Annotated in this window: 53 protein-coding genes and 1 riboswitch (1 of these 54 running past the window's edge); of the genes, 19 read left to right on the top strand and 34 right to left on the bottom strand. The window is 73.3% G+C overall.

Annotated elements, in window-relative coordinates:
* Positions 1-159: 159 nt before the first annotated feature.
* The 4 genes from fxsA to ACIA79_RS32295 all read right to left on the bottom strand — a co-directional run bounded on the left by fxsA (position 160) and on the right by ACIA79_RS32295 (position 4,182).
* Positions 160-738, bottom strand: a complete 579-nt coding sequence (fxsA, locus tag ACIA79_RS32280) for an FxsA family membrane protein (protein WP_399431972.1) — start codon at positions 736-738, stop codon at positions 160-162.
* A 65-nt stretch (positions 739-803) separates the two neighbouring features.
* Positions 804-1,598, bottom strand: a complete 795-nt coding sequence (locus tag ACIA79_RS32285; protein ID WP_399431973.1) for a polyprenol monophosphomannose synthase — start codon at positions 1,596-1,598, stop codon at positions 804-806.
* 495 nt (positions 1,599-2,093) lie between these two features.
* Complete coding sequence (locus tag ACIA79_RS32290; RefSeq protein WP_399431974.1) at positions 2,094-3,719, bottom strand: amidohydrolase; 1,626 nt, start codon at positions 3,717-3,719, stop codon at positions 2,094-2,096.
* Positions 3,720-3,741: 22 nt separating this feature from the next.
* Positions 3,742-4,182: an Lrp/AsnC family transcriptional regulator gene (locus ACIA79_RS32295; protein ID WP_064067083.1), complete on the bottom strand. Its 441-nt coding sequence runs from the start codon at positions 4,180-4,182 to the stop codon at positions 3,742-3,744.
* A 204-nt stretch (positions 4,183-4,386) separates the two neighbouring features.
* On the opposite strand from ACIA79_RS32295, the gene ACIA79_RS32300 reads away from it, so the two are divergent.
* Both ACIA79_RS32300 and ACIA79_RS32305 read left to right on the top strand, forming a co-directional pair.
* Positions 4,387-4,770, top strand: a complete 384-nt coding sequence (locus ACIA79_RS32300) for a hypothetical protein (protein ID WP_399431975.1) — start codon at positions 4,387-4,389, stop codon at positions 4,768-4,770.
* A 276-nt stretch (positions 4,771-5,046) separates the two neighbouring features.
* Entirely contained in the window at positions 5,047-5,298 is a 252-nt protein-coding gene (locus tag ACIA79_RS32305; protein WP_399431976.1) for a hypothetical protein, read from the top strand.
* A gap of 13 nt (positions 5,299-5,311) precedes the next feature.
* On the opposite strand, the gene ACIA79_RS32310 is transcribed toward ACIA79_RS32305, so the two are convergent.
* Positions 5,312-5,878, bottom strand: a complete 567-nt coding sequence (locus tag ACIA79_RS32310) for a PadR family transcriptional regulator (protein WP_399431977.1) — start codon at positions 5,876-5,878, stop codon at positions 5,312-5,314.
* A 119-nt stretch (positions 5,879-5,997) separates the two neighbouring features.
* On the opposite strand from ACIA79_RS32310, the gene ACIA79_RS32315 reads away from it, so the two are divergent.
* Positions 5,998-6,447, top strand: a complete 450-nt coding sequence (locus tag ACIA79_RS32315; protein WP_399431978.1) for a nuclear transport factor 2 family protein — start codon at positions 5,998-6,000, stop codon at positions 6,445-6,447.
* A gap of 105 nt (positions 6,448-6,552) precedes the next feature.
* Here the strand turns inward: ACIA79_RS32315 and ACIA79_RS32320 are convergent, their stop codons facing one another.
* The 3 genes from ACIA79_RS32320 to ACIA79_RS32330 form a co-directional block, all read right to left on the bottom strand.
* Complete coding sequence (locus tag ACIA79_RS32320; protein ID WP_399431979.1) at positions 6,553-7,725, bottom strand: acyl-CoA dehydrogenase family protein; 1,173 nt, start codon at positions 7,723-7,725, stop codon at positions 6,553-6,555.
* A 205-nt stretch (positions 7,726-7,930) separates the two neighbouring features.
* The gene (locus ACIA79_RS32325; protein WP_399431980.1) at positions 7,931-8,071 is read right to left on the bottom strand and encodes an SCO1431 family membrane protein; all 141 of its coding nucleotides are present in this window, start codon (positions 8,069-8,071) and stop codon (positions 7,931-7,933) included.
* A 130-nt stretch (positions 8,072-8,201) separates the two neighbouring features.
* Positions 8,202-9,668: a peptidase C39 family protein gene (locus tag ACIA79_RS32330; protein ID WP_399431981.1), complete on the bottom strand. Its 1,467-nt coding sequence runs from the start codon at positions 9,666-9,668 to the stop codon at positions 8,202-8,204.
* A gap of 154 nt (positions 9,669-9,822) precedes the next feature.
* On the opposite strand from ACIA79_RS32330, the gene ACIA79_RS32335 reads away from it, so the two are divergent.
* Both ACIA79_RS32335 and ACIA79_RS32340 read left to right on the top strand, forming a co-directional pair.
* The gene (locus ACIA79_RS32335) at positions 9,823-10,458 is read left to right on the top strand and encodes a uridine kinase (RefSeq protein WP_399431982.1); all 636 of its coding nucleotides are present in this window, start codon (positions 9,823-9,825) and stop codon (positions 10,456-10,458) included.
* 420 nt (positions 10,459-10,878) lie between these two features.
* Positions 10,879-12,798, top strand: coding sequence for an AAA family ATPase (locus tag ACIA79_RS32340; RefSeq protein ID WP_399431983.1), 1,920 nt, complete (start codon positions 10,879-10,881; stop codon positions 12,796-12,798).
* Here the strand turns inward: ACIA79_RS32340 and ACIA79_RS32345 are convergent.
* The 10 genes from ACIA79_RS32345 to ribD all read right to left on the bottom strand — a co-directional run bounded on the left by ACIA79_RS32345 (position 12,792) and on the right by ribD (position 21,439).
* Entirely contained in the window at positions 12,792-13,940 is a 1,149-nt protein-coding gene (locus ACIA79_RS32345) for a hemolysin family protein (protein WP_399431984.1), read from the bottom strand. The genes ACIA79_RS32340 and ACIA79_RS32345 overlap by 7 nt on opposite strands.
* Positions 13,937-15,295 (bottom strand): hemolysin family protein, encoded by a 1,359-nt coding sequence (locus tag ACIA79_RS32350; protein WP_399431985.1) that lies wholly within the window; start codon positions 15,293-15,295, stop codon positions 13,937-13,939. The genes ACIA79_RS32345 and ACIA79_RS32350 overlap by 4 nt, the downstream gene beginning before the upstream one ends.
* A 289-nt stretch (positions 15,296-15,584) precedes the next feature.
* Positions 15,585-16,037, bottom strand: coding sequence for a PH domain-containing protein (locus ACIA79_RS32355; protein WP_399431986.1), 453 nt, complete (start codon positions 16,035-16,037; stop codon positions 15,585-15,587).
* A 43-nt stretch (positions 16,038-16,080) separates the two neighbouring features.
* A complete protein-coding gene (hisG, locus tag ACIA79_RS32360) occupies positions 16,081-16,929 on the bottom strand; it encodes an ATP phosphoribosyltransferase (protein ID WP_031078174.1) in 849 nt (282 codons plus the stop codon).
* Positions 16,930-16,979: 50 nt separating this feature from the next.
* Positions 16,980-17,252 (bottom strand): phosphoribosyl-ATP diphosphatase, encoded by a 273-nt coding sequence (locus ACIA79_RS32365; protein WP_031078175.1) that lies wholly within the window; start codon positions 17,250-17,252, stop codon positions 16,980-16,982.
* Positions 17,253-17,287: 35 nt separating this feature from the next.
* Positions 17,288-17,773, bottom strand: coding sequence for a 6,7-dimethyl-8-ribityllumazine synthase (gene ribH, locus ACIA79_RS32370; protein ID WP_399431987.1), 486 nt, complete (start codon positions 17,771-17,773; stop codon positions 17,288-17,290).
* Positions 17,774-17,815: 42 nt separating this feature from the next.
* Positions 17,816-19,144, bottom strand: coding sequence for a bifunctional 3,4-dihydroxy-2-butanone-4-phosphate synthase/GTP cyclohydrolase II (locus tag ACIA79_RS32375; protein WP_399431988.1), 1,329 nt, complete (start codon positions 19,142-19,144; stop codon positions 17,816-17,818).
* Positions 19,141-19,779 (bottom strand): nicotinamide riboside transporter PnuC, encoded by a 639-nt coding sequence (locus tag ACIA79_RS32380; RefSeq protein ID WP_399431989.1) that lies wholly within the window; start codon positions 19,777-19,779, stop codon positions 19,141-19,143. Before ACIA79_RS32380 ends, ACIA79_RS32375 begins: the two co-directional genes overlap by 4 nt.
* Positions 19,776-20,384: a riboflavin synthase gene (locus ACIA79_RS32385; protein WP_399431990.1), complete on the bottom strand. Its 609-nt coding sequence runs from the start codon at positions 20,382-20,384 to the stop codon at positions 19,776-19,778. Before ACIA79_RS32385 ends, ACIA79_RS32380 begins: the two co-directional genes overlap by 4 nt.
* Before the next feature lie 2 nt (positions 20,385-20,386).
* The gene (gene ribD / locus ACIA79_RS32390) at positions 20,387-21,439 is read right to left on the bottom strand and encodes a bifunctional diaminohydroxyphosphoribosylaminopyrimidine deaminase/5-amino-6-(5-phosphoribosylamino)uracil reductase RibD (protein WP_399432015.1); all 1,053 of its coding nucleotides are present in this window, start codon (positions 21,437-21,439) and stop codon (positions 20,387-20,389) included.
* Positions 21,440-21,638: 199 nt separating this feature from the next.
* Positions 21,639-21,769, bottom strand: a riboswitch (FMN riboswitch).
* Between the two features lie 241 nt (positions 21,770-22,010).
* Between ribD and ACIA79_RS32395 the strand changes: the two genes are divergently transcribed.
* Complete coding sequence (locus tag ACIA79_RS32395; protein ID WP_399431991.1) at positions 22,011-24,365, top strand: chitinase C-terminal domain-containing protein; 2,355 nt, start codon at positions 22,011-22,013, stop codon at positions 24,363-24,365.
* 329 nt (positions 24,366-24,694) lie between these two features.
* Here the strand turns inward: ACIA79_RS32395 and ACIA79_RS32400 are convergent, their stop codons facing one another.
* Positions 24,695-25,903, bottom strand: a complete 1,209-nt coding sequence (locus ACIA79_RS32400; protein ID WP_399431992.1) for an ROK family transcriptional regulator — start codon at positions 25,901-25,903, stop codon at positions 24,695-24,697.
* A 101-nt stretch (positions 25,904-26,004) separates the two neighbouring features.
* On the opposite strand from ACIA79_RS32400, the gene ACIA79_RS32405 reads away from it, so the two are divergent.
* Complete coding sequence (locus ACIA79_RS32405) at positions 26,005-27,216, top strand: MFS transporter (protein WP_399431993.1); 1,212 nt, start codon at positions 26,005-26,007, stop codon at positions 27,214-27,216.
* Between the two features lie 163 nt (positions 27,217-27,379).
* Positions 27,380-28,795, top strand: a complete 1,416-nt coding sequence (locus ACIA79_RS32410; RefSeq protein ID WP_399431994.1) for a uracil-xanthine permease family protein — start codon at positions 27,380-27,382, stop codon at positions 28,793-28,795.
* On the opposite strand, the gene ACIA79_RS32415 is transcribed toward ACIA79_RS32410, so the two are convergent.
* A complete protein-coding gene (locus tag ACIA79_RS32415) occupies positions 28,774-29,982 on the bottom strand; it encodes a glycoside hydrolase family 6 protein (protein WP_399431995.1) in 1,209 nt (402 codons plus the stop codon). The genes ACIA79_RS32410 and ACIA79_RS32415 overlap by 22 nt on opposite strands.
* Positions 29,983-30,103: 121 nt before the next feature.
* On the opposite strand from ACIA79_RS32415, the gene ACIA79_RS32420 reads away from it, so the two are divergent.
* Entirely contained in the window at positions 30,104-30,835 is a 732-nt protein-coding gene (locus tag ACIA79_RS32420; RefSeq protein WP_399432016.1) for a DUF5995 family protein, read from the top strand.
* On the opposite strand, the gene ACIA79_RS32425 is transcribed toward ACIA79_RS32420, so the two are convergent.
* Together ACIA79_RS32425 and ACIA79_RS32430 are read right to left on the bottom strand one after the other, a co-directional pair.
* Positions 30,796-32,490 carry a flavin monoamine oxidase family protein gene (locus ACIA79_RS32425; RefSeq protein ID WP_399431996.1) on the bottom strand — a complete coding sequence of 565 codons (1,695 nt, stop codon included), beginning with the start codon at positions 32,488-32,490 and terminating at the stop codon, positions 30,796-30,798. The genes ACIA79_RS32420 and ACIA79_RS32425 overlap by 40 nt on opposite strands.
* A 45-nt stretch (positions 32,491-32,535) precedes the next feature.
* Complete coding sequence (locus ACIA79_RS32430) at positions 32,536-33,324, bottom strand: carbon-nitrogen hydrolase family protein (RefSeq protein WP_399432017.1); 789 nt, start codon at positions 33,322-33,324, stop codon at positions 32,536-32,538.
* A 312-nt stretch (positions 33,325-33,636) separates the two neighbouring features.
* On the opposite strand from ACIA79_RS32430, the gene ACIA79_RS32435 reads away from it, so the two are divergent.
* On the top strand, positions 33,637-34,194 hold the full coding sequence (locus ACIA79_RS32435; protein WP_399431997.1) for a Repetin: 558 nt from the start codon (positions 33,637-33,639) through the stop codon (positions 34,192-34,194).
* 48 nt (positions 34,195-34,242) lie between these two features.
* On the opposite strand, the gene ACIA79_RS32440 is transcribed toward ACIA79_RS32435, so the two are convergent.
* Entirely contained in the window at positions 34,243-34,698 is a 456-nt protein-coding gene (locus ACIA79_RS32440; RefSeq protein ID WP_073758005.1) for an Lrp/AsnC family transcriptional regulator, read from the bottom strand.
* Between the two features lie 10 nt (positions 34,699-34,708).
* Entirely contained in the window at positions 34,709-36,172 is a 1,464-nt protein-coding gene (locus ACIA79_RS32445) for an amino acid permease (RefSeq protein WP_399431998.1), read from the bottom strand.
* A 294-nt stretch (positions 36,173-36,466) separates the two neighbouring features.
* Between ACIA79_RS32445 and ACIA79_RS32450 the strand changes: the two genes are divergently transcribed.
* The 8 genes from ACIA79_RS32450 (at position 36,467) to ACIA79_RS32485 (ending at position 42,639) form a co-directional block, all read left to right on the top strand.
* On the top strand, positions 36,467-37,531 hold the full coding sequence (locus tag ACIA79_RS32450) for a GDSL-type esterase/lipase family protein (RefSeq protein ID WP_399431999.1): 1,065 nt from the start codon (positions 36,467-36,469) through the stop codon (positions 37,529-37,531).
* Between the two features lie 101 nt (positions 37,532-37,632).
* A complete protein-coding gene (locus ACIA79_RS32455) occupies positions 37,633-37,869 on the top strand; it encodes a DUF5133 domain-containing protein (RefSeq protein WP_399432000.1) in 237 nt (78 codons plus the stop codon).
* 209 nt (positions 37,870-38,078) lie between these two features.
* On the top strand, positions 38,079-38,978 hold the full coding sequence (locus tag ACIA79_RS32460; protein WP_399432001.1) for an STAS domain-containing protein: 900 nt from the start codon (positions 38,079-38,081) through the stop codon (positions 38,976-38,978).
* The gene (locus ACIA79_RS32465) at positions 38,975-39,385 is read left to right on the top strand and encodes an STAS domain-containing protein (protein WP_399432002.1); all 411 of its coding nucleotides are present in this window, start codon (positions 38,975-38,977) and stop codon (positions 39,383-39,385) included. The genes ACIA79_RS32460 and ACIA79_RS32465 overlap by 4 nt, the downstream gene beginning before the upstream one ends.
* Positions 39,369-39,938 (top strand): ATP-binding protein, encoded by a 570-nt coding sequence (locus ACIA79_RS32470; protein WP_399432003.1) that lies wholly within the window; start codon positions 39,369-39,371, stop codon positions 39,936-39,938. The genes ACIA79_RS32465 and ACIA79_RS32470 overlap by 17 nt, the downstream gene beginning before the upstream one ends.
* A complete protein-coding gene (locus ACIA79_RS32475) occupies positions 39,938-40,939 on the top strand; it encodes an ATP-binding protein (protein WP_399432004.1) in 1,002 nt (333 codons plus the stop codon). The genes ACIA79_RS32470 and ACIA79_RS32475 overlap by 1 nt, the downstream gene beginning before the upstream one ends.
* Positions 40,936-42,183 (top strand): PP2C family protein-serine/threonine phosphatase, encoded by a 1,248-nt coding sequence (locus ACIA79_RS32480; RefSeq protein WP_399432005.1) that lies wholly within the window; start codon positions 40,936-40,938, stop codon positions 42,181-42,183. Before ACIA79_RS32475 ends, ACIA79_RS32480 begins: the two co-directional genes overlap by 4 nt.
* Before the next feature lie 75 nt (positions 42,184-42,258).
* Positions 42,259-42,639, top strand: a complete 381-nt coding sequence (locus tag ACIA79_RS32485) for an ATP-binding protein (RefSeq protein WP_399432018.1) — start codon at positions 42,259-42,261, stop codon at positions 42,637-42,639.
* Between the two features lie 173 nt (positions 42,640-42,812).
* Here ACIA79_RS32485 and ACIA79_RS32490 read toward each other — a convergent pair whose 3' ends face one another.
* From ACIA79_RS32490 to fmt, 6 genes are all read right to left on the bottom strand, one after another.
* Complete coding sequence (locus ACIA79_RS32490; protein ID WP_399432006.1) at positions 42,813-43,661, bottom strand: RNA polymerase sigma factor SigF; 849 nt, start codon at positions 43,659-43,661, stop codon at positions 42,813-42,815.
* Between the two features lie 177 nt (positions 43,662-43,838).
* Positions 43,839-45,281, bottom strand: a complete 1,443-nt coding sequence (locus ACIA79_RS32495; RefSeq protein WP_399432007.1) for a GuaB1 family IMP dehydrogenase-related protein — start codon at positions 45,279-45,281, stop codon at positions 43,839-43,841.
* A 155-nt stretch (positions 45,282-45,436) separates the two neighbouring features.
* The gene (locus ACIA79_RS32500) at positions 45,437-46,450 is read right to left on the bottom strand and encodes a sugar-binding transcriptional regulator (RefSeq protein WP_399432019.1); all 1,014 of its coding nucleotides are present in this window, start codon (positions 46,448-46,450) and stop codon (positions 45,437-45,439) included.
* Positions 46,451-46,571: 121 nt separating this feature from the next.
* On the bottom strand, positions 46,572-47,255 hold the full coding sequence (gene rpe / locus ACIA79_RS32505; protein ID WP_399432008.1) for a ribulose-phosphate 3-epimerase: 684 nt from the start codon (positions 47,253-47,255) through the stop codon (positions 46,572-46,574).
* Between the two features lie 163 nt (positions 47,256-47,418).
* Positions 47,419-48,840 carry an RsmB/NOP family class I SAM-dependent RNA methyltransferase gene (locus ACIA79_RS32510; protein WP_399432009.1) on the bottom strand — a complete coding sequence of 474 codons (1,422 nt, stop codon included), beginning with the start codon at positions 48,838-48,840 and terminating at the stop codon, positions 47,419-47,421.
* A gap of 35 nt (positions 48,841-48,875) precedes the next feature.
* Positions 48,876-49,820: a methionyl-tRNA formyltransferase gene (gene fmt / locus ACIA79_RS32515; RefSeq protein ID WP_399432020.1), complete on the bottom strand. Its 945-nt coding sequence runs from the start codon at positions 49,818-49,820 to the stop codon at positions 48,876-48,878.
* 227 nt (positions 49,821-50,047) lie between these two features.
* Between fmt and ACIA79_RS32520 the strand changes: the two genes are divergently transcribed.
* On the top strand, positions 50,048-50,575 hold the full coding sequence (locus tag ACIA79_RS32520) for a hypothetical protein (RefSeq protein ID WP_399432010.1): 528 nt from the start codon (positions 50,048-50,050) through the stop codon (positions 50,573-50,575).
* A 276-nt stretch (positions 50,576-50,851) separates the two neighbouring features.
* Here ACIA79_RS32520 and ACIA79_RS32525 read toward each other — a convergent pair whose 3' ends face one another.
* From ACIA79_RS32525 to rpoZ, 4 genes are all read right to left on the bottom strand, one after another.
* On the bottom strand, positions 50,852-53,002 hold the full coding sequence (locus ACIA79_RS32525; protein WP_399432011.1) for a primosomal protein N': 2,151 nt from the start codon (positions 53,000-53,002) through the stop codon (positions 50,852-50,854).
* Positions 53,003-53,265: 263 nt separating this feature from the next.
* Positions 53,266-54,474 (bottom strand): methionine adenosyltransferase, encoded by a 1,209-nt coding sequence (gene metK, locus ACIA79_RS32530; protein WP_031078230.1) that lies wholly within the window; start codon positions 54,472-54,474, stop codon positions 53,266-53,268.
* A gap of 252 nt (positions 54,475-54,726) precedes the next feature.
* The gene (gene coaBC / locus ACIA79_RS32535; protein ID WP_399432013.1) at positions 54,727-55,938 is read right to left on the bottom strand and encodes a bifunctional phosphopantothenoylcysteine decarboxylase/phosphopantothenate--cysteine ligase CoaBC; all 1,212 of its coding nucleotides are present in this window, start codon (positions 55,936-55,938) and stop codon (positions 54,727-54,729) included.
* Between the two features lie 103 nt (positions 55,939-56,041).
* Positions 56,042-56,180, bottom strand: the 3' portion of a protein-coding gene (gene rpoZ / locus ACIA79_RS32540; protein ID WP_003982715.1) for a DNA-directed RNA polymerase subunit omega. The gene runs 134 nt beyond the window's last position; 139 of the gene's 273 nt are visible here — the last part of the coding sequence; its start codon lies beyond the right edge, outside the window; the stop codon is at positions 56,042-56,044.

Here is a 56,180-nt window from a genome sequence, read left to right on the forward strand (position 1 = left end):
CCCCTTGGGCGGGCCCCCCCCCCCCCCCCCCACACCCCCCCCCCCGGGGGGGGGGCGCCCCCCCCGGGCCCCCCCCCCCCCCGCGGCTCTTGGCCGTCTCCGGCCGGGACCCGGCCCACCCGGCTCCGGGCGGACGCCCGCGCGGAGCCGGGGCACCGTTCAGCGGGTCAGCGGCGGGCGGGAGTCACCGTCGCCGTACGGATGCGTCCGCCGGTCCGCCGTGTCGTCGCGGACAACCTCGCCCTGTACGACCTTTCCGTCCGGGCGGTGCATACGGGCCTGCTGGAAGGCGTCGCCGAAGGAGCCGGGCATGGCGGCCCGCACCCGCCGGTCCAGCGACCGCTCCGCGTACCGGCCCGCCCACGCGCGCACCGGCGGGAGGAGCAGCAGGAGACCGGCCGCGTCGGACAGCAGGCCGGGAACCATCAGCAGCACGCCGCCGAGCATGAGGAAGCCGTTTCCGGTGCTCCCCGCGTCCTGCGGGGGCACGGCACCGGCCTGCTGCTGGAGACTCTCCGTGAGGGTCCGGAAGGCCCGCCGCCCCGCCCGCTTGATCACGGCGGCGCCGAGGACGGCGCCGCCGGCCAGCAGGGCGAGCACGGTGAACCCGCCGGCGGCCCCGGCCACCAGGGTCAGCAGCCACACCTCCAGCGCCAGCCAGGCGGCGATGCCGAGAGGAGCCAGTGAGCGGGCGCGGGAGCGCTTGCGGGCAGGAGGAGGCGGTGCGCCGGTCGTCATGCCCCCAGTGTGCCCGGCGGTCTGCCGGGACCGCGTAAAGGGGTCCGGGGCCGGGCGGCGGCCCGTCAGCGGCGGTTGCGGCCCAGGATGCGGTCGGCCCGGGACCCGACCCCCCACGCGGTGACCCGCCACAGGGCCTCCACCACGATGTCCCGGCTCATCTTGGAGTCGCCGTGCTCGCGCTCGACGAAGGTGATGGGCACCTCGACCACGTGGTAGCCGGCGGCGACGGCGCGGCGGGCCAGGTCGACCTGGAAGCAGTACCCCTGGGAGGCCACGTCGTCCAGGCCGAGGCCCTCCAGGGTCTCCTTGCGGAAGGCCCGGAACCCGCCGGTGACGTCGCGGATGGGGACGTCCAGCAGGAGGCGCGAGTAGGTGCTGCCGCCGCGCGAGAGGAACTCGCGGGACTTGGGCCAGTTGACCACCCGGCCGCCCGGCACCCAGCGCGAGCCGAGGACCAGGTCGGCGCCCTTGAGGGCGGTCAGCAGGCGCGGCAGCTCCTCCGGCTGGTGGGAGCCGTCCGCGTCCATCTCCACCAGGACGCCGTAGTCCCGCTCGATGCCCCAGCGGAAGCCCGCCAGGTAGGCCGCGCCGAGCCCTTCCTTGCCCCTGCGGTGCAGGACGTGGACGTGGTCGTCCTCGGCGGCCAGCTCGTCGGCGAGCTTGCCGGTGCCGTCGGGGCTGTTGTCGTCGGCCACCAGCACATGGGCGTCGGGTACGGCCGCGCGCACCCGTCCGACGATCGGCTTGATGTTGTCGGCCTCGTTGTAGGTGGGGATGATCACCAGGGCCTTGCCGAGCGGACCGTACCGCCTCTGACCGCTCCGGCCACTCTGATGACTCTGACCACCGTCGTTCACTGCTGCCCCTTAGGTCCGTGCGCTGATCTCCACCATAGCGACCCCAGGGGCGTGGCAGGGGGTCGCGGATCGGGGCCCGGCGTCCTTCGGGCCGACCTGGGGCCCGCTGGCTGCGGGTCGACCGAGAGCCGTTGTCTACTGAACGTCCGGGCCCCACCCGGGTCGCACCCTCCCCCGAGCCCTACGGAGCAGGGGGGACCCCCATCCGGAAAAACCTTCCCTCGTCCCCGAGGCGCGGACGCTGAACCTGGTTCCCGGTGGTGGTGCGCCGGTGCGGCACACCACGCCATGACCCAGCGGCGTTCGACGATTACGGGGAGGCCGACCGGTCGGACGTCCTGTGGTGGACTCGGCCGAACCTACCGGCCGTCGACCGTTCGCTGTCAACACCCGTTCGACCTGCGGCCTTTGATCGAACGACCAGGTCAGGGAGGAAGATCCGCAGGTCGTGGACGAGCCCGGCCGCCGGTGACCGGTGTACCAAATGTCCCCATGTCACTCGTTCGGTCGCACATGGACGGTCCGCCCGGCGACGACCGTGCGCAGACAGACGGGCAGGTCACGGCCGGGGGTGAGGTCGGGCAGGCCGGGCGTCCCCGAGCGCGGGTCCGTGGACCAGCGGGCGACCCGGTCGTCGGGCGCCTGGACGACCAGCTCACCGGTGCGCCAGACGGCGTAGTCGGCGGGTGCACCGGGGACGAGGACGCCCGCGTCGTCGCGGCCCGTCGCCCGCCATCCGCCCCGCGTGTGGGCGGTGAAGGCGGCCCGCACCGAGATCCGGTGCTCGGGGGTGCGGTGGAAGGCGGCGGCGCGCACGGTGCCCCACGGGTCCAGCGGCGTCACCGGGCTGTCGGAGCCGAAGGCCAGGGGCACCCCGGCGCGCAGGAGGGCCGCGTACGGGTTGAGGGTGCGCGCCCGCTCGGCGCCGAGTCGCCGGGCGTACATCCCGTCCTCGCCGCCCCAGGCCGCGTCGAAGGCGGGCTGCACGGAGGCGGTGAGCCCCAGTTCGGCGAAGGCGGCGATGGTCTCGGGGGTGAGCATCTCGGCATGTTCGACGCGGTGGCGCGCGGCTCGCACCCGGGCCACGCCGACGGTCCCGGCGGCCCGGCGCACGCCGTCGACGACCGCGCTGACGGCCGCGTCCCCGATGGCGTGGAAGCCCGCCTGGAGACCGGCCTCGGTGCAGGCGGTGACGTGGGCCGCGACCGCGGCCGCGTCGAGGTGCGCGGTGCCGGTGTGGCCGGCGTCGGCGTACGGCTCGTGGAGGCAGGCGGTGTGGGAACCGAGGGAGCCGTCGGCGAAGAGGTCGCCGGCCGCGCCGACTGCGCCGAGTTCGCGAATGCGCCGGGCGTCCTGCTCGCCGCTCACGGCCTCGGCCCAGTAGCCGACGACGCGGGGACCGGGCTCCTCCGCGGCGAGGGCCAGCAGCGCGGTGAAGTCCGCCTCGTCGGAGATCTCCGGCCCACCGCACTCGTGCACGGTGCCGATGCCGAGGGAGGCGGCGTGGCGCAGCGCCGCGCGCTGCGCCTCGGCGCGCTGGCCGGGGGTGACGGCGGCGTGGGCGGCGGCGCGGACGGCGTGGTGGGCGGCGGCGGTGAGCGGCTGGTCCGGGTGGTAGCCGGTCAGGCCGGTGATCCCGGGCACGCGGTCGAGGAGGGCGCTGGTCACGACGGCGGAGTGGACGTCGATACGGGGCAGGTAGAGCGGGCGCCCGCCGGTGGCTTCGTCGAGTTCCGCCCGGGTCGGGGGGCGCTGTTCGGGCCAGCGCGTGGCGTCCCAGCCGTGGCCGAGGAGGACGTGGTCGCCGGGGCGCGCGGTGCTGTGCGCGCGGACGAGCTCCAGGGCCTCGGCGAGGGTCCGGGCGCCGGACAGGTCGAGGCCGGTGAGGGCGAGCCCGGTGGCGGTGGTGTGCACGTGCGCGTCGGTGAAGGCCGGGGTCACCAGGGCGCCTTCGAGGTCGATCACCTCGTCCACGCCGGAGGCGAAGGCGTCGGCCGCGCCTTCGGAGCCCACCCAGGCGACATGGCCCCGCTCGACGACCATCGCGGTGGCGAAGGGGTCGGCGGGGCTGTGGACGTCTCCACCGCGCAGGAGCACGGTGCGGTGTGCGGTCTCGGTCATGGTGACCAGCCTAGATACGTGCTCAGACGCGCGGCGGGCGGGCCTCGTACGGAGTGGAGAGGACGACCGTCGTACGGGTGGAGACGCCCGACTGGGAGCGGATCCGGGTGAGCAGGTGCTCCAGCTCCAGCGGGGTGGCGACACGCACCTTGAGGATGTAGTTCTCGTCGCCGGCGACGCTGTGGCAGGCCTCGATCTCGGAGATGTCGGCGAGCCGGTCCGCGATGTCGTCGGGGGCGCTGGGGTCGAAGGGTTTGACCGAGATGAACGCCGTGAGCGGCAGGCCGACCGCTTCGGGGTCGACGACTGCGGCGTAGCCGCGGATGACTCCGCGCTGCTCGAGACGGCGTACGCGCTGATGCACCGCCGAGGTGGACAGGCCGGTGGCCTTGCCCAGGTCGGTGTAGCTCATGCGCCCGTCCTTGACGAGCAACTCGACGATCTGACGATCCAGCTCCTCCATGCGGTCAACCTATTGCCCCGGGCACCCCACGGCACAGTCCTGGGCACCTCGGAGGGGCACCTGCGAGCGGCATGTGACGAATGCCACAGGTTTGCGGATGGGGTTGGCCGTGACCGGATGGTTATCCGCGAGGCCGGAAGGGAATTGGTTGCTGTGGTCGAGGCCGCATGAGCCTGGTCGGCCCACCCGAGGGGGAGATTCTCCATGCAGGAGCCTGTTGATTCGGTCGAGACGGACGAGCTCGACGCCTATGACACTTTCGAGATGGTCCGGGTCATCTGCCCGGACTGCGCACAGCCCATCGCGCTGCTCGCGGACGAGGAGGTTCTTCCGGAGCACGCGCTGTGCCCCACGCCGTGGAACCCGTTCGTGCTGTCGGTGTGCTCCGGCACGGGCCGGCCGGCCTCGGAGGCGCGTGCCGCCGACGAGTCGCTGGACCTCCAGGAGCAGGACACCGCACTGCTGTTGACGCTCCCGCAGGGGCTCGACTGGCGGACGCAGCCGTTCTCGCACGTGGGCGGCCCCGGATCGCGTCCGATCAAGGTGCCGCGCAGGCCGCAGGTGCCGCAGATGCGGCGCGCCGCCTGACGCTCCCGGCCGTCGGCCGGTCCTCCGTACGGATCCTGCGCCATCGCCCGGAGCGCGGCGTGGTGCAGGACCGGGCCGCCCGGGCCGCGTCCCGGCCCCGGCCTCGCCGAAGCGGCCGCCGCAGGACGGCGGTGCCGGTGCGGGCGCCGCCCCTGGCGAGGACGGCGCGCCCGCGGGGGAAAACCGCGGGCGGTCGCGGTATCGGCAGCAAGCCGCGAACTGGCGCCCGAATACGCCCGGGGGTGACCCGTGCGGACCGCGGCGCGTTTGCGTGGCATGAGCTCGCTGTACTCGACGCACCTCACGAGCGGCTACGGCGTGAGCCGTCTGACCATCCTGCCGGAAGAATCGGTTCCGCACCCCGCCGCGGATCCGCCCATCTACCGCGCCCTCGTACGCCACTGGGCCGGCAGCGGTCGCACCGTCCCGGGCCGGCGCGACCAGGAGTGGGCCCGGCTCATGGCGACACCGGCGTGGACCCCGCCCGGCGTGCCGGGCGCGCGCGAGCCCCGGGACCCCAGGGGATGAGGCCCGCGACCGGTCACCGCCGCGGGCGGGCCTGCCGCTCCCGCAGGACCGCCGCGCTGCGCTCGCACCAGTCCTGATTGCCCCGCTCGAAGGCGAGGCCGCGCAGGCAGGTCAGATACGGGCCGATGCGCTCGCCTTCCCGGAGGAACTCCTCCTCGCTGCGGTCCCCGCGCAGCGAGCGCAGCAGCGAGCCGAAGAGTTCCGCCTTGGCGCGGGCGAAGGCGGCCCGCTCCATGAGCTCCGCGATGACCTCGTCGGTGCCGACGCGGTCCGAGGCCTGAACCTTGACCAGCAGGTCGTCGCGGATGAAGGAGGGCTTGGCCGAGGCGGCGGCGAACCGGTCCAGCTCGGCGAGACCGGCTTCCGTGACACGGAACAGGCGCTTGTTGGGCCGGGTGTCCTGGACCACTTCACGCCCCTCGACGAGCCCGTCCGCCTCCAGCCTGGCCAGCTCCGCGTACACCTGCTGGGGCAGCGCGTGCCAGAAGTTGGCCACGCCCAGATCGAAGGTCTTGGCCAACTGGTAGCCGCTCAGTTCCTCGTCCAGCAGCGCCGCGAGCACGGCGTGACGCAGCGCCATCGGATGCCCTCCCGCCCGTCTCCGTACGCCCGGACCTCTATGCGCCGGGACCCGCCCCATGATACTCAAGAACCGGAGTAGTCAGATTGTTGAGTAGGCATGAGTACCGAGGAGACGCCATGGCATCCGCACACTCCTTCCGCGCCGCCGTCGAAGCACGCGATCTCGCCGCCCTGGACGACCTGTTCACCGACGACGTCCGCCTCTACAGCCCGGTGAAGTTCACGCCCTTCGAGGGCAAGCCCATGGTCCTCGGGCTCTTCGGCGTACTGCTGCGCACCTTCGAGGGCTTCCACTACATCGGGCAGTTCGACGGCACTGCCCGGACCAGTGCCGACGGCGCCGAGGCGCCGTCGGAGATCCTGCTGTTCCGGGCCACCGTGGACGGCAGGGAGATCCACGGCATCGACATGCTGCAGTTCGACGCCGACGGGCGGATCAAGGAGTTCACCGTGATGGTCCGCCCGCAGTCCGCCGTCCAGGCCCTGGGGCAGGCGGTCCTCGCCGGGCTGGTCGCCGACGGGCTCGTGCCGGACCCGGCCGATGAAAGCCGTGTCCGGACCGCTTGATCCGGCACGGGTCGCACGCGCCGGTGGCACCTGCACGACCGCCCCGGTGGCCCCGGCCTGGTCGGTCGGGGCCACCGGGGCGGCGCGGCAGGAGGGCGCGGGGCGTCAGCGGGACTCGGGGCCGACGACCTGCCGGGAGATGACCATGCGCTGGATCTGGTTGGTGCCCTCGACGATCTGCAGCACCTTCGCCTCGCGCATGTAGCGCTCGACCGCGAAGTCCGCGGTGTAACCGTAGCCGCCGAGCACCTGGACCGCGTCCGTGGTGACCTTCATCGCGGCGTCGGTGCAGAACAGCTTGGCCATCGCCGCCTCGCGCACGAAGGGGCGGCCCGCATCGCGCAGCCGGGCGGCGGCGAGGTACAGCGAGCGGCCCGCCTCGATCTGGGTGGCCATGTCCGCGAGCATGAACCGCAGCCCCTGGAAGTCCGCGATGGGACGTCCGAACTGCCGCCGCTGCGTGGCGTACTCCACGGCCTCGTCCAGGGCGGCCTGCGCGACGCCGATGGCGCAGGCGGCGATGCCCAGGCGGCCGGAGTCCAGCGCGGACAGGGCGATCGCGAAGCCCTGTCCCTCGTCGCCGATGCGCCGCGCGTCCGGGACGCGTACGCCGTCGAAGTGGAGCTGGGCGGTGGGCGAGCCCTTCATGCCCATCTTCTTCTCCGGCGCGGCGGCGGACAGGCCCTCGGCGTCGCCCGGCACCAGGAAGGCGGTGATGCCGCGGGCGCCCTCGACGCCCGTACGGGCGAGGACGGTGTAGAAGTCGGCGACGCCGCCGTGGGTGATCCACGCCTTGGTCCCGGTGATGACCCAGTCGTCGCCGTCGCGGACCGCCCTGGTGCGCAGCGACGCCGCGTCGGAGCCGGAGGACGGCTCGGACAGGCAGTACGCGCCGAGCAGGCCGCCGCCGAGCATGGCGGGCAGGTGCTCGCTCCGCTGCTCCTTGGTCCCGTAGGAGGCGAGGGCGTGACAGGACAGGGAGTGGACGCTCACGCCGAGGCCGACGGTGAGACGGGCGGCGGCGAGCTCCTCCAGCACCTGGAGGTAGACCTCGTACGGCTGGTCACCGCCGCCGAAGTCGGAGCCGTAGGGCAGGCCGAGCAGTCCCGACTCGGACAGCAGCGTGAAGACGTCGCGCGGGAAGCGTCCGGCGTCCTCCTCCTCCGCCGCCCGGGGAGCGATGTCCCGCTGGACGATGTCGCGCACCAGGGCGATCAAATCCCTGGACTCCTCGGTGGGCAGCTGGCGTTCCACCGGCTGCCGGGCGCGGTCGGACATTAGGGCGCTCTCCTCCCTGTCGGGCGCTGCGACGGACGCGCGACTGGGTGGGCGGCGCCGCCGATCTCACTGCCACACCGATGCTGCCCTTCCGGATCACGGAAACGGGCTGGCCAGTGGCTGTGGCGCGTTGAGTATGCCCGATCAGCGGGCTCCCGTCACGGGGTGGAAGGGAGCGCTCCGCCGGGGCGGCGGAGCGAGGGGGTCACAGGAGGCCGGCGCGGGTGACGAGCATGGCGAACAGGACGACGAGCACCCAGCCCAGGATGTGCTCCAGCAACTGGGGGCCGTCGTCCTTCGGGCCTCCGGTACGGACGCGGGGGGCGGCAGCGGCGGCAGTGGTCATGGCGTCTCGCTCTGCGTGTGAGTGGGGTGGTCCGGCCGGGGATGTCCCCCGTCGCCCCACCACAGTGCCAGCGAGGGCGGCGGCGGGGGTAGAGACGTTCATCACGCCCTCGCCGCACGGGACATGGGGATCAGCGGACGCCGACCGCCTCCAATGCCTTGCGCTGCGCGGCCGTGGGGCGGGCGGGCCAGTACAGGTAGCAGACGCCCCCTGTGCCGGAGACCACTTTCCCGGAGGCGTCGTAGCGCTTCGTCCGCAGCCAGATGTTCTCCCACTCGCGGCGCCGGTAGACGCGGCGCACGGCCTCGTTGGAGGGTGACGCCGGATCGTTGGCGATCACGTCACCGTCCTGCGTGAACCCGATGACGGTCATCAGGTGGCCCGCCGTGCCGTAGCCCGCGCCCGTCAGTTCCTCCTCCCGGAACGACTGGGAGGTGATCGCCGGGATCCCGGCGCGGATCAGCGCCTCCAGTTCGGTCAGCGAGCGCAGCCGGGTGACGACGGCGTTCAGGTCGTCGTACGTGGCGGCGTAAGCGGCGTTGAAGGTCCAGTTTCCGCACCCTTCGTACTGGTAGTCGTAGGTGTGGCGGGCGGCGTGGCAGACCTGGGGGTCGGCGAAGGCGGGGTTCACCCAGGCGAGCTCGGCCTCGGTCGGCCGGCGGCCCCAGTACTCGATGATCATCTGGGACGAGGTGGGGCTGCACCACGCCTCACCGCCGCCCGCGTACTCCGGGTACTGCCCGATGTGGGTGTGCTGCGAGTAGCGCGGGACGACCAGCTCGCGGGCGGGTCCGGGCTCGGAGGCGGGCACCGTGAAGCGGTCCGGGACGTCGGACGCCATCGCGCCGAGCCGCCACACCGTCGGGGTGAGCCGGCTGCCGGGCCTGCGGTGGAGGGTGAGCCGCAGCCGGTAGGAGACGACGCGCAGCCCGCTCGCGGCGTCCGCGACGGCGAGGGTGTCGGTCCAGACGGTGCTGCGGCCGTCGCTCTGGCCGTCGACGGAGGTCCGCCGGATGTCGCCGTCGCCGGCCGCCCAGCGTCCCATGACGAACCAGGGGGTGTCGGTGCCGTCGGCGTACCGCCCGCTCAGTTCCACGGCGATCCAGGTGCCGGCGGGGGTGTGGGCGTTCCAGGAGGCGATGAGCTCGGTGGCCGGGACGGCCGGGGTGTGGCGGGGGGAGGTCCAGGTGGCGAACTCCCAGGTGGCGGTGCGTCCCGTGTGGGGGTCGGTGTAGTCGGTGCGCCCGGCCGGGTCCGTGATGACCAGTCCGGGCCGCGGGTCGGCGGCGGGCGACGTGCCGGCGTGGGTGCCGGAGCGCCAGTCGCCGTACGAGGTCCAGAAGCGGTTGTCGACGCCGCCGGGCGTCCGCGGCTCGCCCTGCGGAGCGGGAGCGGCCGTGCCGGTCGCCGTCGCTCCGGCCGCGGGGACCGCGGACACCGGGGCGGCGGCGACCGCGGCGCCCCCCGCGACGGCCAGCGCCGCGGCGAGCACCGCCCTGCGCGGCGCGGTCGGCGGCGCGTCGGGGCGCTCCGGCGCCGGGGCGGCCGACGACCGGGAGGACTCGCGGGAGGGAGGCGGGGAGGTGGACTCGGTCATGACGGAACGACCCCCAGACGGGTGTGCGGACGGGGCGGCGAGTGCGCGACAGGTGCGCCCACTATCCCGTTCCGGACGGTGTCCGGCCAGCAACCACGCGTCGCGTCGCGCCACCGATATTGGTCTCCACCTGTGGCTTTGTAGGGTGGGCGGCGTGGAGCCCCTCGACTTCGACCGCCTCGCCGCCGGCCTGCGCGCGCTGCCGCCCTCCTGCGGACCGGTCCGCCTCGTCGCCGTCGACGGCCACGCCGGCTCCGGCAAGTCCACGTTCGCGGGCCGCCTGGCGGCCGCGCTCGGCGGCGCGCCCGTGCTCCACCTCGACGACCTCGCCACCCACGAGGAACTGTTCGCCTGGACCGGGCGGCTGCGGACCCAGGTACTCGATCGGCTCATACAAGGCCATGTGGCGCACTTTCACCCGTACGACTGGAATCTGCGCCGCTTCGGCCCGCCCCGGCCGCTCCCGCCGGACCCGGTCGTCGTGATCGAGGGGGTGGGTGCCGGCCGCCGCGCCCTGCGGCCGCACCTGGCGCGACTGCTGTGGATGGAGCGGGAGGCCGAGGAGTCCTGGGCCCGGGGCCGGCGCAGGGACGGGCCGACGCAGGCCGCGTTCTGGGACGGATGGACGGTGGCGGAGACCCGCCATTTCGCGGCGGACCCCTCCCGGCCCTACGCCGACACCCTGATACGGGAGTGCCCGGAGGGATACGAGTGGCTGCCAGGACCTGCAGAGACACCCCGCGCGAACCGGATCATCACGGACAGTGACCGACTTCCGCCGCCGTACTAGCCAGTCGGAAATCAGCCTCCCAGACTGCCTCAACTTCGCTTGACCGACGGGGCGTACAGGTCTTACGTTCTCAATATGCGGCTTTCCGGAGCCGCCGCAGACGCGAAGCCCCCGGTTGTTCCCCCGTGATCGGGGGCTTCGTTCTGCCCTTCACCCCCTTCTCCCCCGCCGCCCGAGTGGCTGATGCTCACCGTCGGTCACTGTCGGCGCGCGGCAGGTGGCGGCGGTCCGGCCGCTCGCGTCGGCCCCTTTTGCACCCTTCGATGCGCACGCCCTGCACCGGTACGATGCCTCTCGGTACACCTCGGTGCACCTCGGTGCGGTCAAATCCCGTTCACGAGAAGGCGATTGGGCAGGCTTCCGGCGGGCGGGCGGCGCCCGGCGGGAACAGGGACGAGGGCACGGCTTGTGGGGGACCCGATGGACTTCGGCACGCAGGGCGGCGTACTCGCCCCTGCCGACCTCGCCTGGCTGCGCGGCGTGGATGCCTACACCGTGGGCGCGTATCCGCAGGCCGAGGAGGAATTCCGCGCCGCGGTGCGGATCGATCCCGGGATGGCGGACGCCTGGCTCGGGCTGCACGCGCTGCGGGTCGACACGACCACGGCGCTGCTGCGGATGTACCGCAACAGGATCAGGTTCGGCGAGCAGCGCGCCCGCCACCGGCGCACGCTCAACTCCTGGTACTGGCTGGGCTGGTGGGTGCAGCCGGTGCTGGAGAGCCCGCGCGATCTGCTGCTCGCGCACGCCTCGCACTGGCTGGACGGCCGTCATGTGCCCGAGCTCGACCGGGCGCTCGCGGGCCTGCCGCCCGTCGACACCGACCCCCAGGTGCGGTTCCTGCACGCCTGCCGGGCCTACCTGGTCAAGGACTGGGACCAGCTCGTACGCCACACCGAGCCGCTCGTCGACGACCCGCTGCTCGGCATCGAGGCCGGGCTGTTCGGCGGCATGGCCCGGGTCCGGCTGGAGATGTACGGACAGGCCGAGCCGCTGCTGTCCGCCGCCCTGATGCGCTGCCGCAGCGAGCAGCCGCAGCGCAAGGAGCTGCGCTACTGGCTGGCACGTGCGCACGAGGGCACGGGCCGCACCGCCGCCGCCCTCCCCCTCTACCGGGCCGTGCACCGGGTGGACCCGGCCTTCATGGACACCGCCGCGCGGCTGGCGGCGATCGCCGAGTACGACGGGTTCGACGGTGCCGAGGAGGCGGCGGCCGGGCTGGCCGCGGTGTCGCTGGCCGGCGTCGGACAGGACGCCGCGGACGGCGGCCGCGAGGCCGGGGACCTGCCGGACGGCCCCGAGGCGCCGCCCGGCGACGGCCTGCGGTTCGGCGGTGGCGACGCGCAGCCCCCGCCGGGTCCGACGGCACCGCCCGCGCCCTCGTACGGAGTGCGGGAGAAGGCGGCGGGCCGCCCGGGGCCCCCGCCGTTCCCCGCGAGCCCGACCGACCCGGAGCTGCTGGGCCAGGCCCTGGCGGAGCTGGAGCGGATGGTGGGCCTGGAGCCGGTGAAACGCCAGGTGAAGGCGTTGTCGGCGCAGCTGGAGATGGCGCGGCTGCGGTCGGCCCAGGGGCTCCCGGTACAGCCGCCGAAACGTCACTTTGTCTTCTCCGGCCCCTCGGGCACCGGGAAGACCACGGTGGCCCGGATCCTCGGCCGGGTCTTCTACGCGCTCGGGCTCCTCGGCGGCGACCACCTGGTGGAGGCCCAACGCGCCGATATGGTCGGTGAGTTCCTCGGCCAGACGGCGGTGAAGGCCAACGAGCTGATCGACTCGGCGCTCGGCGGGGTGCTCTTCGTCGACGAGGCGTACTCGCTGTCCAACTCGGGCTACAGCAAGGGGGACGCGTACGGCGACGAGGCGCTGCAGGTGCTGCTCAAGCGCGCGGAGGACAACCGCGACCACCTGGTGGTGATCCTCGCCGGGTATCCCGAGGGCATGGACCGGCTGCTCGCCGCCAACCCGGGACTGTCGTCCCGGTTCACCACGCGCGTGGACTTCCCCTCGTACCGGCCGCCGGAGCTCACGGCGATCGGCGAGGTGCTCGCGGCGGCGAACGACGACGTGTGGGACGAGGAGGCCCTGGAGGAGCTCCGCTCGATCAGCCGTCACGTGGTGGAGCAGGCCTGGATCGACGAGCTGGGCAACGGCCGGTTCCTGCGCACGCTGTACGAGAAGTCGTGCGCCTACCGCGATCTGCGGCTCTCCGTCTGTGCCGGTACGCCGACCCGTGAGGACCTGGCCACGCTGCGGCTGCCGGATCTGATGCAGGCGTACGGCGAGGTGCTGTCGGGCCGCGGTCCGATGGACCGCGGCCCGCAGGAGCCGCCGGGTTACTGACCGGCGAGCACGCCTTCGGCGTGTGCCGGGCCCGTCGCGGCGGGCGGAGCCGCCGCGGGCCGCGTGGACGGGCGGCGTCCCGGACCGGACACCGGCAGGAGGGGCACGGCCGAGCGGTGGGCGGGGTCGCGCACCTCACCGACCAGCATCTCCAGCACGTCCTCCAGCGCGACCAGCCCCAGCACCCGCCCGGACGCGTCCGCGACCTGGGCCAGGTGCGTCGCCGCGCGGCGCATCACGGTGAGCGCGTCGTCGAGCGGCAGTTCGGCCCGCAGGGTGGCCATGGGCCGCCACACGTGCTGCGGCACGGCCTTCTCCGGGTCCTCCAGGTCCAGCACGTCCTTGACGTGGAGGAAGCCCATGAAGACCCCGCTCCCGTCCTCCGCGCGCACCGGGAACCGGGAGTACCCGGTGCGGACGGTGAGCTCCTCGACCTCGGCCGGGGTGACCGACGGGGTGACCGTCACCAGCGACGCGCGCGGGATGAGGACGTCGGAGACGGGGCGGCTGCCCAGCTCCAGGGCGTCCTCCAGCCGCTCCTGCTCGGCCGGGCCGAGCAGCCCGGCCTGCCGGGAGTCCTCCACGAGCCGGCCGAGCTCGGTGCTGGTGAAGACCGCCTCGACCTCGTCCTTGGGCTCGACCCCGAACGCCTTCAGCACCAGCCGGGAGCAGGCGCCGAGCGCCGCCGTCACCGGCCGGCACAGCCGCGCGAAGCCGACCAGGGCGGGGCTGAGCCACAGCGCGGTCCGCTCCGGCGCCGCCATGGCGAGGTTCTTCGGGAGCATCTCGCCGATGACGAGGTGGAGGAAGACGACCACCGCGAGCGCGATGACGTACCCGAGGGGGTGGATGAGCCCCTCCGGCAGGTGCACGGCGTGGAAGACGGGCTCCAGCAGGTGCGCCACCGTCGGTTCGGCGACGGCGCCGAGGGTCAGCGAGCAGACGGTGATGCCGAACTGCGCGGCGGCCATCATCTGGGGCAGGTTCTCCAGGCCGTACAGCACCTGGCGGGCGCGCTTGGAACCGGCCGCGAGGGGCTCGATCTGGCTGCGGCGCACGGACACGAGGGCGAACTCGGCGCCCACGAAGAAGCCGTTCCCCAGCACCAGGAGCCCGGCGAAGAGGAGTTGCAGCACGCTCATCGGACGGCCTCCGCCAGATCCGCGACGGTGGCACCGGCGGCGGCACCGGCGGTCCGGACGAGCCGGACGCGCTCGGCGCGGTAGCGGTCGACCTGGCGCACGGACAGGCGCCAGCCGGGGAGTTCGGCGCGGTCGCCGGGGGCCGGGATGCGGCCGAGCAGGTCGGCGACGAGCCCGGCGACGGTCTCGTACGGCCCGTCGGGGACGTCGAGACCTATCCGCTTCAGGGTGTGGACGCGGCAGCTGCCGTCGGCCTCCCAGGCGGGGTGGCCGTCCTCGGCGGCGACGGCGGCCAGCTCGGGCAGCTCGTCGGCCTCGGCGTCGTGCTCGTCCCGGACCTCGCCGACGAGCTCCTCGACGATGTCCTCCAGGGTGACCACACCGGCGGTGCCGCCGTACTCGTCCACGACGACGGCTATCGGCTGCTCGCTGCGCAGCCGCTCCAGCAGTGCCTGGACGGGCAGCGTCTCGGGTACGAGGAGCGGCGGCAGGGCGACGTCGGCCACCGGGGTGCGCAGCCGCTCGGCCGCGGGCACGGCGAGCGCGTCCTTGAGGTGGACCATGCCGATGATCTCGTCGATGCGGTCGCGGTAGACCGGGAAACGCGACAGGCCGGTGGCCCGGGTGAGGTTGAGGACGTCCGCGGCCGTGGCGTCGGACTGCAGGGCGCTGACCTTCACGCGGGGGGTCATCAGGTGCTGTGCGGTGAGCCCGCCGAGGGCGAGCGTGCGGACGAAGAGGTCCGCCGTGTCCTGCTCCAGGGCGCCGGCCCGCGCCGAGTGCCGGGCGAGCGAGACCAGCTCCCCGGGGGTGCGGGCGGAGGCGAGCTCCTCGGTGGGTTCGACGCCCAGCAGCCGGACGAGCCGGTTGGCGACGGCGTTGAGCAGCGCGATCACCGGCCGGAAGGCGGTCGAGAAGACGTGCTGCGGGCCGGCGACGAACCGCGCGACCTGCAGGGGGCGGGAGACCGCCCAGTTCTTCGGGACGAGCTCACCGATCACCATCTGCACGGCGGAGGCGCCGAGCATGCCGATGAGGACGGCGACGCCGGAGACGGCCCCTTCGGGCAGTCCGGTCGCGGTCAGCGGCCCGTCGAGCAGCCGGGCGAGCGCGGGCTCGGCCAGCATGCCGACGACGAGGGAGGTGATGGTGATGCCGAGCTGCGTGCCGGAGAGCTGGAACGACAGTTCCCGCAGCGCCTTGACGACGGTGCGGGCCCGCCGGTCGCCCTCGGCGGCGGCGCGCTCGGCGTCCGCCCGCTCCACGGTGACCAGGCCGAACTCGGCGGCCACGAAGAAGCCGTTGGCGAGGATCAGGAGGAATGCCGCAGCGAGCAGCAGAACGGGGATGATCATGCCGCCGCCTCGTGGGAAGGGGCGGCGCAGGTACTACCGGACGATCCGTCCATTGCTGGAGGGAATCACTCCTCGGGTCGCAGGTGCCCCGCCGGCGGAGGTGGTGCTGCCGTGTGCGCGAGGCGGTGGCGCGCTCGGCGCCACCGCCCACAAGAGTAATCACGCGCGGGGCCGGTGGGGCAGGGGGCTTGCATCCGTCCGGGGGACGGGGAGCGGAGGGGGAGGGGACGGGAAAGGGGCGGGGAGGGCGGGGGAACCGACTGCCGGGGCCGGGCGGGCCGGCGCCGGGTCAGGCGGTTTCGCTCCCCGTACCGCGGGTCTCGGCGAGGGCCCGCAGGGTGCGCGCGTCGCGGATGGCCTGCTGCTTTCCGATGCCCGGCTGGATGCCGAGCGCGGGCAGGCTCGTGCCGTCGCTGAGGTCGAGGAACACCCACGGGTCACCCTCGCGGAGGTTGACCCGCAGGATCTCCGGCCACGCCAGCCGGCGCGTCCGGGTGAGGTTGACGACGGTGACGCCGGTGTCGTCGGCCACGACCTTCGGGCGGCTCAGCAGCGCCAGGACACCGTAGAAGAGCGCCGCGACGAAGACGAAGCTCGCGCGCTCGCCCGGGTTCAGCTTCTCCAGCATCAGGGCGACGGCCGTGATGACGGCGAACATGAGCGCGCCGACGGTCAGCAGGACCACCCGGGTGCGGGTGGGCCGGAAGGTGACCGGGAGGGCGGGGAGCCGGGTGTCGGACATTTTCGCTGGGACCTGTTTCCTTCGACCTGGGGTGCCGGTGTGCTCAGAGGCGGCAGGCGTGGATCTCGGTCGTCAGGATCGCGCGCGCGCCGAGGGCGTACAGGTCGTCCATGATGCGCTGGGCCTCCCGGGCGGGGACCATGGCGCGGACGGCGACCCAGCCCTCGTGGTGCAGCGGGGAGACGGTCGGCGACTCCAGGCCGGGCGTGAGGGCGACGGCCTGCTCCAGGTGCTCGACCCGGCAGTCGTAGTCCATCATCACGTACGAGCGGGCCACCAGGACGCCCTGGAGGCGGCGCAGGAACTGCTCGACCTTCGGGTCGTCGGCGGGGGCGCCGGTACGCCGGATGACGACGGCCTCGGAGGTGAGGATCGGCTCGCCGATCACCTCCAGGCCCGCGTTGCGCAGGGAGGTGCCGGTCTCCACGACGTCCGCGATGACCTGGGCGACACCGAGCTCGATGGCGGTCTCGACCGCGCCGTCCAGGTGCACGACGGACGCGTCGACGCCCTGGTCGGCGAGGTGCTTGGCGACGATCCCCTCGTAGGAGGTGGCGATCGTCATGCCGGCGAAGTCGGCGGGGCCGCTCGCGGTGCCCGGCTTGGTGGCGTACCGGAAGGTCGAGCGGGCGAAGCCGAGCTGGAGGATCTCCTCGGCGTTGGCGCCCGAGTCGAGCAGCAGGTCGCGGCCGGTGATGCCGATGTCGAGCTTGCCGGAGCTGACGTAGATCGCGATGTCGCGGGGGCGGAGGTAGAAGAACTCGACCTCGTTCTCCGGGTCGACCAGGACCAGCTCCTTGGACTCCTTGCGCTGCTGGTAGCCGGCCTCATGGAGCATCGCCGACGCAGGTCCGGACAGTGAACCCTTGTTGGGGACGGCGATGCGCAGCATGGGGTGGGCTTCCTAACTGTGAAAGGAGTTCTCGTGCGAAGAGGGGCGGATCAGAGGTGGGCGTAGACGTCGTCGAGGGAGATCCCGCGCGCGACCATCATCACCTGGACGTGGTACAGCAGCTGCGAGATCTCCTCGGCGGCGGCTTCCTTGCCCTCGTACTCGGCGGCCATCCAGACCTCGGCGGCCTCCTCGACGACCTTCTTGCCGATGGCATGGACGCCCTTGTCCACCAGCTCGGCGGTGCGGGAGGTGGCGGGGTCGCCGGTCTTGGCCTTGAGCTCCAGCTCGGCGAAGAGCTCTTCGAAGGTTTTGTTCGCCATGATGGTCCTAAGAGTACGGGGTGCCACGCACGCACTCAGCGCCAGGGCTCGCTGACGGTGCGCAGTGTCGCGGCGGTGGCGACGGCGGCGGTGACCGCCTCGTGCCCCTTGTCCTCGTGGGAGCCCTCCAGGCCGGCCCGGTCCAGGGCCTGCTCCTCGGTGTCGCAGGTCAGTACGCCGAAGCCGACGGGGACGCCGGTCTCGACGGAGACCTGGACGAGGCCCTGCGTGACGCCCTGGCACACGTACTCGAAGTGGGGGGTGCCGCCCCGGATGACGACGCCGAGCGCGACGACGGCGTCGTAGCCGCGGCCGGCGAGGACCTTGGCGACGACCGGGAGCTCGAAGCTGCCGGGGACGCGCAGCAGGGTCGGCTCGTCGATGCCGAGCTCGTGCAGGGCCCGCAGGGCGCCGTTGACGAGGCCGTCCATGATCTTCTCGTGCCACTGCGCCGCGATCACGGCGACCCGGAGGTCGCCGCAGTTCTTCACGCTCAGTTCGGGTGCACCCTTGCCGCTCACGTGCGTATCTCCTCGTGCTCTGTTCGGTCTGTTCTAGTGGTCTTACTGGTTGTGGCAGGGGGACGCGCCGACGGCGGCGTCGAGCCAGGGCAGGTCGTGGCCCATCCGGTCGCGCTTGGTGCGCAGGTACCGCAGGTTGTGCTCGCCGGCCTGGACGGGCATCGGCTCGCGTCCGTTGACGGTCAGGCCGTGCCGGACCAGCGCGCTGGTCTTCTCCGGGTTGTTGGTCATCAGCCGCAGGCTGCGTACGCCCAGGTCGGTGAGCATCTGCGCACCGGCGGCGTAGTCGCGGGCATCGGCGGGCAGCCCGAGCTCCAGGTTGGCGTCGAGCGTGTCCCGGCCGCGCTCCTGGAGTTCGTACGCGCGCAGCTTGGACAGCAGTCCGATGCCGCGTCCCTCGTGGCCGCGCAGGTAGACGACGACACCGCGGCCGGCCTCGGTGACGCGCTCCATGGACGCCTGCAGCTGGGGGCCGCAGTCGCAGCGCAGCGAGTGGAAGATGTCGCCGGTCAGGCACTCGGAGTGGACACGGACGAGGACGTCCTCGCCGTCGCCGATGTCGCCGTGGACGAGGGCGACGTGCTCGACGCCGTCGACGGTGGAGCGGTAGCCGTACGCCGTGAAGTCGCCGTACGCCGTCGGCAGGCTGACCTCGGCCTCGCGGCGGACGGTCGGTTCGTTGCTGCGGCGGTAGGCGATGAGGTCCTCGATCGAGATGATCGTCAGGCCGTGCTTGCGCGCGAACGGCACGAGCTCGGGCAGCCGCAGCATGACCCCGTCCTCGCCGGCGATCTCGACGATGGCGCCGGCCGGGCGCAGTCCGGCGAGGCGGGCCAGGTCGACGGCGGCCTCGGTGTGGCCGTTGCGGACCAGGACGCCGCCGGGCTGGGCGCGCAGCGGGAAGACGTGGCCGGGGCGCACGAAGTCGGACGGCCCGGCGACGCCGCCGGCCAGCAGCTGGAGGGTGGTGGCGCGGTCGGCGGCGGAGATGCCGGTGGTGACGCCGTGGACGGGTGCCGCGTCGACCGAGACGGTGAAGGCGGTCTTCATCGACTCGGTGTTGTCGGTGACCATCTGCGGCAGCTGGAGGCGCTCCAGCTCGTCCGCCTCCATGGGCGCGCAGATCAGGCCGCGGCACTCGCTCATCATGAAGGCGACGATCTCGGGGGTGGCCTTCTCGGCGGCGATGACGAGGTCGCCCTCGTTCTCGCGGTCCTCGTCGTCGACGACCACGACGGGGCGGCCGGCGGCGATGTCGCGCACGGCCTGCTCGACGGGGTCGAGGGCGAGGTCGGTCACGTCCCAGAGGGAGTTCGCGGCGGCGCGGACCGGCTCGTCCGGGACGGCGGAGGCAGACGGGCGGGCGGTCATGCGGGTGCTCCTTCCAGGGGGGACTCGCTCGCGCGGGAGCGCAGCCACCAGTCGCGCAGGCCCCACAGGACGAGCGCACCGTAGATGACGTAGACGAAGCCGGAGAAGGCGTAGCCGTTGGTGAAGTTGAGCGGCACGCCCACGAGGTCGACGAGCAGCCAGGCGAACCAGAACTCGACCATGCCGCGGGCCTGGGCGTACATGGCGACGAGGGTGCCGACGAAGATGTACGCGTCCGGCCACGGGTCCCAGGACAGCGACGGGTAGGCGGTGAACAGCCCGCCGACGGCCAGGGTGCCGAGGAGCGCGCCGCCGGCCATCAGGGCGCGCTCGCGCCAGGTGGCGAAGCGCACCGCGATCGAGCCGTCCTGGCTCTGCTGCCGGCCGCGGCTCCACTGCCACCAGCCCCACGCGGCGACGGCCATGACGACGACCTGCTTGCCGGCGCTGCCGGTGAGGTGGCCGGCGAAGGCGGCGAAGAGGATGAGGCCCGAGAGGAACTGCACGGGCCAGGTGAGCAGGGAGCGCCGCCAGCCGAGCACCAGGGCGACGAGGCCGATGGTGTTGCCGGCCATGTCGGACCATTTGATGTGCTGTCCGAAGGCGGTGAAGGCCTCCGTGTTGAGCCAGTTCACCGGCCGGTCCCCCCGTTCCTGTCCCCGACGAGCCGCTCGACGTACTTGGCGATGACGTCGACCTCGAGGTTGACCGGGTCGCCGGGCTGCTTGAGGCCGAGCGTGGTCAGTCCGAGGGTGGTCGGGATGAGGCTGACGGTGAAGTGCTCACGGCCGGCTTCGACCACGGTGAGGCTGACGCCGTCCACGGTGATGGAGCCCTTCTCGACGACGTACCGGCTCAGCCCGGCCGGGAGGGAGATCTTCACGATCTCCCAGTTCTCGGAGGGCATGCGCGCGAGGACCGTGCCGGTCCCGTCGACGTGGCCCTGCACGATGTGCCCGCCGAGCCGGTCGCCGACCGCCATGGGCCGCTCCAGGTTGACCCGGGAGCCGGTGGTCAGCGCCCCGAGGCTGGAGCGGTGGAGCGTCTCGGCCATGACGTCGGCGGTGAATTCCCCGTCGGCGGTCTCCACGACGGTGAGGCAGACGCCGTTGACGGCGATCGAGTCGCCGTGCTTGGCGCCTTCCGTGACGAGGGGGCCGCGCAGACGGAAGCGGGAGGCGTCACCGAGGGTCTCCACGGCGGTGACCTCGCCCAGTTCTTCGACGATTCCGGTGAACACGCTCAGCGCTCCTTGGGGGTGGCAGTGATACGGAGGTCGGGGCCGATGCGGACGGTCTCGGTGACGTCGAGCCGCAGCGCGTCGGCGAGGGTGGTGATGCCGGCGCCGTCGAGGGCGGCGGGGCCCGCGCCGAGGAGGACGGGGGCGAGGTAGCCGACCACCTTGTCGACGGCGCCGGCGGCGGCGAAGGACCCGGCGAGGGCCGGTCCGCCTTCCAGCAGTGCGGAGCGGACGCCCCGCTCGTGCAGGGCGGCCAGCAGCGCCGGCACGGACAGGCCCCGGGCGTCCCTGGGGAGCCGTACGACGCGGCTGTCGGGCAGGCCGGTCGTGGCGTCCTCGGCGATCGCGATCAGGGTGGGCGCCGCGTCGTCCAGGACGCGGGCGCCGGGCTTCACGGCGGTGCCCTCGGTGTCGACCACGACGCGCAGCGGCTGGACGACGCCTTCGAGGCCGCGGACGGCGAGGTGGGGGTCGTCCGTGCGGGCGGTGCCGGACCCGACGATCACGGCGTCGGCCTCGGCGCGCAGCCGGTGGACGTCGGCGCGGGACTCGGGCGAGCTGATCCAGCGGCTGGTGCCGTCCTGGGCGGCGATGCGGCCGTCGAGGGTGGCGGCGTACTTCCACAGGACGTAGGGGCGGCCGCGGCGGACGGAGGTGAGCCAGGCGGCGTTGCCGGCCTCGGCCTCGGCCTCCAGGAGCCCTGCGACGACCTCGACGCCGGCCGCGTGCAGGGTGGCGGCGCCGCCGGTGGCCTGCGGGTCCGGGTCGCCGACCGCGTACACGACCCGGGCGATACCGGCCTCGATCAGGGCCTGGGCGCAGGGTCCGGTGCGGCCGGTGTGGTTGCAGGGTTCGAGGGTGACGTACGCGGTGCCGCCGCGGGCGAGGACACCGGCCTGGCGCAGGGCGTGGACCTCGGCGTGCGGGCCGCCGGCGCGCTCGTGCCAGCCCTCGCCGACCTGGTGGCCGGAGGCGTCGAGGATGACGCAGCCGACGACGGGGTTGGGGCTGGTGGAGCCGAGGCCGCGGGCGGCGAGCGCGATGGCTCGGCGCATGGCGGCGGTGTCGGCCGTGGGGGCGTCCGCTGCGGGGGCCACCGGGTCCTCCTGCCTCTTCGGGCGCGGACTCCGGGGCCTGTCGATGACGACAGGGAGCGGAACGACATCGCACGGGGTCGCCTGCGCCGAGACACCGGTCGCCGGTGGACGGCGACCAGCGGACATACGGCCGGCACACACCCGTGAGGGTCGCCCGCCGCGCACTGCCTCCCATCCGGACTTTCACCGTCGGTCCAGGAATTTCACCTGGTCAACCGGCCACTGGATGCGGCCGGGTCGCGGACTGTAACCGCCGGTTCGGAATTACACCGACCCCGGAGTGCGCTGCTGCTGATACAGGGCAAGTGTGCCACGGCCGGTCCTCGCCCATGCGGGTGAATGCTGTGTCCTGGCTCACAGGCCCACCGGCCGGGCGAAGTGGTCCAGACCTATTGACCGTCTGGTCTAGTCCTCTTAATGTCTGCGTCACCTTCATGGAGCGGCCCGCCGGTGTGCGCACGCCAGGGCCTCAACTCGACCCATCCCCCTTGTCAGTTGTGTGTCCTCACCTCCCCAGGAGGAACCGACCGTGCTCTCCCCCACCCGCGCGGCAACCCGCGCGAGAGCCACGCTGCTCGCGACCGGTGCCGCCGTCGCCGGGCTGCTCTTCGGCTCACTCTCCGGCGGCGTCTCGCACGCCGCCACCGATCACGCATCCTGTCGCCCCGACGGCCTGTACAAGACGGCCGGAGTCGACGTCCCGTACTGCTCCGTGTACGACGCCGAGGGCCGCGAGAAGATGGGCGCGGACCACCAGCGCCGCGTCATCGGCTACTTCACCGGCTGGCGCACGGGCAAGGACGGCACGCCCGCCTATCTGGCCTCGGACATCCCCTGGGGCAAGGTCACCCACATCAATTACGCCTTCGGCCACATCGACGCGGCGAACCGGCTGTCGGTCGGCACGGACGGTCCGGCCAACGCCGCGACCGGCATGACCTGGCCCGGTGTCGCGGGCGCCGAGATGGATCCCTCGTACGCGTACAAGGGGCACTTCAACCTGCTGAACAAGTTCAAGAAGCAGCACCCGGACGTCAAGACGCTGATCTCGGTGGGCGGTTGGGCCGAGACCGGCGGGTACTTCGACGACAGCGGCAAGCGCGTCGGATCCGGCGGCTTCTACTCGATGGCCACCAACGCGGACGGCTCGGTCAACCAGGCGGGGATCGACACCTTCGCCGACTCGGCGGTCGCCTTCGTCAAGAAGTACGGCTTCAACGGTGTCGACATCGACTACGAGTACCCGACCTCGATGAAGGACGCGGGCAACCCGCTCGACCACTCCGTCTCCAACGCCCGCCGCGCGGGGCTCGTCAAGGGCTACGCGGCACTGATGAAGACGCTGCGCGAGAAGCTCGACCGGGCGGGCACGGCCGACGGCCGGCACTACCTGCTGACCGTCGCGGCCCCCTCCTCCGGCTACCTGCTGCGCGGCATGGAGACCTTCCAGGTCCAGAAGTACCTGGACTACGTCAACATCATGTCCTACGACCTGCACGGCGCCTGGAACGAGTACGTGGGCCCGAACGCCTCCCTCTTCGACGACGGCAGGGACGCGGAGCTGGCGGCGGCGGGTGTCTACGGCGCACAGCAGTACGGCGGCATCGGGTACCTCAACACCGACTGGGCGTACCACTACTTCCGCGGCTCCATGCCGGCCGGCCGCATCAACATCGGCCTGCCGTACTACACACGCGGCTTCAAGAACGTGCAGGGCGGCACGGACGGCCTGTGGGGCAGGGCGGCCACGACCGCCTGCCCGGCCGGGTCGGGCCTGACCAAGTGCGGTGACGGTGCCGTCGGCATCGACAACCTGTGGCACGACAAGGACGACAACGGCAAGGAGTCCCCGGCCGGCTCCAACCCCATGTGGCACGCCAAGAACCTGGAGAAGGGCGTCCTCGGCGACTACCTGCCGAAGTACGGCTTCGGCGCGGACACGAGGCTGACCGGCACCTACGCCCGCAAGTACGACTCCACGCTGGTCGCGCCGTGGCTGTGGAACGCGGAGAAGAAGGTCTTCCTGTCGACCGAGGACGAGCAGTCGGTGGCCCGCAAGGCCGACTACGTGGTCGACAAGGGCATCGGCGGCACGATGGTGTGGGAGCTGGCCGGCGACTACGGCTGGAACGCGGCGAAGGGCCAGTACGAGCCCGGCTCGACGCTGACCTCGCTGATGTACGACAAGTTCAAGGCGGCCACGCCGTACGGCGCGAAGGTCTCGAACAAGGCGCTGCCGGCGAAGGCGGTGGACATCGGCGTCGAATTCGGCGAGTTCAAGCTCGGTGACTCCAACTACCCGATCACGCCGAAGCTGAGGATCACCAACAACACGAGGACGACGCTGCCGGGCGGTACGGAGTTCCAGTTCGACTACGCGACCGCGGCGCCGGGCAACGCCTCCGACCAGTCCGGCTTCGGTACCAAGGTGATCAGCAGCGACCACACCGGCACCAACGTGGGCGGCCTGAAGGGCGACTTCCACCGGGTCTCGCTGAAGCTCCCGGCGTGGCAGACACTGGCGCCCGGCGCGTCGGTGGACCTGTCCTTCAACTACTACCTGCCGGTGTCGACGCCGTGGAACTGGACCGTGAACATCAGCGGCACCACGTACGCGCTCGCCGGTGACCTGGCGCGGGGTACCACGGTGACCGAGCCGGGGTCCGGCTCCACACCGTCGCCGGACCCGACCGGCCCGAACCCGACGCCCACGCCGACACCGGGGGCGTGCACCGCGCCCGCCTGGAGCTCGGCCACCGAGTACGGCTCCGGCACCACGGTGTCCCACAAGTCCCGCACCTGGAAGGCGAAGTGGTGGACCAAGGGCGAGGAGCCCGGCACCACCGGCCAATGGGGTGTCTGGCAGGACCTCGGCGCCTGCTGACCCGGTGACGGGACGGAGCCCGGCGGTGGAGGACGGCCCTTGCCACCGCCGGGCTTCTCGGCGTCCTGTGCCCCTGCGCCCCGCAGGGCGCGTGACGCCCGCTCCCGAGGCCATCGCCTCGTCCGGGATCCCCCGGCGGGGCGATCACGCATGGCACCGGGGCGGTGGCGCGGCAGTCGGTGCTCCGGAGCGGGCCGGGCAGGTCCCGGCCGCGGTGGCGGTGGCGGGCCGGCATCCCGGCTCCGCGGCGATCCGGGCAGCTCCCGGCCGCGGTGGCGGTGGCGGGCCGGCCGCGGTGGCGGTGGCGGGCCGGCTGCGCCGCCGTCGCGTCAGCGCGTGGGGGCGAACAGTTCGTCCTGGGCCTTGTCGCGCACCGTCAGGAGCGCTCCGCGCAGGACGGCCGCACCGCCCAGGGTGCTCGCGCGGACCTCGGTGCGCAGGGGGGAGAGGGCGGTCAGCCGGGCCTCGACGCGGGCCGCCAGCGCAGGCCCGCCCGCGTGGCCGATCTCGCCGCCGAGGACCACGCAGCCCGGGTCCAGGACCGCGGTCACGGCCGCCACGCCCAGGGCGACGCGCTCGGCGAGCGCGTCCAGGAAGGATCCGGCGCCCGCGGCGAGGGCCGCGCGGACCACGACCGCGCCCGGCGGCTCGTGGCCGGGGCCGTCGCCCGCCGCCAGGCCGTACTCCCCCGCCAGGGCGAGGATCGCCGCCGAACCGGCCAGCGCGTGGAAGCCGCCCTCGCAGCCGGTGGCCGAGGGCAGCGTCCCGGTTCCCGGCACCGGCAGGAAGCCGATCTCGCCGGCGCCACCGGACGCGCCCCGCCGGGGTCGGCCGTCGAGCACGACCGCCGCGCCCACGCCGTGTCCGAGCCACAGCAGGACGAAGGTGTCCCGGTCGCGGGCGGCCCCTTCGCGCCGCTCGGCGACGGCGGCGACGTTGGTCTCGTTCTCGATGTGGACGGTGGTGGCGGGCAGCCGCTGCTGCAGGACCGGCACCAGCCGCCGGTGCCACGCGGGCAGCTTCGCCGAGTCGCGCAGCTCCCCGGTGACGGGGTCGATCAGTCCGGGCGCCCCGATGCCCACGCTGTGCAGCCGGGTCGCGCCGGCCCGGCGGGCGGTGCGCTCCAGCAGGGCCGCCGCGCGCTCCACCGCCGGCTCCGTTGCGGCGGCGGTCACGCAGGTATCGGTGGCCGGGTCGTCGGCCCGCATGGGGAGGGACGCCTCGGCGAGCGGGACGCCCAGCAGATCGGTCACGACGACGGAGACGCTGCTCGTGCGGACGTCGAGCGCGGCGAGGTGGGCCCGGTCGGCGACGATGCCGTACAGCCGGGCGTTGGGGCCGCGCCGGTCCGCGCCCGTCTCGCCGACGACCTGGATCAGCCCGGAGCCCTGGAGCCGCTCGACCAGATCGGCGACCGTGGGACGGGACAGTCCTGTCAGCTCCTTCAGCTGACCTGCCGTCAACGGTCCTTCGTCCTGGAGGAGCCGCAGGGCGAGGCGGTCGTTGATGGCCCGGGCGGTGCTGGGCGATGCGGGCATGACGTGATCCTCTCAGAACTCGTCATATCAACTTACTATCAGGCAGGCTTCCTGATAATTTACCCGGCACTGGGAAGGACGGACGGATCCGGGAGGGGCCTGTGGCACGGGACAGGGAGTTCGGCAAGGAGAGGCTGCGGCGGGCACGGTTCGCGGTCGCGGCCGTGTTCTGTGTGCACGGGGCCGTCACCGGCAGCTTCGCCACCCGGATCCCCTGGATCCAGGAGCACGCCGGGGTCAGTCCCGGCCTGCTGGGCCTCGCCCTCGCCTTCCCCGCGATCGGCGCCTCGGTGGCGATGCCGCTGGCGGGCGCGGTCAGCCACCGCTTCGGCGCGCGCACCGCCCTGCGCGGACTGCTCGCGCTGTGGACCCTGTCGCTGGCCCTGCCCTCGCTCGCACCGGACGTGTACGCGCTGTGCGGCGCCCTCTTCGTCTACGGCGCCACCGCGGGCATGTCCGACGTGGCGATGAACGCCCTGGGCGTCGAGGTCGAGAACCGGCTCGACAGGTCGATCATGTCGAGCCTGCACGGCATGTGGAGCGCGGGTGCGCTGATCGGCTCCGCCTCCGGGACGCTGGCCGCGCACCTCGGCGGCGACGCCCGGCTGCACCACCTCGTCGCGGCCGTGGTCCTCACCGCCCTCGGCCTCTTTTTCTGCCAGGGCGTCCTGGACCTGCGCAGCGCACCGGACGAGGAACCTCCGCCGCGCTTCGCACTGCCGCCCAAGTCGGCCCTCGTGATCGGCGCGATCGGCTTCTGCGGGGTCTTCGCGGAGGGCGCGAGCCTCGACTGGTCGGCGGTCTACCTGAAGGACGAGCTCGGCACGTCGGCGGGGCTCGCGGCCGCCTCGACCACCGCGTTCGCGCTGACGATGACGGTGGCCCGGCTGGTCGGCGACAGGGTCGTCGACCGGTTCGGCGCGGTGCGCACGGTGCGGGTCGGGGGCCTCGCCGCGACCGCGGGCGGCGTCCTGGTCGTACTCGCCGCCCACCCGGTGGCCGCGATGGCGGGCTTCGGGCTCATCGGGCTCGGCGTCGCCGTCGTCGTCCCCCTCGCCTTCGCCGCGGCCGGACGCAGCGGCCCCAATCCCAGCCAGGCCATCGCGGGTGTCGCGACCATCACGTACACCTCGGGGCTCATCGCCCCCTCGGCAATCGGCGGTGTGGCCGATGCGACGTCCCTGACGGTGTCGTTCGGCCTGGTGATGCTCCTGGCGTTCGGCCTGGTGCTCGGGGCGGGCGTGCTGCGCACGGGTGACCGGACCCCGCGCACCCCGTCGAGGACGCCACTCGGCGAGAAGACCCGCGGCTGAGCCCGGACGCCCCACCGGGCGCGGGAAGCGAGCCCTCCGGGCCATGTGAGAGCGGGCCCGGCGCGGCCGTCTACCATGGCCGCTGGTCTTTTTCGGCCGCGCCCCGGCCGGGATCCGGCCCCACGACGCGGCCGCCCGAACCGGAGAACTGGAGCCATCCCCCATGAACCTCGGCGTGCGCTGGACCCTGCACGGCGACGGACGGACACCCGCTCCCGGAGCCGTCGTCCGCCCCGACGAACGGCTCTCGTGGCCCCGTACCGTCGGACTCGGCGCACAGCACGTGGTGGCCATGTTCGGGGCGTCGTTCGTCGCGCCCGTGCTGATGGGGCTCGACCCCAACCTCGCCATCATGATGTCGGGCGTGGCGACGGTGATCTTCCTCCTCGCCACCCGGGGCGCGGTACCCAGCTACCTCGGCTGCTCGCTCTCCTTCGTCGGTGTGGCCGCCACCATCCGCGCCTCCGGCGGCGACAGCGCCACGGTCACCGGCGCGGTGCTGGCGGTCGGCGTCGTGCTGTTCCTCGCGGGCCTGGCGGTGCGGCGGTTCGGCGCCCGGATCATCCACGCCGCGATGCCGCCGGTCGTGACCGGCGCCGTGGTCATGCTCATCGGGTTCAATCTGGCGCCGGTGACGGCGTCGACGTACTGGCCGCAGGACCAGTGGACCGCCCTGCTGGTGATGCTGTTCACCGGCCTGGCCGTGGTCTGCCTGCGCGGCTTCTGGTCCCGCGTGGCGATCTTCCTGGGGCTGGTCTTCGGCTACGCCGTCTCCTGGTTGTCCGACCTCGCCCTCGGCAAGATCCACAGCCCGCTGGGCGGCCCCGAGGCCGTGGACCACTGGCGGCTGGACCTGTCCGGCGTGGCCCGGGCGGACTGGATCGGCCTGCCGTCGTTCCACGCCCCGGCCTTCGAGTGGTCCGCGATCCTCGTCGCCCTCCCGGTCGTCATCGCGCTGGTGGCCGAGAACGCCGGACACGTCAAGGCCGTGGGCGAGATGACCGGTGAGCCGCTCGACGACAAGCTGGGCACCGCCATCGCGGCCGACGGCGCCGCCTCGATCCTCTCCACCGCCGTGGGCGGCCCCCCGAACACCACCTACTCCGAGAACATCGGCGTCATGGCCGCCACCCGCGTCTACTCGACCGCCGCCTACTGGACCGCGGCCGGCTTCGCGCTCCTCTTCGGGCTGTGCCCCAAGTTCGGTGCGGTCGTCGCCGCCATCCCCGGCGGCGTGCTCGGCGGGATCACCGTCATCCTGTACGGCATGATCGGCCTGCTCGGTGCGCAGATCTGGATCAACTCCGGCGTCGACCTGCGCAACCCGCTGAACCTGGTCCCGGCCGCCGCGGGCATCATCATCGGCGTCGGCGGCGTCAGCCTGAAGATCTCCGACAACTTCGAGCTGGGCGGCATCGCCCTCGGCACGATCGTGGTCATCACCGGCTACCACGTCCTGCGCGCCTTCGCCCCGGCCCACCTCAAGGAGCAGCAGCCCCTGCTGGACGCCGGCACCAGCGCGTACGACGACGGCAACGGCGGCCGCGACGACGACGGTCAGCCGGTCGCCAGGTCGTAGGCGTACTCCGGGGTGAACGTGCCGGCCGCGCCCCTGCAGCCGTCCGACTCCCCCGGCAGCTTGACCCACAGGTAGGCGTCGATCCGGGGCTCGCCCGTCGAGGTGGTCGGCGGGCGGCCCAGCGCGCGCTCGGCCGGGTCGCACCACTCGCCGGGCGGGGGCGCACCGTTGCCGTTGCGGCTCGTGTCGATCACCGCGCCGAGATGCGGCGGTCCGCCCAGTTCCGCGAGGACGCGCCGGGCGTAGGCCACCTCGTCGGCGGTGCGGTGGAAGTTCGAGACGTTGGTGAAGATGCCGTCGCCGCTGGTCGCCGCCCCCGCCTCGCGCAGGGCGGCGGCCATCCTCCCGGCGGGGTGCCAGCCGGAGTGGCCCGCGTCGAAGTACACCCTGGCCCGTGGGTTGGCGGCCTTGAGGGTCCGGCCGGCCCGGCCCAGCGCGGCGTACCGCGCCGCCCGCCGATCCTCCGACAGGCAGTCCGCGAGCGCGATCGCGTCGGGTTCCAGGACCACGACCACCGGCCCGTCGCCGAGCCCGGCCGCGAACCTCTCCACCCAGGCGTCGTACGCGGCGAGGTCGGGCGCGCCGCCCTGCGAGGCTCCTCCGCAGTCCCGGCCCGGGATCGCGTACGGCACGAGGACGGGTGTCCGGCCCGCCGCGGCCGCGCCGGAGGTCACCGCGCGGACCCTGCCGGTGATGGTCCCGGGGTCGTACTCGGCGAACCAGACGGCGGCCGGCTGCGCGGCGATCCGCGCCTCGATGAGCGGGCGCCGCGGGTCGTCGCGGTGGGCGCGCACCCAGTCCAGCACCCGCGACCGCGGGTGGCGGTAGAGCTCCGACGGTACGGCGCGGGAGGCCGGGGCCGGCTTCGCCTTCGGCGCGGGACGCGGGGAGGGCCGGGCCGGCGGACTCGCGGAGGCGGAGGCCTCGGCGGGCGGCGGGGAGGAGGGGGGTGACGGCGCGGTCGCGGTGGGCCGGGCGGGCAGCGGTACGGGTACCGCGCTGGTGAGGACCTCCGGAGCCCGGGCCGTGTGGTGCCGCTCGCCCCCGGTCGCGGTGAACAGCCCGCTGACCGTGCCCGCGGCGACCACCGCCGACGCCAGCGCCGCCATCGTGTGGCGGCGCGCGGTCCGGCGCCGTTCGATCCGCCTGCGCCGCTCGGCCCGGCGCTGTGCGCGCACGCCCGACACTCCGGTCCCCCTCCCCCACGGTGCCCCGCCGGTCCCCGGGCGCGTTCCCCCGTTTCGGGGAAGCCCGGCGCGATGACACCTGTGTCAGGGTACCGACTGGGAGGCTGCCCCCATGGGGCAGATGGAGCAGGTCACCGCCCGCACCTCGTCGGTCGGTCCGGTCGTGGCACGGATGCGCGCGTTCCGCTCGCTGTGGCCGCCGGCGGACGGCGTGGCGGTCTTCAACCGCGTCTACCTGGCGGTCACGGAGGAGATCGACCGGCGGATCGGCGCGGGCGCGTTCGGGGACCGGCGGGCCGCCGCCACGCTGGACGTGCTGTTCGCCGAGCGCTATCTGACGGCCGTGGACACCGCGTGCGCGGGCGGTGTGCCGCCGGCGTGCTGGCGGCCGCTGTTCCAGGCGCGGCGCCATCCGGGCCTGCGGCCGCTGCAGTTCGCGCTGGCCGGCATCAATGCGCACATCGGGCACGATCTGGCGCTGGCCGTGGTGGACACCTGCCGTACGCTCGGCTGCGAACCGCCCGACCTGGAGAAGGACTTCGACCAGGTGGGTGATGTCCTCGCGGTGCTGGAGGAGCGCATCCGCGAAGAGCTGATGCCGGGCCCCGATCTGCTGGAGATCGCCGACCCGCTGACGCATCTGCTGGGCTGCTGGAGCCTGGAGCGGGCCCGGGACGGAGCGTGGCTCGCGGCCCGGACCCTGTGGCAGCTGTCCCGCCTGCGGCGGCTGCCGGAGCTGGCCGAGGAGTTCACCGAACGCCTCGACCGCTCCGTCGGCCTGGTCGGCCGGATGCTGCTCACCCCGCTGGCGGCTCAGTCCTCCGGGAGCTCGACCGGCGCGATCTCGTCGTAGACGTCGCCCGGGCCGGGGTTCGACGCGTCCGTCCCGCCGCCGAAGTGGTGCATGACGCCCCACACGGCGTTCAGCGCGGTCTGCACGGCGCCCTCGGCCCAGCCGGCCGTCCAGGAGATGTCGTCGCCCGCGAGGAAGATGCCGCGCTTGTCCTCGGGCAGCCGGTCCTGCATGAAGTGGGTGAACAGCCGGCGCTGGTAGCGGTAGTGGCCGGGCAGGTTCGCCTTGAACGCGCCCATGAAGTAGGGCTCGTTCTCCCAGGACACGGTCACCGGGTTGCCGATGATGTGCTTGCGGATGTCGACCTTCGGGTAGATCTCGCCGAGCGACTTGAGCATGACCTCCATGCGCTCCTGCGCGGACAGCGGCAGCCACTTCAGGCTGTCGTCGCACCAGGTGTACGACAGGCAGATGACGGCCGGCTTGTCCGGGCCGTCGTCCAGGAGGTACGTACCGCGGGTCATGCGGTCGGTGAGCGTCATCGACATGACGTCCCGGCCGGTCTCCTCGTCCTTGTCCAGCCAGAACGGCCGGTCGACGGGAACGAACAGCTTGGAGGACTCCATGTAGTGGGTGCGCTCCATCGCCGTCCAGTGGTCGATGGGGAACAGCGAGTCGTCGCAGGCGATCTTGGACAGCAGCATCCAGGACTGGGCGGTGAAGATCGCCGCCTGGTAGGTGCGGATGTCGCCGTTGGCGTCCGTGACCGTGATGCGGTTGCCGGCGGTGCGGTGCAGGCGCGTGACGGCGGGCTTGGGGTCACCGTCGTGCAGCGACTTCAGCGACGTGCCGTACGGCCAGTGGACGATCTTCTCCGGCTCGCGCTCCCACAGCCGCAGCGGCAGCTGCTGGGAGCCGCCGACGATGCCGCGGTGGTGGTCGTCGGCCTCGGTGTAGACGACGCGGAGGATCTCCAGGATGGAGTTGGGGAAGTCGGTGTCCCAGCCGCCGGTGCCGAAGCCGACCTGGCCGAAGATCTCGCGGTGGCGGAAGGACTTGAACGCCTCGGAGTCGCACAGGAAGCCGTAGAAGGTCTGGTTGTCGAGCTTCTCGACGAGCTTGGCCCAGATCTCCCGGATGCGCGGGACGTCGCGCTCGCGCATGGCGCGGTTCATGTCGGAGAAGTCCGCGCCCTCCTCCAGGCAGTCGTTCCACGCCTTGGCGACGTCGCGGTAGACCTGCGGCAGGTCGTCGATGGTCTCCGCGTAGTGCGACTCGCCCTTGAGGTCGACGACGGTCGACGGGGTGGCCTCGGCCAGCGGGTTCGGGAACGGCCGGGTCTCCAGGCCCACGAGGTCGATGTAGTGCTGCAGGGCGGTCGAGGAGGGCGGGAAGCGCATGGCGCCCATCTCGGCGGTCAGCCCCTCGGTGCCGGTGCCCTCGAAGCCGACGGTGCGCAGCCGGCCGCCGATCTGGTCGGCCTCGTAGACGACGGGCTTGAGGCCCATCTTCATCAGCTCGTACGCGGCGACGATGCCGGAGAGCCCGCCGCCGATGACGGCGACCTCGGTGCCGTGCTCGGTCGCGGGTATCTGGCCGAGCCCGGCCGGGTGGGCCAGGTAGTCGTCGTACGCGTACGGGAAGTCCGGTCCGAACATGGTGATCGGCGGCTGCGCGTCGGTGTGCTGGACGGCGGTGGGCACCGTGGACGTCATGGGGTACGGACTCCTTGCGGGGAAAGCTGGTGAGGAGGGGGAAGCTCAGATCAGGGAGGAGTAGAGGCCGGGGCGGCGGTCGCGCAGGTACGGGTTGGCCTCGCGCGAGGCGCGCAGCAGCTCCGGGTCGGCGTCGCCGGTGACCAGTTCCTCGGCGCGGCCGGCGCGGGCGCGGGCGGTGCCGTCGGGGCCGGCGAGGGCGGACAGGCCGACGAACTCGAACTCGCCCTCCTGCCCGGTCCGGTTGGCGTACGCGATGTACATCTGGTTCTCGAAGGCGCGCACCGGTACGACGGACTCGGCGACGACCTCGGCGGGGTGCATCAGCGCGGTGGGCACGAGGAGGAGCTCGGTGCCGGCCAGGGCGTGCGCCCGGACGTTCTCGGGGAACTCCACGTCGTAGCAGATCATGAGGCCGACCCGCAGTCCGCCGAGCTCGGCCTGGACGACCGGCTGGTCGCCGGGCGTGAACGACGCGGTCTCGAATCCGCCGTAGAGGTGCGTCTTGCGGTAGCTCAGGAGCCGCGTGCCGTCCGGTCCGATCAGCTGCGCGGAGTTGTACACGGCCTCGCCGTCGCGCTCCGGGTAGCCGTACGCGACGGCCAGCCCGTGGCGCTCGGCGATGTCGGCGACGGCGTCGGCCGAGTCGCCGTCGGCGGGCTCGGCCAGCCGGGCGACGTCCTCGCCGATCGCGTACCCGGTCAGGAACATCTCGGGGGCGACGAGCAGAGCGGCGCCGGTGGCGGCGGCGCGGGCGGCGGCCTGGTCGAGGACCTTGAGGTTGGCGGCGACGTCACCGGGCTGTCCGGAGCTCTGGAGCAGGGCGGTGCGCAGCGGCGGCATCGGCAGACCTCTGTCGGGTGCGTGACGGGGAGGGGAAGGCGTCGCGAAGACGTTCAAAACGGTACGGTCCGGTGTTCTTCCCGGACAAGGCGTGAGCGTTGCGGACCGGCGAGTGATCCGTTGCGCAAAGGGCACCCTCGGCGGCGATTCGTTGCACGGCGGTGCCACGGGGGTCGTACGGGTGCCTCCGCCGCGTGGCGGAGGGCGGCCGCGACCATGGCGCGATGTGGTGGCAGGGGCCTGCGCGGAACAGTGGTGGACACCCGGTCACCTGGCCGGTCACCTGCGGAAGGGAACACCGCCATGCACCGTCGTACGAAGATCGCCGCGCTGAGCGCCGCCCTGCTGCTGACGGCGGGGGCCGCCGGCTCGGCCGCCGCCTCGCCGGAGGCCCGGGGGGCCGGTGGCCAGCGGGAGGCGGCCGCCCTGACCGGCACGGCGAAGCTGTACCGGCCTGCGGGGGACGACATCACCTTCACCTTCGACGCCCATCTGGCGGCCGCGGACACCATGGACCCGGAGGCCGCGACCGGCACGTTCGGCTTCCGGCACGTCTACCCGGACGGTACGTCCGGCTGGGCGGAGGCCCGGGTCGACTGCCTGGTGACGGGAGGCAAGGTGGCGGTCGTGACCGGCGTCGTCACCGACACCGACACCCCGTTCAAGGGCAAGCGGGTGGGGGTGTCGGTCCATGACGACGGCAAGCGCGACCGGCTGGGCTACAGCTGGATCGGCTCGGAGCCGGAGGAGACCAAGAAGCTGCCGAAGTGCATGAGCGCGGCGCCGTTCGAGAAGGTGCGCAGCGGCACGGGTGACTTCCGCGTGCTGCCGTGGCAGCCGCAGTACCCGGAAGCTGGCTAGGGCTCTCGTCCGGGCAGGGCACCCGGCCCTCGCGCCGCCCCGTCGTGCCTAGGCCGGGGAGCCGGACGAGAAGCGCCGCAGGAGCGGTGAGAGCACCAGCACCGACTTGGTGCGCTCCACGAACGGTTCCCCGGCGATGCGCTCCAGCACGCGCTCGAAGTGGCGCATGTCGGAGGCGAAGACCTGGACGATCGCGTCCGCGTCCCCCGTGACGGTGGACGCCGACGCGACCTCCGGGTAGCGCTCCAGACCACGCTGGATGGTCTCGGGCGAGGTGTTGCCGCGTGCGTAGATCTCGATGAAGCCCTCGGTCTCCCAGCCGAGCGCCGCCGGGTCGACCCGGACCGTGAAGCCGGTGATGGCTCCCTCGGCCCGCAGCCGGTCCACGCGCCGCTTGACGGCGGGCGCGGACAGACCGACGAGCGAGCCGATGTCGGCGTAGGACCGGCGGGCGTCCTCGGCGAGGGCGTGGACGATACGTTCGTCGAGATCGTTCAGTCGCACTGGGGGTGGGTCACTTCTCTGCGGTGGCCAGTCTGGAGCGGCGCATGCCGTACACGAAGTAGAACACGAGCCCCACGGCCATCCAGACACCGAAGACGACCCAGGTGACGGAGTCGAGGCTGAACATGTTGTACGCGCAGAACAGGAAGCCCAGCACCGGGAAGAGCCAGCCGAGCGGAACCCGGAAGGTGCGCGGCATGTCCGGGCGGGTGCGGCGCAGCACGATCACCGCGATGTTGACCAGGGCGAAGGCGAAGAGCGTGCCGATGCTGGTGGCGTCGACGAGCTTGCCGAGCGGGATCACGGAAGCGAGCAGGCCGCAGAAGACCGAGACGATGACGGTGTTGACGCGCGGGGTGCCGGTCTTCCGGTCGACCTTGCCGAAGACCTTGGGCACCAGCCCGTCGCGGGACATGGCGAACAGGACGCGGGTCTGGCCGTACAGCACGGTCAGGACGACGCTGGCGATGGAGATGACGGCGCCGGCGGCGAGCAGCGTGCCCCAGAAGGCGTGGCCGCTGACGTCGTTCATGATCCCGGCGAGCGAGGCCTCGGAGCCCTCGAAGTCCTTCCAGTTCCGCGCGCCCACGGCGACACCGGCGACCAGCACGTACAGCGCGGTGACGATGATCAGCGAGAGCATGATCGCGCGCGGCAGGTCGCGCTGCGGGTTCTTCGCCTCCTCACCGGCGGTGGAGGCGGCGTCGAAGCCGATGTACGAGAAGAAGAGGCTGGCGCCGGCGGCACTGACGCCCGCCATGCCGAGCGGCATGAAGTCGGAGTAGTTGCCGGACTTGAAGCCCATGAAGCCGATGGCGCAGAAGAGGACGAGCGCGGCGATCTTCACCACGACCATGATCGTGTTGACCCGCGCGGACTCACGGGCGCCGCCGAGCAGGAAGACCATGGCGAGCAGCACGACGATCAGGCCGGGCAGGTTGATGATGCCGCCCTCGCCGGGCGCGGAGGAGAGCGCGGCGGGGATGGTGACGCCGATGGTGCCGTTCAGGAGCTCGTTGAGGTACTCGCCCCAGCCGACCGCCACGGCGGCGACCGAAACGCCGTACTCCAGCACCAGGCACCAGCCGCAGACCCAGGCGATCAGTTCACCCATCGTTGCGTACGCGTACGAGTACGAGGAGCCTGCGACGGGTATCGAGCCGGCCAGCTCGGCGTACGAGAGGGCGGAGAACAGGGCGGTGAGACCGGCGATCACGAACGCGAGGGTCACCGCCGGTCCGGCCTGCGGAACGGCGTCCCCGAGGACGACGAAGATGCCGGTGCCGAGCGTGGCGCCAATGCTGATCATGGTCAGCTGCCACATGGACAGGGAGCGGCGGAGCGAGCCGCCCTCGCCCTGCCCACCCTCTGCGACCAGCGTTTCCACCGACTTGCGTCGGGTGAGGGCGGAGAGCCGGAACGCCTTCGGCGCGGAGGGCTCGGTGGCGGGAGGGGCTGCGCCTTGGTCCAGCACTGCGTACGGCTCCTTCATGGCTGCGGGTCGAACGACGGCGACTCGCGGCGGCTCGCGGGTGGGTTGCGTCACACCCGCGGGGGAAGGGGAACCGCCGAGCAGGCGGTCGCCGCCACTCCTGGTACGGGGCACGAGCCTAAGGGTCGCGCTTCGCGCTCGTAATGCATCGTTGTTGCGCATCGACGAATGATCATTGCGCGCTCGGGGCACAGACGGGGAAACATTGCGCCCTGCCGCACGAATCGACACATTGAGGCCGGGAGCAGGCACTTTCGCCGAGCGGAGGAGACCCCGATGAGCTGGCTGGAGCCGGTGCCGTTCCTGCGCGGGACGGCGTGGCTGGACGAGGGCCGCGCCGTGCGCGCCGACCCCGGCGCGCTGGACCGGCTGCCGTGGGACACCGCCGCGCGGGCGGCGCTGCCGATCGGCGTACGGCTGGAGTTCACCGCCTCGCCGGGGACCCGGGCCGTCGAGATCCGCTACCGGCGGGCCACGCCGGATGAGGCGGGCATCGGTGCGGCGCCCGACGGGCCGGACGCACTGCGGGAGCTCGCGCACTGCTTCGCGCTGTGGCAGGGCGACCGCTGCCTGCTCGAACGGTGCCCCGAAACGGCGCCCGCCTCCCCCGGCGAGGAGGCCGTCGTCACGCTGGAGCTGCCGGCGACGGCCGGGACCTTCACGGTCCACCCGCCCGAGACGCGGGCACCGGTCCTGCTCGGCCTGCGGGCGGTCGGCGGCGCCGTGGTGCCCGCGCCCCGGCGCCCGCGGTGGGTCGTGCACGGCGATTCGATCACCGAGGGCTGGTGGGCCACGCGGCCCGCGTACGCCTGGCCCGCTGCGGCCGGGCGGGCGCTCGGCCTGGACGCGGTGAACCTCGGTTACGCCGGCTCGGCGCGCGGCGAGCTGCCGGTGGCCGAGCAGCTCGCGGCCCTCCCGGCCGACCTGCTCACCCTCGCCTACGGCACCAACTGCTGGTCGGGCACCCCGTTCTCGGCGCCGCTGATGTACGAGACGACACGGGCGTTCGTCACGCTCGTGCGGCGCGGCCATCCGCGCACGCCGCTGCTGGTGGTCTCGCCGGTGCTGCGCCCGGAGGCCGAGACCACCCCCAATGCCCTGGGCGCGACGCTGGCGGAGCTGCGCTCGGCGATGGAGGAGGCCGTCCGGGACATGGCGGCCGGCGGGGACGCGCGGCTGTCGCTGCTGCCGGGCCGCGACGTGCTGGGCCCCGAGCACCTGATGGACGGGCTCCACCCGGACGACGCAGGCCATGCGCGGATCGCGGCGGCGGTCGCGCGGGCCGTGCGCCCGCTGCGCGCTGCGGCGCGGGGAAGTGGTGTGCGTCACACGGTCGGGTAGCGGCGGGAATTCGCGGAATTCGCGGGAATGACCGTCGGGACTCCGGGTAGACGCGCCCTCGGCCGGTGACACCCCGCTCAGAGGAGGAAAGCGTCGTGCTGATGGCCCACCCGACGGTCCTGCGCGGTCTCGTGACCCGTTACGAGGCGCTGTCGGCCGCCGAATCGGCGGCCGCGAGTCCGTCCGTCCTGCGTCAACGCGAGGACGTCGCCTACACCTTGTGCGTGTCGACCGGCACGCGCGACGTGCGGGACGCCCTGCGGGTGGCCAGGCGGGTCCTGGAGTCGGCGGACGGGAAGGACGCGCCGGTGGCGCCGGTGGCGTCCGCCGCGCGCTGAAGCGGGCGGGAGGGGGCGTCGGGACGCGGCCGGCCGCCGCCCCCCTCCCCGCCGGGCGCCCGGATCGTCTCCCCCGGGGGATCCGGGGTGATGACGATCCAGCGGCCGTCGACCATGAGAAGCAGGCCGGGCGGCCACCCCTCACCGGGGCTTCCGGCACTCCCGGCCGGAAACGCCGCCCGCCCCGTTTCCGAATGCGAGAGGTTCTTGTGAACACCAGCGAATCGAGCGCGCGGGAGCGCCTGTGCGAGGCCCTGCGGGAACGCGAGGAGGAGATCGCGGACCAGTGGGTCCGGCTCCAGCTGGAACAGGCGGTGCTGAGCAGCGACATGAGCGAGCACGAGGTCCGCGAAGAGGCCGATCTGCTCATCTCCGCCCTGGCGACGGCGCTGGCGGGCGACACCCCGGTGGGGCGGCTCGTCTCGTCCAGCAACGAGCTGCGGCAGGCGGTGATAGAGCTCTCCCTGCGCCGGGCGCGTGCGGGCGTCTCGCCGACCGCCACCTCGATGGCCGTCCTCTCGCTCAAGGAGGTCCTGCTCGCCGCCGTCCAGCACACCACCCGTGAGTCGGCCGAGCTCTTCTCCGCCGCCATCGTGATCAACCGGCTGCTGGACGCCGCCGGCGTGCTGTCCTTCGAGACGTACGTGGAGGGCCGCGAGGAGATCATCCAGCGGCAGAGCCGCCAGCTCCTGGAGATCTCCACGCCCGTCGTACGGCTGTGGCGGCACGTGCTGGCCGTGCCGCTGATCGGCACGCTGGACACCACCCGCACCCAGGTCGTGATGGAGAGCCTGCTGCAGGCGATCGAGACCAACGAGGCGCAGGTCGCCATCATCGACATCACCGGCGTCCCGGCCGTGGACACCGCGGTGGCGCAGCATCTGATGCACACCGTCAACGCCGTACGGCTGATGGGCGCCGACTGCGTCATCAGCGGCATCCGGCCGCCCATCGCCCAGACCATCGCGCAGCTGGGCATCGACCTGTCGACCATCCTCACCCGGGCGACGCTGGCGGACGCCCTCGCCGCGGCGATCCAGCTCACGGACCAGCCGAGCGTCGACTCCGCCGTGTCCGGACACCGACCGGCCCGGCCGGTGACGGCGTGACGGCCCCCCGCGCCACGGGCGTACCCATTCTCCGGCTCGGTGACGTGCTGATCACCGGGCTGCTCAACGAACTGGACGACCAGTCGGCGGTGGCGTTCACCGATGAGCTCACCGAGCGGATCGCCTCCGACGGCGCCCGCGGGGTGCTGATCGACATCTCCCGGCTGGACATCATCGACTCGTTCGTGGCGCGCACGCTGATGGAGCTCACCACCATGGCCCGCCTGCTGGGCGCGCGGGTCATCGTGGCCGGGATGCGGCCCGCCGTGGCCATCACCCTCGTGGAGCTCGGGCTCCAGCTGACCGGTGTCGAGACCGCCCTCAACGCGGAACAGGGCCTGACGGCCCTCGGCTGGCATCGTTTGCCCCATCCCGTGGGGGAGGTCCGACGTGGCTCTCCGCAGTGAACGGCTGGCGCCGGGCGCGGAACTCGTAGCCCAGCGCGGGCACACCGCCGGCGACCAGTACGGCCACGGCCATGCCGGCCGCGGCGCGGTACACCCGGGACACGCCGCCGGGGCGCCGGACGACGACCCGCCCGGCCGCGGCTCCCTCCAGGACGGTCCGGCGCGTTACGACGTCGCCTCGGAGGAGGACCTCCTGACGGCGCGCCATGCCGTGCGCGCCGCGACGGTGGCCGCCGGGTTCGGGCTCGTCGACCAGACGCGCATCGTGACCGCCGCCAGCGAGCTCGCCCGCAACGCCTATGTGCACGGCGGCGGCGGGACGCTGGAGCTGGAGCTCGTCGCCCGGGCGGGCCGGCGCGGGCTGCGCCTGACCGTCGAGGACGACGGCCCCGGCATCCCGGACATCGAGAAGGCCCTCGCCGACGGGTTCACCACGGGTACGGGTCTCGGCCACGGCCTGGGCGGGGCGCGCCGGCTCATGCACGAGTTCCAGGTCCGCAGTGCCCCCGGGAAGGGGACCACCGTGGTCGCCACCCGCTGGAACGACCGCTGATGTCCGTCACCACCCACATCCGCGTCGACCACTACAGCGCGGTCCAGCTCGCGGCGTCCGCCGCCCGCCGCACGGCGGTCGAACAGGGACTGAGCGGCGCGCTGCCCGACCGGGCGGCCGTGCTCGCCAGCGAGCTCGCCAGCAACGCCGCCCGGCACGCCGTGAGCGGCTCGCTGTACGTGCAGCCGCTGGCGCTGCGCAAGGGCGTCGAGGTGCTGGCCGCGGACCGGGGGCCCGGCATGGCCGATCCCGAGCAGTGCTTGACCGACGGCTTCTCCACCGGCAGCTCGCTGGGCTCGGGCCTCGGGGCGGTACGGCGGATCGCCGACGAGTTCACCCTCCGCTCCGGCACGGGCACCGGGACCCTGGTGTCCGCACGGCTCGGGGAGCCGGGTAACGCACCGGCCGCCGGCGACCCGGTCGTCGGGGCGGTCCGGGTCCCCGCCGACGGGGAGAGCTCGTGCGGGGACTCCTGGGGCGTGGCGGTCACCGACGGCGCCCACACGGCCCTGGTCGTCGACGGCCTGGGCCACGGCACCGCCGCGGCGGAGGCGGCCGATCTCGCGGTGCGCACCTTCCACCGGGATCCCGCCCGCCCGCTGCCGGAGCTGCTGCGCTCCATGAACCGGGCGCTGCGGCGCAGCCGGGGAGCCGCGGTGGCCCTGCTGCGCCGGACGGAGGACACGATGGAGCTGTCGTCGGTGGGCAACGTGCGGATCGTGCTGCTGGGCCTCGACGGCGTGCGGTACCGCTTCGGCGGTCAGCCGGGGGTCGTGGGCTGGAACATGCCGGAGCCGCGGGTGCAGCGGATGCCTGCCGGGCCGGGCGTCGTCCCGCTGCTGCACAGCGACGGCATCGACGACCGCTGGACCCACTCCCCGTCGCCCTTCCTCACGGCCCTGCCCGCCCCGCTGCTCGCCGCCGGCCTGGTGCATGAGCACCGGCGCAGCCGCGACGACGCGACCGTGCTGGCCCTCGGCCCGGTGAGGAGCCGGCCATGAAGCGCCAGACCACCACGCACCACTCCCTGGCCGGCCTGCGCACGACGCTGCGCCGCCTCGCGCACCGGGCGGGGCTGAGTGTCGAGACGCGCTACCGGCTCGCGCTGTCGGCGACCCGGGTGGCGGCCGCCGAGCTGGAGGCCGGCCGGCCCGTGTTCCTGGAGACCGTGCCGCCGAGCCCGCCGGAGGACTGCCGGCTGACGGTACGGCTCCACATGCCGTACGCGCCGCACCGGCCGGCACTGGAGGGGCTGCCCCTGCCGGCGGAGCGGATGCCGGGGCCCGCCGCCGTGTGGCGGGTGCCCGCCCCCTCCCCCGCGCCCCCAAGCCCGTCCCCCGCGGCCGGGGCGTCCGCCGACGGCGGCCCGCCGGGGCTGGTGGAGCTCCTGGAGGAAGAGCTGGGCGCGGCGGTGGAGCGCCTGGACGCGCTCGCGGCGGAGCACCAGCGGCTGAAGCACGAGCTGGCCGAGACGAACAGCGGCGTGCTCGCCCTCTACGTACAGCTGGAGGAGCGCGACGAGCAGCTGCGCCAGGCGCACGGCCGGATACTGCGGCAGCTGGAGGACGCCCTGCGCCCGCCGCCGGTGCTGGTGCCGGGGCTGGAGATGGCGGTCCACTACGAGCCGGCGGAGAAGCACGCCCCGACCGGCGGAGACCTGTACGACTGGTTCGTCCTGCCCGACGGCACGGTGCACATCACGGTGGTCGACGCCCTGGGGCACGGGCTGACCAGTACGCGCAGCGCGCTCAACGTGACGCATGCCGTCCGGACGCTGGCGCTGGAGGGCCACCCGGTCGAGTCGATCGTGGCGCGGACGGACGAGGTGCTGGCCACCTTCGACCACGAGCTGATGGCCACGGTGCAGCTGGTGCGGCTGGACCCGGTGGGCGGCGGACTGGTGCTGGCCAACGGCAGCCACCCGCCGGCCCTGCTGGTACGGGCGGACGGCCGGACGGAGCTGCTGGAGGTACGCGGCAGGGGCATCGGCTTCCCGCTGCCCGGCAGCGAGCGGCTGCTGCGCGAGCGGCTGGCCCCGGGCGATCTGCTGGTGCTCTACACCGACGGGCTGACCGAGAGCCGCCGCGACCCGCGCGAGGGCGAGGAGCGGCTGGCGACGGCTGCGCGGCGCCACCGGCACCTGCCGATAGAGGAGATCCCGGCCGCCATCGCGGCGGACATGCACACGGTCATCCTGCACCCCGACGACACCGTCGCCCTCACCGTCCGGCGCAGCGGCGGCTGACTCCGCCGGGGGCGGTTATCCGCCGGTGGGCGGGTATGCGAGCGGTGATGTGAAAAGGAGCTTGCCGTGTATGTCATGGAGTCACCGCCCGACGACAGCGCCTCGGCCCGTTCGGTGGCCGCCGGGTTCCTGGCGGAACACTGTCCGTGGGCCGATCCGGCAGCCGTCCAGCTCGTGGTGACGGAACTGACGGCGAACGCGCAGCAGCACACCGCAGGCTGGTGGCGGCTGCGGCTGCGAGCCGAGGACGATGAGTTCACCGTGGAGCTGGACGACTCCAGTACCCGCCTGCCGGAGGCGCGGGTGCCGGACTTCGGGGGCCGGGGCGGTTTCGGCTGGCCGATGGTGCTGAGGCTGGCGGGCCGGGTGGAGGTCCGCCGTCATGCACGGGGCAAGACCGTGCGCGCGGTGTGGTCGCGGCCGGCGATCGCGGCGGATCCGGCCGCGGCGGCCTAGAAAGGCCGGGGCCAAGAAGGGCCAAGCCCTGGAAGAGCCGGGCCAAGAAGGGTCGGTCCAAGAAGGGTCGGGCCCTGGACGGGCCGGGCCAGGAAGGATGGAGTGTCGACGGGCCGGCCTACGGTCCGCGACCCCGCGCCCGGAAGGGAGCGCGGCCGGACAGGCCCGCTTTCTCACTCCACCGCCAGCAGCCCCTCCCGGAGCCTCGCGGTGATCCGTGCGAGCAGCCGGGACACATGCATCTGCGAGACGCCCAGCTCGGCGCCGATCTGCGCCTGGGTCATCTCCTCCACGAACCGCATCCGCAGGATCTGCCGGTCCCGCTCCTCGAACTCCTCGATGATCGGCTTGAGCGCCTGGACGTTCTCCACGATCTCCAGGTCGTGATCGGGCTCGCCCAGCCGGTCCACCAGGGTCTCCGACCCGGCGTCCCCCGAGTCGTCGAGCGGGAGGTCCAGGGAGCCCGCGGAGTACCCGTTGGCGGCGACGAGGCCCTCGATGACCTCGTTCTCCTCGACGCCCAGGTGGGCGGCGAGCTCGGCGGGGGTCGGCGAGCGGTCCAGCTGCTGGAAGAGCAGGTCGGTGGCGCGGGCCAGGTCGATGCGGAGCTCCTGGAGCCGCCGCGGCACGTGCACGGACCAGCTGGTGTCGCGGAAGAAGCGCTTGATCTCACCGATGACGCACGGCATCGCGAAGGTCGTGAACTCCACTTCGCGGCTCAGCTCGAACCGGTCGATGGCCTTGATCAGCCCGATGGTCCCGACCTGGATGATGTCCTCCATCTGGTCGGACCGGCTGCGGAAGCGCGTGGCCGCGTACTTGACCAGGGAGAGGTTCAGCTCGATGAGGGTGTTGCGGACGTACTGGTACTCCTCCGTGCCTTCCTCCAGCACGGCCAGCCGCTCGAAGAACTGCTTCGAGAGCTCCTTCGCGTCCCTCGGGGCCACCTCGGCCGGGTTGGCTACGTCCGGCAGTGCGGTTCGGTCGGCGGTACCGGTCGAGATCGTGGTCGCGATGGACACAGTGCCCCTCCCCTTCGGTGTTCGAGTATTCGGCCGCGCGGTGCGTGTACCCCGCTCTGCTCCGCCCACACGTCCGACCACCCGTCCGCTTCACGCCGGCATGCACGAAGGAGCCGCCCCCCGGCCGGGGAACGGCTCCTCCCGCTCGTGCGGTACGCGCCCGGGGCGCGCGGCGCGTCAGCTCCAGCTGGCGTGGAGCGGCTTGCCCTCGGCGTAACCGGCCGCGCTCTGGATGCCGACGACGGCCTTCTCGGCGAACTCCTCCAGGGAGCCCGCACCGGCGTACGTGCAGGACGAGCGGACGCCCGCGATGATCGAGTCGATCAGGTCCTCGACACCCGGACGGGTCGGGTCGAGGAACATCCGCGAGTGGGAGATGCCCTCCTCGAACAGCGCCTTGCGGGCCCGGTCGTACGCGGACTCCTCGCTCGTACGGTTGCGGACGGCGCGCGCGGACGCCATGCCGAAGGACTCCTTGTAGAGGCGGCCGTCGGCGTCCTGCTGGAGGTCGCCCGGGGACTCGTACGTGCCGGCGAACCAGGAGCCGATCATGACGTTGGACGCACCGGCGGCCAGCGCCATGGCGACGTCACGCGGGTGGCGCACACCGCCGTCGGCCCAGACGTGCTTGCCGTACTTCTTCGCCTCGGCGGCACATTCCAGTACGGCGGAGAACTGCGGCCGGCCCACGCCGGTCATCATGCGGGTGGTGCACATGGCGCCGGGGCCCACGCCGACCTTGATGATGTCCGCGCCGGCCTCGACGAGGTCGCGGACGCCTTCGGCGGCGACGATGTTGCCCGCGACGATCGGGACGTGCGGGTCCAGGCCGCGAACCGTCCGGATCGCGCTGATCATCGACTCCTGGTGGCCGTGCGCGGTGTCGATGACCAGCGTGTCGACGCCCGCGTCGAGGAGCTGCTTGGCCTTGCCCGCCACGTCGCCGTTGATGCCGACGGCGGCCGCGACGCGCAGCCTGCCCCGGTCGTCGACCGCCGGGGTGTAGAGCGTGGCGCGCAGGGCGCCCTTGCGGGTCAGGATGCCGGCGAGGCGGCCGTCGGCGTCGACGGCGGGCGCGTAGCGGCGGTTGTGGTGGTCGAGCGTGTTGAACGCCTCGCGCGGGTCGATGTCCGCGTCGAGCAGCAGCAGGTCCTTCGACATGACCTCGGACAGCTGCGTGAAGCGGTCCACGCCGGTGAGGTCCCGGTCGGTGACGACACCGACCGGCCGCTGGTCGGCGTCGACGACCACACCGGCGTTGTGCGCCCGCTTGGGCAGCAGCGACAGCGCGTCGGCGACGGTCTGGTGCGGGTCGAGGACGATCGGGGTGTCGAGCACGTGGTGACGGCTCTTGACCCAGGAGATGACGTCGGTGACGACCTCGATCGGAATGTCCTGCGGGATGACGACGAGGCCGCCGCGGCGGGCGACGGTCTCGGCCATCCGGCGGCCGGCGATCGCGGTCATGTTGGCGACGACCAGCGGGATGGTGGTCCCGGTGCCGTCGGGCGATGCGAGGTCCACGCCCTGGCGAGAGCCCACGGCCGAGCGGCTAGGCACCATGAACACATCGTCGTACGTCAGGTCGTACGGCGGCTTCAGGTCATTGAGGAAACGCACGTGCTGAACATCCCAGTCGTTCGGAGTTGGCCCCCGGGCATTTCAGCCGGGGGGAAAACGCACGTACTTCATTGTCCCATGGCACCGGCCGTACGGACCCCGGGCGGAAGCTCCAGGCCGCGGCGGGCGGCCTGGTGCGTTCCTCCGAAGACGGGTCACGCGTCGGGGTCGGCGCGGTCCAGGGCGGGTCGCGGTCCGGGCGTGAACTCCGTGAGCAGGTGGTCGGCCGCGGAGGTGTCCGTGACCAGGCTGGTGACCAGCCCGGAGCGCAGGACGGCGCCGATCGCGGCGGCCTTGCGCTGCCCGCCCGCGATCGCCACCACCTCGGGGATGCGGCGCAGCCGGTCGGCCTCGACCGTGATGCACCGCTCGCCGAGGTCGCGGCCGACGCGGCGGCCGCTCGCGTCGAAGAGGTGGGCGGACATCTCGGCGGCGACGCCGAGCGAGGCGTAGTGGGCGCGCTCCTCGTCGCTGAGCATGTCGTGGACGGTGGAGATGCCGGGCTCCCAGGAGCCGATGGAGACCGCGGCGACCGTCACCTTGTCGAAGTACTCGAAGGCGCGGGCGATACCGGTCTGGCTGCGCAGCGCGGCGGCGGTCGCCGGGTCCGGCAGCAGCATCGGGGCGTAGATGGGATGCGCCTCGCCGCCGGAGACCTGGGCGGCGCGCCGGACGGCCTCCACGGAGCCGCGCTCGGCGGTGCCCGCGTCGTACACGCCGGTCAGCTGCACGACCGTGCAGGGCGGGAGCCGGTCCAGGGCGGCCGCCATGTGGATGGTCGACCGGCCCCAGGCGAGGCCCAGGACGTCGCCCTCGTTCACGAGCTCGCCGAGCAGGTCGGCCGCGACCTCGCCGAGGTTCTCCGGGTCGGGTGATTCGTCCTCGCCCTCCGGCGGGGACTCGACGACGACCGCGTGCCGCAGTCCGTAGCGGGCGCGCAGCGCGTCGGAGCGCTCCGCGTCGAGCTCGGCGGGCACGCGGATCTCGATCCGTACGAGGTCGCGCTCGAGGGCGGTCTCCAGGACCCTGGCCACCTTGAAGCGGCTGACGCCGAACTCCTCCGCGATCTGGATCTTGGACTTGCCCTCGAGGTAGAAGCGACGGGCCATGGCCGCCGCCTGCACGAGCTCCGCGGGTCCCATCCGCAGGGCTGGCCGTCCCGCCGACATTGCAGACACCGCGATCTCCTCACTGCTGTTCGCACTCCGGATTGCCATCCTTGCAGATCCGGCGTGCCGTGATCAGTCCTGTTGGTTTGCGTTCACCGGGGCGTTGCCGGGCGGACCGCCCTCAGTGGGCGCAGGCCCACGCGGCGGCCGCGGTGGCCTGTGCGGCCTTGTCGCGCAGGGCCCGTACGGCGGCGGCCGGGTCCTCGGCCCCGTACACCGCGGAGCCGGCGACGAAGACGTCGGCGCCGGCCTCGGCGCAGCGCTCGATGGTGGCCTCGGAGACACCGCCGTCGACCTGGAGCCACAGCTGGAGCCCGTGCTTGGAGATCAGCTCCCGCGTGCGGCGGATCTTCGGCAGCATGATGTCGAGGAAGGCCTGCCCGCCGAAGCCCGGCTCGACGGTCATGATCAGCAGCATGTCGAGCTCGGGGAGCAGGTCCTCGTACGGCTCGATGGGCGTCGCGGGCTTCAGCGCCATGGACGCCCGCGCCCCCTTGGCGCGGATCTCCCGCGCCAGGCGCACGGGCGCGGCGGCGGCCTCGACGTGGAAGGTGACCGACCCGGCGCCGGCCTCCACGTACTGCGGGGCCCAGCGGTCCGGGTCCTCGATCATCAGGTGGCAGTCCAGCGGGGTGTCCGTCGCACGCCGGAGCGACTCGACGACCGGCACGCCCAGGGTGAGGTTGGGCACGAAGTGGTTGTCCATGACATCGACATGGAGCCAGTCGGCGCCTTCCACGGCCTTCGCCTCCTCGGCGAGACGGGCGAAGTCGGCGGACAGAATGCTGGGGTTGATCTGGGCCATGGGCCAAGCCTGCCATGTCCCATGGCGTTTCTTTTACCCGATGCCCGGCCGGGTGCGTTCCGGCCGGACGCACAAGCCGCAATGCGGGCATATCGCTCGCCCGCCGGGCCGTTCACGGTCCCGCCCCGGCAGGGTCCGCGCCGGACCGCCGGCCGCCGGGCGGTCAGACCGTGCGCCTCAGCAGCGCCAGGTACATCGCGTCGGTGCCGTGCAGGTGCGGCCACAGCTGCACGTCGGGTCCGTCGCCGAGCGCCGGGACACCGGGCATCAGCGGCCTGGCGTCGATCAGCTCCGCGCCGCCCTGCTTCTTGAGGACGTCGTCCACGACGACGCGGGTCTCGGCCAGGTGCGGCGAGCACGTCGCGTACCCGACGACCCCGCCCACCCGCACAGCCTTCAACGCCTCGCCCAGCAGGGCGCGTTGCAGCGGGGCGAAGCTCTCCAGGTCCTCCGGGCGACGGCGCCAGCGCGCCTCGGGGCGGCGGCGCAGCGCGCCCAGGCCCGAGCACGGCACGTCCACGAGGACGCGGTCGAAGGAGCCGGGCTGCCACGGCGGGCGCGTGCCGTCCGCGGTGATGACCTGGTACGGGCCGGGGTTGCCGGCCAGCGCCCGGTCCACCAGCCGGGCGCGGTGCGGCTGCTTCTCGGCGGCGAGCAGCGCGGCGCCGCGCTCGGCGGCCAGGGCGGCCAGCAGGGCTGCCTTGCCGCCGGGGCCCGCGCAGCCGTCCAGCCAGCGGCCGTCGGGGCCGTCCAGCGGCGCGTTCGCCAGCGCCACGGCGACGAGCTGGCTGCCCTCGTCCTGCACCCCCGCGCGGCCCTCCCGCACGGCGTCGATCGCGCCCGGCTCGCCGCCCTCGGGCAGCCGTACGGCGTAGGGCGACCAGCGGCCCGGCAGGCCGGCCTCCTCGCCCAGCACGTCCAGCAGCTCGGCCGTCGTCGACCTCCCGGGGCGGGCCACCAGCGTGACCTCCGGGCGCTCGTTGTCCGCCTCCAGCAGGTCCTCGATCCCGGCGCGGCCACCGCCGAGCGCGTCCCACAGCGCCGAGACGACCCACCGCGGGTGCGAGTGCACGACCGCCAGGTGGTCCTCGGCGTCCTCGTCGTACGGCGGGGCCACCTCGGCCAGCCAGGCGTCGAGGTCCCGCTGCGCGATCCTGCGCAGGACGGCGTTGACGAACTTGGCGCGGCCGTCGCCGAGCACCACGCGGGCCAGCTCGACACTCGCCGAGACCGCCGCGTGCGTGGGGATCCGTGTGCCGAGCAGCTGGTGCGCGCCGAGCGCGAGGACGTCGAGGACCGGCGGGTCGACCTCGCGCAGCGGCCGGTCGATGCAGGCCGCGATGATCGCGTCGTACGTGCCCTGCCTGCGCAGCGTGCCGTACACCAGCTCGGTCGCGAGCGCCGCGTCCCGCCCGTCGAACCCCTCCTTCTCGCGCGCCTTGCGCAGCAGCGGCGGCAGCACGAGGTTGGCGTACGCGTCGCGCTCGTCGACGGCGCGCAGCGCCTCGAAGGCCAGCATGCGCACCGGGTCCTTCTTGGGGCGGCGGTACTGCTTGGGGGGACGGCGACGGGACTGCTCGCTCAAAAGGTGCTCCGCTTTCCGGTGAGGCTCGATCCCCTTCAGCCTACGTCGGTCCCGCCGAGCTTCTCGCCCGCGGCGATCCGCACCCCGCGGGCCCAGTCGGCGCCGCGCATCGGCTTCTTGCCCTGGGGCTGGACCCACAGGAGCTCGACGGCGTGCGAGCCGGTCCCGACGTACACGTTGTTCTTGGCGGCCGACAGCTCGCCCGGCGCCAGGTCGGTGCGGTCGGGCACCGGGGCGGTTTGGACGACCTTGAGCCGCTCGCCGCGGAAGGCCGACCAGGCGCCGGGCGCGGGGGTGCAGCCGCGTACGACGCGGTCGACGCGCAGCGCGGGGGCGGTCCAGTCGATGTGCGCGTCCTCGACGGTGATCTTCGGGGCGAGGGTGACGCCGTCGGCGGGCTGCGGCACGGCCTCCAGGGTGCCGTCCTGGATGCCGTCCATCGTCGCGACGAGCAGCCCCGCGCCGGCGAAGGCGAGCCGGGTGAGCAGGTCGCCGCTGGTGTCGGTGGGCCGCACCTGCTCGGTGACCACGCCGTAGACGGGCCCCGAGTCCAGGCCCTCCTCGATCAGGAAGGTCGAGGCACCGGTCACCTCGTCGCCGGCCATGATCGCGTGCTGCACGGGTGCGGCGCCGCGCCAGGCGGGCAGCAGCGAGAAGTGCAGGTTCACCCAGCCGTGCGCGGGGATGTCGAGCGCCGCCTTCGGCAGCAGGGCCCCGTAGGCGACGACCGGGCAGCAGTCGGGCGCGATCTCCCGCAGCCGGGCGAGGAAGTCCTCGTCCCGGGGCCGGGCCGGCTTGAGGACCTCGATGCCCTCCTCCTCGGCGCGCCGGGCGACGGGGCTGGCGACCAGCCGGCGGCCGCGCCCGGCGGGCGCGTCGGGGCGGGTGACGACAGCGGCCACCTCGTGCCGGTCCGAGGCGATCAGGGCGTCCAGGGCGGGTACGGCGACCTTGGGGGTGCCTGCGAAGACGAGCTTCATCAGTGGCTGACTGCCTGTCTGTTCGGGGGCGGTGGTGAGCAACGCACCAGTCTAGGCGCCGGTGCGGCGGGGGGCGTACGGAGCGGTGCGCGCCCTGTGCATATGCGGATACGCCCCCGCAGCGTGACCCCGACCGCGGGTGGAGCGTTGGTCAAGCAGAGATTGACCGAAACGGGCCGCCCCGGTGTGGCCCACCCCTTTTCAACGCCGGTTCGAGAGGCTTGTAAATGGCCGACCACGCAACCCACGACGCCCAAGCCCGGGCCAGTCTGCACCTGTTGGTGCGGGACATCGAGCGGGTCCGCCGGCAGGTGGACGCACTGCGCACGCTCACGGCCCAGCTGGGCAATGTGTACCGCCCGCGGCGATCCGGCCCGTCCACGGGCTTCGTCGTCTACGGCAGGGCCCCGGCCCCGACCGTCAGGCTCGCGCAGGAGCTGCGGGACAGCGTCGAGACCCTGGTGACCGCGGCGGTCGACTTCGACCGTTCGCTGGGGTTCTCGTGGGACGCCGTGGGCTCGGCGCTCGGGGTCACCAAGCAGGCGGTCCACCGCCGCTACGGCTCGCGCCGCCAGCAGTCGGCCGCACAGGAGGCGGAGCGCCCGTCGGAGGCCGGTGCCACGCGCACGATGCCGGTGGCTCCGCCGTCCGTCCCCTCCGTTCCCGCGGCCCGCTCGATGCCGCCGCAGCCGACGGCGGGCTCACTGCGCGAGGACCCCCGCCCCAGCGCCCTCCCGGCCCCCCGCAACGGCTGACGCCCGGCCCCCTCCCGGCCGCCCCCACCGCCCTTCCCGGGCGGCGGGGGCGGCCGTCTCCCTGCAGGCGCTCCGGCCGGGGGCCGCTGTGCGGGCGCTGTGTACAGCTGTCCTGCCTCGTGGCAGCGCCGCGCAGGCACCGCGCGGGCGCTGCACGGCGGGTGCGGGCGGTTCCGCGCAGGCGCTCGCGCACCGGGCTCATGCCGCACGGCCGCCTCGTACGAGCCTCTCGTGCGGCCGGTGCCGCGTTCCGTCCGCACCGGTGGCACCGCCGCGTCAGCCGATGTCCGGGGGGTCGACGCGGACGCGGACCGGGTCCGCGGCACCCCGCGCGAGACGCGCCGCCTGCGCGGACTTCAGCGCGGCGGCCAGCGCGGCACCGTTGCCCGGGGGGACGCGCAGCAGCGCCCGCTCCCACACCTCGCCCGGCGGAGGATCGCCCGGGCGGCGCGGCGCGCCCGGTGGCGGGGGCGGCAGGGGCACGGGCCCCAGCACCTCCGTCCCGGGCGGCAGCTCCGCGGTCGCGAGGAACGAGGCCACCGCCTCCGCCCGCCCGGTCACCGACGCCATCCGCGAGACCGGCGGGAAGCCCAGCTCCGCCCGCTCGGCCAGCTCCCGCTGCGCGTGGCCCACCGGGTCCCAGCGGACCAGCGCCTGCACGGGCCGCAGCGTGGGCTCGGCCACCACCACGACCGTGCCGCCCTCGCTCTGGCCGCGCACCAGCGAGGCCGCGTCGATCCAGCGCCGCAGCGCCTCCTCACCGGCGCGCAGGTCGGGCCGTCCCAGCATGACCCAGCCGTCGAGCAGCAGCGCCGCCGCGTAGCCGCCCTCCGCGACCGGCTCGGCGCCCGGGGTGCTCACCACCAGCGCGGGCCGTGCGGGCACGGAGTCCAGCACGTGGTCCCGCCCCGACGTGCGGACCGGCACCGCCGGGAACGCCCGGCCGAGCTCCTCCGCCGTGCGCCGGGCGCCCACCACCTGCGCCCGCAGCCGCGTGGCGCCGCACTCGGCGCAGTGCCAGCCGGGCGCGCCCCGCCCGCACCAGCCGCACCGCAGCTCCTGCTGTTCCGGCGCCTCCAGCGGCCCCGCGCAGTGCCGGCACCGCGCGGGCGTACGGCACCGCTCGCACGCCAGCTTCGGTACGTACCCCCGGCGCGGCACCTGCACCAGCACCGGCCCGGACTTCAGGCCGTCCCGTACGGTCTGCCAGGCCAGGGACGGCAGCCGGGCGGCCCGGGCGGCCTCGTCCCGCGCGAGCTCGCCGTCGCCGACGGTCCGGACGAGCGGCGCGGCCGCGCGCACCTGATCGCGGGGGGCCACCAGCGGCCGCGCCCAGCCGCTCTCGACGAGCTGCGCGGCCTCCACGGTGCAGCTCGTGCCGCCGAGGAGGAAGCCGCACCGGTCGTGCGCGGCGCGCAGCAGCAGCACCTCGCGCGCGTGGGGCAGCGGCGCGTGCTGTTCGCTGTGGCTGGAATCCCCGTCGTCCCAGAGGGCCACGAGCCCGAGGTCCGCCACCGGCGCGAACATCGCCGCGCGCGTGCCGACGACGGCGCGCACGGCACCGCGCCGCACCGCGAGCCACTGCGCGTACCGCTTCTCGGGGCCCGCATCGGCGGTCAGCAGCGCGTGCCGCCCCTCCCCCAGGACGTCCGTGAGGGCGGCGTCCACCCGCGCGGCGGCCCGCCCGTCGGGTACCACGACCAGGGCGCCGCGCCCGGATGCCAGGGTGGCGCCCACGGCCCGGGCGAGCTCCTGGGCCCAGTGGGGACCGGGCAGCGCGTTCCACACGGCCCGCGGCGATCCGCCCTGCGCCAGGGAGCGCAGGAAGGCGGCGCCCTGCGTGTACCGCTCCCACGTCCCGGCCCCGGGCGCCGGGGGCGGCGGCAGCGGCTGCGGTGACGGCCGCCCTTCCGCGCGCGCGTTGCGCGGCGGGATGGCCAGTTGCAGCACATCGGCGAGGCTCCCGGCGTACCGGTCGGCCACCGCCCGGGCCAGGCCCAGCAGCTCCGGGCTCAGCACGGGCTCGGGCGAGACCACGTCGGCGAGCGCCGCGAGCGGTCCGGAGTAGTCGGACTCGGCGCGCCGCTCGACCACGAACCCGTCGATGAGCCGCCCGCCCTCGCGCCGCCCGTCCCGCACCTGGTGGGACCCGGCCCCGAACCGCACTCGGACCCGCACCCCCGGCTGCGCGGCGGCGTCGAGCTCCTCGGGGACGGCGTAGTCGAAGAACTGGTCGAGGTGGAGCACGCCCTTGTTGACGACGACGCGCGCGACGGGCAGCTCCTTGGCCAGCGCCGCCCCGCGCCACGTCCGGGGCTTGGCCCGCGGCACTTTGGCCTTGCGTACGGTCTCGCGTATGAGCGCGAGCTGCTCGGGCGGCTCGGCCGCCCCGCCGCCGCCCTCCGGCTTCCCGTCCCCGCTGCTCACAGCCCCATTCCTACCAGACCCCACTGACACCGCCCGCTGCCGGCGGCGTGCGCCTGGACGACCCGTGACCGCGCACGGCGCCGCGGAACTCCTGCCCGCCGATACCCGGGCTCCGCGCCCCCTGCCGCGCGCTCGCGCTGCCGGAGGCGGTCCCCCGTCGACGCCGCCCCCGGGATCCGGGTCCGGATCCGGCTAGGGGTCCGGGAACGCCGAAGTCCGGCACCCCCGAACGGGTGCCGGACTTCGCGAGCCGCGCGGGCGGCTTACAGCCCGGCGGCCTTGCGCAGGGCGTCCACGCGGTCGGTGCGCTCCCAGGTGAAGTCGGGGAGCTCCCGGCCGAAGTGGCCGTACGCCGCGGTCTGGGCGTAGATCGGGCGGAGCAGGTCGAGGTCGCGGATGATCGCGGCCGGGCGGAGGTCGAAGACCTCGGCGATGGCGTTCTCGATCTTCTCGGTCTCCACCTTGGCGGTGCCGAAGGTCTCGACGAAGAGGCCGACGGGCTCGGCCTTGCCGATGGCGTAGGCGACCTGGACCTCGCAGCGCGAGGCGAGACCCGCGGCCACGACGTTCTTGGCGACCCAGCGCATGGCGTAGGCGGCCGAGCGGTCCACCTTGGACGGGTCCTTGCCCGAGAACGCGCCGCCGCCGTGGCGGGCCATGCCGCCGTAGGTGTCGATGATGATCTTGCGGCCGGTCAGGCCGGCGTCGCCCATCGGGCCGCCGATCTCGAAGCGGCCGGTCGGGTTCACCAGCAGCCGGTAGCCCTCGGTCTCCAGCTTGATGCCGTCGTCGAGGAGCTGCTTGAGCACGTGCTCGACGACGAACTCGCGGATGTCCGGGGCGAGCAGCGACTCCAGGTCGATGTCCGACGCGTGCTGCGAGGAGACGACGACCGTGTCGAGGCGGACGGCCTTGTCGCCGTCGTACTCGATGGTGACCTGCGTCTTGCCGTCGGGGCGCAGGTAGGGGATGGTGCCGTTCTTGCGGACCTCGGTCAGGCGCTTGGACAGCCGGTGGGCGAGGTGGATCGGCAGCGGCATCAGCTCGGGCGTCTCGTCCGACGCGTACCCGAACATCAGGCCCTGGTCGCCGGCGCCCTGCTTGTCGAGCTCGTCCTCGTCGCCCTCGACCCGCTTCTCGTAGGCGGTGTCGACACCCTGCGCGATGTCCGGGGACTGCGCGCCGATGGAGACCGAGACGCCGCAGGAGGCGCCGTCGAAACCCTTCTTCGAGGAGTCGTAACCGATCTCCAGGATCTTGTTGCGCACCAGCGTGGGGATGTCGGCGTACGCCTTGGTCGTCACCTCGCCGGCCACGTGCACCAGGCCGGTGGTGATCAACGTCTCCACGGCGACGCGGGAGGTGGGGTCCTCCCGCAGCAGCGCATCGAGAATCGTGTCGCTGATCTGGTCAGCGATCTTGTCGGGGTGACCCTCGGTCACGGACTCCGAGGTGAAGAGACGACGGGACACAACGCTCCCTGGGTTTGCAGCGGCTGCTGGCTGATCGTTTGCGGACCGGCAGGGGGCTGCGCCCCGCGTCGTTCCGTGGACAGTTTATCGGGCACTCCCGTCCGTCGGACCAGGTGTCTCGCACCGTGGGAGTCGGATCGGCCACGTCGGGCTTCCTGAGGCGCGTGTTCCGCCTCCCCGTCCATGAACAGAACGCCGGTGTTCGTACGGTTTCATCCCGCCGGAGGGATGAATGTGACATTCATCGGGGTTTCATGCGAGTCGCCCCAGACGGGGGACGACGAGATCCCAGACGGTGTCGGCGAGGGCTTCCTTGGGGCCGTAGGGCACAGGCGTCTCCGTGCCGTCCGCCGCAAGCACCACGGCCTCGTTCTCCGCTGATCCGAAGGTCTTGCGCTCCCCCACCTCGTTTACCACGAGGAAGTCGCACCCCTTGCGGCGCAGCTTCTCCCGACCATTGGCCAAAACGTCATCCGTCTCGGCGGCGAATCCGACCACGACTTGATCAGGTCGGGCGCGCTCGGCGGAGATCTCGGCCAGGATGTCGGGGTTGCGGACCAGAGCGACGGGCGCCGGCTCCTGGCCCTCCCGCTTCTTGATCTTTCCTTCGGCGTACGTGGCGGGGCGGAAGTCCGCGACGGCCGCGGCCATCACCACGGCGTCCGCGTCCGGAGCCGCCTTGAGCACGGCCTCGCGCAGCTGGACGGCGGTCCCGACGTGGACGACGTCGACACCGGCCGGGTCGGCCATGCCGGTGTTCGCCTCGATGAGCGTCACCCGGGCGCCCCGCGCGGCCGCGGTCCTGGCCAGGGCGTACCCCTGCTTCCCGGAGGAACGGTTCCCCAGGTACCGGACCGGGTCCAGCGGCTCGCGCGTCCCGCCGGCGCTGATGACGACGTGGCGGCCCGCGAGGTCGGGGGCGGCGGCGCCCCGGGCCAGCACCCGGCGGCAGATCTCGAAGATCTCGTCGGGGTCGGGCAGCCGGCCCTTGCCCGTGTCCGCGCCGGTGAGGCGGCCGACGGCGGGTTCGACGACCACGGCGCCGCGCCGCCGCAGCGTGGCGACGTTCTCCTGGGTGGCGGGGTGCTCCCACATCTCGGTGTGCATGGCGGGGGCGAAGACCACCGGGCACCGCGCGGTGAGCAGGGTGTTGGTGAGCAGGTCGTCGGCGAGCCCGTGCGCCGCCTTGGCCAGCATGTCGGCCGTGGCGGGGGCGACGACGACGAGGTCGGCCTGCTGCCCGATCCGGACGTGCGGGACCTCGTGCACGTCGGACCAGACCTCGGTGGCGACCGGGTTGCCGGAGAGGGCGGACCAGGTGGCGGCGCCCACGAAGTGCAGCGCGGAGGCGGTCGGGACCACCCGCACGTCATGGCCCGACTCGGTCAGCCGCCTCAGCAGCTCGCAGGCCTTGTAGGCGGCGATGCCGCCGCTGACGCCCAGGACGACCTTCGGCTTGTGCACTCGTGCCTCCTCAAGGCAATGACACACCGCAATGACACACCACAGGCCCGGCGGACGGTTCCCGCCGGGCCTGCGAACGACGTGCTGTAACGCTGGGTGCTGCTTACTGCGCCGGGCCTTCGACGGCCTCGGAGGTCAGCAGACCCGCGTTGATCTCGCGCAGGGCGATCGAGAGCGGCTTCTCGTGGACGTGGGTGTCCACCAGCGGACCGACGTACTCCAGCAGGCCCTCACCGAGCTGC

Source organism: Streptomyces sp. NPDC051310 (genome assembly GCF_044455245.1).
Taxonomy (GTDB): Bacteria; Actinomycetota; Actinomycetes; order Streptomycetales; family Streptomycetaceae; genus Streptomyces.

What these genes read in the sequence shown, in the direction of transcription:
- fxsA (WP_399431972.1), bottom strand. Translation starts at nt 738, where the DNA reads ATGACGACCGGCGCACCGCCTCCTCCTGCCCGCAAGCGCTCCCGCGCC.
- ACIA79_RS32290 (WP_399431974.1), bottom strand. Translation starts at nt 3,719, where the DNA reads ATGACCGAGACCGCACACCGCACCGTGCTCCTGCGCGGTGGAGACGTC.
- ACIA79_RS32295 (WP_064067083.1), bottom strand. Translation starts at nt 4,182, where the DNA reads ATGGAGGAGCTGGATCGTCAGATCGTCGAGTTGCTCGTCAAGGACGGG.
- ACIA79_RS32300 (WP_399431975.1), top strand. Translation starts at nt 4,387, where the DNA reads ATGCAGGAGCCTGTTGATTCGGTCGAGACGGACGAGCTCGACGCCTAT.
- ACIA79_RS32305 (WP_399431976.1), top strand. Translation starts at nt 5,047, where the DNA reads ATGAGCTCGCTGTACTCGACGCACCTCACGAGCGGCTACGGCGTGAGC.
- ACIA79_RS32310 (WP_399431977.1), bottom strand. Translation starts at nt 5,878, where the DNA reads ATGGCGCTGCGTCACGCCGTGCTCGCGGCGCTGCTGGACGAGGAACTG.
- ACIA79_RS32315 (WP_399431978.1), top strand. Translation starts at nt 5,998, where the DNA reads ATGGCATCCGCACACTCCTTCCGCGCCGCCGTCGAAGCACGCGATCTC.
- ACIA79_RS32320 (WP_399431979.1), bottom strand. Translation starts at nt 7,725, where the DNA reads ATGTCCGACCGCGCCCGGCAGCCGGTGGAACGCCAGCTGCCCACCGAG.
- ACIA79_RS32325 (WP_399431980.1), bottom strand. Translation starts at nt 8,071, where the DNA reads ATGACCACTGCCGCCGCTGCCGCCCCCCGCGTCCGTACCGGAGGCCCG.
- ACIA79_RS32330 (WP_399431981.1), bottom strand. Translation starts at nt 9,668, where the DNA reads ATGACCGAGTCCACCTCCCCGCCTCCCTCCCGCGAGTCCTCCCGGTCG.
- ACIA79_RS32340 (WP_399431983.1), top strand. Translation starts at nt 10,879, where the DNA reads ATGGACTTCGGCACGCAGGGCGGCGTACTCGCCCCTGCCGACCTCGCC.
- ACIA79_RS32345 (WP_399431984.1), bottom strand. Translation starts at nt 13,940, where the DNA reads ATGAGCGTGCTGCAACTCCTCTTCGCCGGGCTCCTGGTGCTGGGGAAC.
- ACIA79_RS32350 (WP_399431985.1), bottom strand. Translation starts at nt 15,295, where the DNA reads ATGATCATCCCCGTTCTGCTGCTCGCTGCGGCATTCCTCCTGATCCTC.
- ACIA79_RS32355 (WP_399431986.1), bottom strand. Translation starts at nt 16,037, where the DNA reads ATGTCCGACACCCGGCTCCCCGCCCTCCCGGTCACCTTCCGGCCCACC.
- hisG (WP_031078174.1), bottom strand. Translation starts at nt 16,929, where the DNA reads ATGCTGCGCATCGCCGTCCCCAACAAGGGTTCACTGTCCGGACCTGCG.
- ACIA79_RS32365 (WP_031078175.1), bottom strand. Translation starts at nt 17,252, where the DNA reads ATGGCGAACAAAACCTTCGAAGAGCTCTTCGCCGAGCTGGAGCTCAAG.
- ACIA79_RS32375 (WP_399431988.1), bottom strand. Translation starts at nt 19,144, where the DNA reads ATGACCGCCCGCCCGTCTGCCTCCGCCGTCCCGGACGAGCCGGTCCGC.
- ribD (WP_399432015.1), bottom strand. Translation starts at nt 21,439, where the DNA reads ATGCGCCGAGCCATCGCGCTCGCCGCCCGCGGCCTCGGCTCCACCAGC.
- ACIA79_RS32400 (WP_399431992.1), bottom strand. Translation starts at nt 25,903, where the DNA reads ATGCCCGCATCGCCCAGCACCGCCCGGGCCATCAACGACCGCCTCGCC.
- ACIA79_RS32410 (WP_399431994.1), top strand. Translation starts at nt 27,380, where the DNA reads ATGAACCTCGGCGTGCGCTGGACCCTGCACGGCGACGGACGGACACCC.
- ACIA79_RS32420 (WP_399432016.1), top strand. Translation starts at nt 30,104, where the DNA reads ATGGAGCAGGTCACCGCCCGCACCTCGTCGGTCGGTCCGGTCGTGGCA.
- ACIA79_RS32425 (WP_399431996.1), bottom strand. Translation starts at nt 32,490, where the DNA reads ATGACGTCCACGGTGCCCACCGCCGTCCAGCACACCGACGCGCAGCCG.
- ACIA79_RS32435 (WP_399431997.1), top strand. Translation starts at nt 33,637, where the DNA reads ATGCACCGTCGTACGAAGATCGCCGCGCTGAGCGCCGCCCTGCTGCTG.
- ACIA79_RS32450 (WP_399431999.1), top strand. Translation starts at nt 36,467, where the DNA reads ATGAGCTGGCTGGAGCCGGTGCCGTTCCTGCGCGGGACGGCGTGGCTG.
- ACIA79_RS32455 (WP_399432000.1), top strand. Translation starts at nt 37,633, where the DNA reads ATGGCCCACCCGACGGTCCTGCGCGGTCTCGTGACCCGTTACGAGGCG.
- ACIA79_RS32475 (WP_399432004.1), top strand. Translation starts at nt 39,938, where the DNA reads ATGTCCGTCACCACCCACATCCGCGTCGACCACTACAGCGCGGTCCAG.
- ACIA79_RS32480 (WP_399432005.1), top strand. Translation starts at nt 40,936, where the DNA reads ATGAAGCGCCAGACCACCACGCACCACTCCCTGGCCGGCCTGCGCACG.
- ACIA79_RS32485 (WP_399432018.1), top strand. Translation starts at nt 42,259, where the DNA reads ATGGAGTCACCGCCCGACGACAGCGCCTCGGCCCGTTCGGTGGCCGCC.
- ACIA79_RS32500 (WP_399432019.1), bottom strand. Translation starts at nt 46,450, where the DNA reads ATGTCGGCGGGACGGCCAGCCCTGCGGATGGGACCCGCGGAGCTCGTG.
- rpe (WP_399432008.1), bottom strand. Translation starts at nt 47,255, where the DNA reads ATGGCCCAGATCAACCCCAGCATTCTGTCCGCCGACTTCGCCCGTCTC.
- fmt (WP_399432020.1), bottom strand. Translation starts at nt 49,820, where the DNA reads ATGAAGCTCGTCTTCGCAGGCACCCCCAAGGTCGCCGTACCCGCCCTG.
- ACIA79_RS32520 (WP_399432010.1), top strand. Translation starts at nt 50,048, where the DNA reads ATGGCCGACCACGCAACCCACGACGCCCAAGCCCGGGCCAGTCTGCAC.